Origin of the sequence: Carnobacterium funditum DSM 5970 (assembly GCF_000744185.1) — a bacterium.
Classification (GTDB): domain Bacteria; phylum Bacillota; class Bacilli; order Lactobacillales; family Carnobacteriaceae; genus Carnobacterium_A; species Carnobacterium_A funditum.
Map to the genome: position 1 here is coordinate 2,203,372 of NZ_JQLL01000001.1, position 57,671 is coordinate 2,261,042.

General features: G+C 34.4%; 53 protein-coding genes, 1 tRNA gene, 2 pseudogenes and 1 riboswitch. Of the genes and pseudogenes, 41 read left to right on the top strand and 15 right to left on the bottom strand.

Annotation, left to right across the window (positions count from 1 at the left end; genetic code table 11):
* Positions 1 to 622: 622 nt before the first annotated feature.
* Positions 623 to 722, top strand: a riboswitch (purine riboswitch).
* Positions 723 to 905: 183 nt separating this feature from the next.
* The 4 genes from BR44_RS10310 to BR44_RS10325 all read left to right on the top strand — a co-directional run bounded on the left by BR44_RS10310 (position 906) and on the right by BR44_RS10325 (position 7,353).
* The gene (locus BR44_RS10310; RefSeq protein WP_034552510.1) at positions 906 to 2,369 is read left to right on the top strand and encodes an NCS2 family permease; all 1,464 of its coding nucleotides are present in this window, start codon (positions 906 to 908) and stop codon (positions 2,367 to 2,369) included.
* A gap of 185 nt (positions 2,370 to 2,554) precedes the next feature.
* On the top strand, positions 2,555 to 2,884 hold the full coding sequence (locus BR44_RS10315; protein ID WP_034553297.1) for an MGMT family protein: 330 nt from the start codon (positions 2,555 to 2,557) through the stop codon (positions 2,882 to 2,884).
* 127 nt (positions 2,885 to 3,011) lie between these two features.
* Positions 3,012 to 5,684, top strand: a complete 2,673-nt coding sequence (locus BR44_RS10320; RefSeq protein WP_034552512.1) for a cation-translocating P-type ATPase — start codon at positions 3,012 to 3,014, stop codon at positions 5,682 to 5,684.
* 277 nt (positions 5,685 to 5,961) lie between these two features.
* Positions 5,962 to 7,353: an L-cystine transporter gene (locus BR44_RS10325; RefSeq protein ID WP_034552514.1), complete on the top strand. Its 1,392-nt coding sequence runs from the start codon at positions 5,962 to 5,964 to the stop codon at positions 7,351 to 7,353.
* 57 nt (positions 7,354 to 7,410) lie between these two features.
* On the opposite strand, the pseudogene BR44_RS12235 reads toward BR44_RS10325, so the two are convergent.
* The 4 genes and pseudogenes from BR44_RS12235 to BR44_RS10340 form a co-directional block, all read right to left on the bottom strand.
* Positions 7,411 to 7,782 (bottom strand): annotated as a pseudogene (locus BR44_RS12235) (ABC transporter permease); the annotation flags it as partial.
* Between the two features lie 120 nt (positions 7,783 to 7,902).
* Positions 7,903 to 8,613, bottom strand: a pseudogene (locus tag BR44_RS12240) (ABC transporter permease); the annotation flags it as partial.
* Positions 8,614 to 8,652: 39 nt separating this feature from the next.
* Positions 8,653 to 9,342: an ABC transporter ATP-binding protein gene (locus BR44_RS10335; RefSeq protein ID WP_034552516.1), complete on the bottom strand. Its 690-nt coding sequence runs from the start codon at positions 9,340 to 9,342 to the stop codon at positions 8,653 to 8,655.
* A 15-nt stretch (positions 9,343 to 9,357) separates the two neighbouring features.
* Complete coding sequence (locus BR44_RS10340) at positions 9,358 to 10,218, bottom strand: efflux RND transporter periplasmic adaptor subunit (protein WP_034552519.1); 861 nt, start codon at positions 10,216 to 10,218, stop codon at positions 9,358 to 9,360.
* Between the two features lie 253 nt (positions 10,219 to 10,471).
* Here BR44_RS10340 and BR44_RS10345 point away from each other — a divergent pair, with 253 nt between their 5' ends.
* From BR44_RS10345 to gloA, 15 genes are all read left to right on the top strand, one after another.
* A complete protein-coding gene (locus tag BR44_RS10345) occupies positions 10,472 to 11,206 on the top strand; it encodes a metallophosphoesterase (RefSeq protein WP_034552522.1) in 735 nt (244 codons plus the stop codon).
* Positions 11,207 to 11,239: 33 nt separating this feature from the next.
* Positions 11,240 to 12,214 (top strand): ABC transporter ATP-binding protein, encoded by a 975-nt coding sequence (locus BR44_RS10350; protein ID WP_034552524.1) that lies wholly within the window; start codon positions 11,240 to 11,242, stop codon positions 12,212 to 12,214.
* Positions 12,211 to 13,725, top strand: a complete 1,515-nt coding sequence (locus BR44_RS10355) for an ABC transporter permease/substrate-binding protein (protein WP_034552526.1) — start codon at positions 12,211 to 12,213, stop codon at positions 13,723 to 13,725. Before BR44_RS10350 ends, BR44_RS10355 begins: the two co-directional genes overlap by 4 nt.
* Before the next feature lie 155 nt (positions 13,726 to 13,880).
* Positions 13,881 to 14,723, top strand: coding sequence for a metallophosphoesterase (locus tag BR44_RS10360; protein WP_034552532.1), 843 nt, complete (start codon positions 13,881 to 13,883; stop codon positions 14,721 to 14,723).
* A gap of 135 nt (positions 14,724 to 14,858) precedes the next feature.
* Entirely contained in the window at positions 14,859 to 17,042 is a 2,184-nt protein-coding gene (locus tag BR44_RS10365; RefSeq protein WP_034552533.1) for a Tex family protein, read from the top strand.
* 216 nt (positions 17,043 to 17,258) lie between these two features.
* Positions 17,259 to 17,915, top strand: a complete 657-nt coding sequence (locus tag BR44_RS10370) for a DNA alkylation repair protein (RefSeq protein WP_034552535.1) — start codon at positions 17,259 to 17,261, stop codon at positions 17,913 to 17,915.
* 44 nt (positions 17,916 to 17,959) lie between these two features.
* Positions 17,960 to 18,418 (top strand): SprT family protein, encoded by a 459-nt coding sequence (locus BR44_RS10375; protein WP_034552537.1) that lies wholly within the window; start codon positions 17,960 to 17,962, stop codon positions 18,416 to 18,418.
* A gap of 33 nt (positions 18,419 to 18,451) precedes the next feature.
* Entirely contained in the window at positions 18,452 to 19,879 is a 1,428-nt protein-coding gene (locus BR44_RS10380) for a glycosyl hydrolase family 28-related protein (protein ID WP_034552542.1), read from the top strand.
* Between the two features lie 133 nt (positions 19,880 to 20,012).
* A tRNA-Leu gene (locus BR44_RS10385) sits at positions 20,013 to 20,096 on the top strand.
* 308 nt (positions 20,097 to 20,404) lie between these two features.
* Positions 20,405 to 21,775, top strand: coding sequence for an NAD(P)/FAD-dependent oxidoreductase (locus tag BR44_RS10390; protein ID WP_211249877.1), 1,371 nt, complete (start codon positions 20,405 to 20,407; stop codon positions 21,773 to 21,775).
* Complete coding sequence (locus BR44_RS12245) at positions 21,735 to 21,950, top strand: Rieske 2Fe-2S domain-containing protein (protein ID WP_211249878.1); 216 nt, start codon at positions 21,735 to 21,737, stop codon at positions 21,948 to 21,950. Before BR44_RS10390 ends, BR44_RS12245 begins: the two co-directional genes overlap by 41 nt.
* Before the next feature lie 106 nt (positions 21,951 to 22,056).
* A complete protein-coding gene (locus tag BR44_RS10395) occupies positions 22,057 to 22,953 on the top strand; it encodes a DUF368 domain-containing protein (protein ID WP_034552543.1) in 897 nt (298 codons plus the stop codon).
* A gap of 361 nt (positions 22,954 to 23,314) precedes the next feature.
* The gene (gene mgrA, locus BR44_RS10400) at positions 23,315 to 24,304 is read left to right on the top strand and encodes an L-glyceraldehyde 3-phosphate reductase (protein WP_034552546.1); all 990 of its coding nucleotides are present in this window, start codon (positions 23,315 to 23,317) and stop codon (positions 24,302 to 24,304) included.
* Positions 24,305 to 24,368: 64 nt separating this feature from the next.
* The gene (gloA2, locus tag BR44_RS10405; protein WP_051912693.1) at positions 24,369 to 24,785 is read left to right on the top strand and encodes an SMU1112c/YaeR family gloxylase I-like metalloprotein; all 417 of its coding nucleotides are present in this window, start codon (positions 24,369 to 24,371) and stop codon (positions 24,783 to 24,785) included.
* Positions 24,786 to 25,169: a lactoylglutathione lyase gene (gene gloA / locus BR44_RS10410; protein ID WP_034552548.1), complete on the top strand. Its 384-nt coding sequence runs from the start codon at positions 24,786 to 24,788 to the stop codon at positions 25,167 to 25,169.
* Positions 25,170 to 25,264: 95 nt separating this feature from the next.
* On the opposite strand, the gene BR44_RS10415 is transcribed toward gloA, so the two are convergent.
* The gene (locus BR44_RS10415; RefSeq protein WP_034552551.1) at positions 25,265 to 25,678 is read right to left on the bottom strand and encodes a hypothetical protein; all 414 of its coding nucleotides are present in this window, start codon (positions 25,676 to 25,678) and stop codon (positions 25,265 to 25,267) included.
* A gap of 732 nt (positions 25,679 to 26,410) precedes the next feature.
* Between BR44_RS10415 and BR44_RS11585 the strand changes: the two genes are divergently transcribed.
* A complete protein-coding gene (locus BR44_RS11585; RefSeq protein ID WP_156954965.1) occupies positions 26,411 to 26,563 on the top strand; it encodes a hypothetical protein in 153 nt (50 codons plus the stop codon).
* A 404-nt stretch (positions 26,564 to 26,967) separates the two neighbouring features.
* Positions 26,968 to 27,903, top strand: a complete 936-nt coding sequence (locus tag BR44_RS10420) for a dipeptidase (protein ID WP_034552554.1) — start codon at positions 26,968 to 26,970, stop codon at positions 27,901 to 27,903.
* A 615-nt stretch (positions 27,904 to 28,518) separates the two neighbouring features.
* On the opposite strand, the gene spxA is transcribed toward BR44_RS10420, so the two are convergent.
* Positions 28,519 to 28,923 carry a transcriptional regulator SpxA gene (gene spxA / locus BR44_RS10425; RefSeq protein ID WP_034552556.1) on the bottom strand — a complete coding sequence of 135 codons (405 nt, stop codon included), beginning with the start codon at positions 28,921 to 28,923 and terminating at the stop codon, positions 28,519 to 28,521.
* A gap of 339 nt (positions 28,924 to 29,262) precedes the next feature.
* Between spxA and trhA the strand changes: the two genes are divergently transcribed.
* The 3 genes from trhA to BR44_RS10440 all read left to right on the top strand — a co-directional run bounded on the left by trhA (position 29,263) and on the right by BR44_RS10440 (position 32,417).
* Positions 29,263 to 29,910, top strand: coding sequence for a PAQR family membrane homeostasis protein TrhA (trhA, locus tag BR44_RS10430; protein ID WP_034552559.1), 648 nt, complete (start codon positions 29,263 to 29,265; stop codon positions 29,908 to 29,910).
* Positions 29,911 to 30,187: 277 nt separating this feature from the next.
* Complete coding sequence (locus BR44_RS10435; RefSeq protein WP_034552562.1) at positions 30,188 to 31,726, top strand: maltose/glucose-specific PTS transporter subunit IIC; 1,539 nt, start codon at positions 30,188 to 30,190, stop codon at positions 31,724 to 31,726.
* A 1-nt stretch (position 31,727) separates the two neighbouring features.
* A complete protein-coding gene (locus BR44_RS10440) occupies positions 31,728 to 32,417 on the top strand; it encodes an N-acetylmannosamine-6-phosphate 2-epimerase (protein ID WP_425393564.1) in 690 nt (229 codons plus the stop codon).
* Positions 32,418 to 32,465: 48 nt separating this feature from the next.
* Here the strand turns inward: BR44_RS10440 and BR44_RS10445 are convergent, their stop codons facing one another.
* Positions 32,466 to 32,699: a hypothetical protein gene (locus BR44_RS10445; protein ID WP_034552564.1), complete on the bottom strand. Its 234-nt coding sequence runs from the start codon at positions 32,697 to 32,699 to the stop codon at positions 32,466 to 32,468.
* A 624-nt stretch (positions 32,700 to 33,323) separates the two neighbouring features.
* Between BR44_RS10445 and trkA the strand changes: the two genes are divergently transcribed.
* Both trkA and BR44_RS10455 read left to right on the top strand, forming a co-directional pair.
* Positions 33,324 to 34,700 carry a Trk system potassium transporter TrkA gene (gene trkA / locus BR44_RS10450; protein ID WP_034552566.1) on the top strand — a complete coding sequence of 459 codons (1,377 nt, stop codon included), beginning with the start codon at positions 33,324 to 33,326 and terminating at the stop codon, positions 34,698 to 34,700.
* The gene (locus BR44_RS10455; protein ID WP_034552568.1) at positions 34,693 to 36,138 is read left to right on the top strand and encodes a TrkH family potassium uptake protein; all 1,446 of its coding nucleotides are present in this window, start codon (positions 34,693 to 34,695) and stop codon (positions 36,136 to 36,138) included. Before trkA ends, BR44_RS10455 begins: the two co-directional genes overlap by 8 nt.
* A 60-nt stretch (positions 36,139 to 36,198) precedes the next feature.
* Here BR44_RS10455 and BR44_RS10460 read toward each other — a convergent pair whose 3' ends face one another.
* Together BR44_RS10460 and BR44_RS11675 are read right to left on the bottom strand one after the other, a co-directional pair.
* Entirely contained in the window at positions 36,199 to 37,005 is an 807-nt protein-coding gene (locus tag BR44_RS10460; protein WP_034552570.1) for a MurR/RpiR family transcriptional regulator, read from the bottom strand.
* A gap of 216 nt (positions 37,006 to 37,221) precedes the next feature.
* Positions 37,222 to 37,395 carry a hypothetical protein gene (locus tag BR44_RS11675; protein WP_169740204.1) on the bottom strand — a complete coding sequence of 58 codons (174 nt, stop codon included), beginning with the start codon at positions 37,393 to 37,395 and terminating at the stop codon, positions 37,222 to 37,224.
* Positions 37,396 to 37,587: 192 nt separating this feature from the next.
* Between BR44_RS11675 and BR44_RS10465 the strand changes: the two genes are divergently transcribed.
* The 9 genes from BR44_RS10465 to BR44_RS10505 all read left to right on the top strand — a co-directional run bounded on the left by BR44_RS10465 (position 37,588) and on the right by BR44_RS10505 (position 47,495).
* Positions 37,588 to 38,499, top strand: coding sequence for a DMT family transporter (locus BR44_RS10465; RefSeq protein ID WP_034552572.1), 912 nt, complete (start codon positions 37,588 to 37,590; stop codon positions 38,497 to 38,499).
* Positions 38,500 to 38,546: 47 nt separating this feature from the next.
* Positions 38,547 to 38,744: a hypothetical protein gene (locus BR44_RS10470; protein ID WP_034552574.1), complete on the top strand. Its 198-nt coding sequence runs from the start codon at positions 38,547 to 38,549 to the stop codon at positions 38,742 to 38,744.
* Positions 38,745 to 38,799: 55 nt separating this feature from the next.
* Positions 38,800 to 39,918, top strand: a complete 1,119-nt coding sequence (gene gcvT / locus BR44_RS10475; RefSeq protein WP_034552576.1) for a glycine cleavage system aminomethyltransferase GcvT — start codon at positions 38,800 to 38,802, stop codon at positions 39,916 to 39,918.
* A gap of 37 nt (positions 39,919 to 39,955) precedes the next feature.
* Complete coding sequence (gene gcvH / locus BR44_RS10480) at positions 39,956 to 40,378, top strand: glycine cleavage system protein GcvH (RefSeq protein ID WP_084676138.1); 423 nt, start codon at positions 39,956 to 39,958, stop codon at positions 40,376 to 40,378.
* Positions 40,379 to 40,380: 2 nt separating this feature from the next.
* Entirely contained in the window at positions 40,381 to 41,730 is a 1,350-nt protein-coding gene (gcvPA, locus tag BR44_RS10485; protein WP_034552579.1) for an aminomethyl-transferring glycine dehydrogenase subunit GcvPA, read from the top strand.
* Entirely contained in the window at positions 41,727 to 43,196 is a 1,470-nt protein-coding gene (gene gcvPB / locus BR44_RS10490; RefSeq protein WP_034552582.1) for an aminomethyl-transferring glycine dehydrogenase subunit GcvPB, read from the top strand. Before gcvPA ends, gcvPB begins: the two co-directional genes overlap by 4 nt.
* 81 nt (positions 43,197 to 43,277) lie before the next feature.
* Positions 43,278 to 43,832: an AAA family ATPase gene (locus tag BR44_RS10495; protein ID WP_034552584.1), complete on the top strand. Its 555-nt coding sequence runs from the start codon at positions 43,278 to 43,280 to the stop codon at positions 43,830 to 43,832.
* Positions 43,833 to 44,145: 313 nt separating this feature from the next.
* Complete coding sequence (locus BR44_RS10500; protein WP_034552586.1) at positions 44,146 to 44,625, top strand: Rrf2 family transcriptional regulator; 480 nt, start codon at positions 44,146 to 44,148, stop codon at positions 44,623 to 44,625.
* A 32-nt stretch (positions 44,626 to 44,657) separates the two neighbouring features.
* Positions 44,658 to 47,495 carry a YhgE/Pip domain-containing protein gene (locus BR44_RS10505; protein ID WP_034552587.1) on the top strand — a complete coding sequence of 946 codons (2,838 nt, stop codon included), beginning with the start codon at positions 44,658 to 44,660 and terminating at the stop codon, positions 47,493 to 47,495.
* Between the two features lie 47 nt (positions 47,496 to 47,542).
* On the opposite strand, the gene BR44_RS10510 is transcribed toward BR44_RS10505, so the two are convergent.
* Entirely contained in the window at positions 47,543 to 48,436 is an 894-nt protein-coding gene (locus tag BR44_RS10510; RefSeq protein ID WP_034552590.1) for a DMT family transporter, read from the bottom strand.
* Positions 48,437 to 49,149: 713 nt separating this feature from the next.
* On the opposite strand from BR44_RS10510, the gene BR44_RS10515 reads away from it, so the two are divergent.
* The gene (locus tag BR44_RS10515) at positions 49,150 to 49,338 is read left to right on the top strand and encodes a hypothetical protein (RefSeq protein ID WP_425393565.1); all 189 of its coding nucleotides are present in this window, start codon (positions 49,150 to 49,152) and stop codon (positions 49,336 to 49,338) included.
* Between the two features lie 206 nt (positions 49,339 to 49,544).
* Here the strand turns inward: BR44_RS10515 and BR44_RS10520 are convergent, their stop codons facing one another.
* Entirely contained in the window at positions 49,545 to 50,165 is a 621-nt protein-coding gene (locus tag BR44_RS10520) for a DedA family protein (protein WP_034552592.1), read from the bottom strand.
* Between the two features lie 71 nt (positions 50,166 to 50,236).
* Complete coding sequence (locus BR44_RS10525) at positions 50,237 to 51,526, bottom strand: hydroxymethylglutaryl-CoA reductase, degradative (RefSeq protein WP_034552593.1); 1,290 nt, start codon at positions 51,524 to 51,526, stop codon at positions 50,237 to 50,239.
* Positions 51,527 to 52,414: 888 nt separating this feature from the next.
* Here BR44_RS10525 and BR44_RS11395 point away from each other — a divergent pair.
* The 5 genes from BR44_RS11395 (at position 52,415) to BR44_RS10550 (ending at position 55,436) form a co-directional block, all read left to right on the top strand.
* Entirely contained in the window at positions 52,415 to 52,588 is a 174-nt protein-coding gene (locus tag BR44_RS11395) for an SMR family transporter (protein WP_084676139.1), read from the top strand.
* 89 nt (positions 52,589 to 52,677) lie between these two features.
* Positions 52,678 to 53,262, top strand: coding sequence for a cob(I)yrinic acid a,c-diamide adenosyltransferase (locus BR44_RS10535; protein WP_034552596.1), 585 nt, complete (start codon positions 52,678 to 52,680; stop codon positions 53,260 to 53,262).
* Positions 53,263 to 53,343: 81 nt separating this feature from the next.
* Positions 53,344 to 53,763 carry a DUF4430 domain-containing protein gene (locus BR44_RS10540; protein ID WP_051912694.1) on the top strand — a complete coding sequence of 140 codons (420 nt, stop codon included), beginning with the start codon at positions 53,344 to 53,346 and terminating at the stop codon, positions 53,761 to 53,763.
* A gap of 31 nt (positions 53,764 to 53,794) precedes the next feature.
* Positions 53,795 to 54,292, top strand: a complete 498-nt coding sequence (locus BR44_RS10545; RefSeq protein WP_245592970.1) for an ECF transporter S component — start codon at positions 53,795 to 53,797, stop codon at positions 54,290 to 54,292.
* Positions 54,293 to 54,524: 232 nt separating this feature from the next.
* Complete coding sequence (locus BR44_RS10550; RefSeq protein WP_034552601.1) at positions 54,525 to 55,436, top strand: ROK family protein; 912 nt, start codon at positions 54,525 to 54,527, stop codon at positions 55,434 to 55,436.
* 95 nt (positions 55,437 to 55,531) lie between these two features.
* Here the strand turns inward: BR44_RS10550 and BR44_RS10555 are convergent, their stop codons facing one another.
* From BR44_RS10555 to BR44_RS10565, 3 genes are read right to left on the bottom strand one after another with little or no spacing between them, the layout of a single operon-like run.
* Complete coding sequence (locus BR44_RS10555) at positions 55,532 to 56,056, bottom strand: hypothetical protein (RefSeq protein ID WP_034552603.1); 525 nt, start codon at positions 56,054 to 56,056, stop codon at positions 55,532 to 55,534.
* Positions 56,056 to 57,012, bottom strand: a complete 957-nt coding sequence (floA, locus tag BR44_RS10560; RefSeq protein WP_425393584.1) for a flotillin-like protein FloA — start codon at positions 57,010 to 57,012, stop codon at positions 56,056 to 56,058. Before floA ends, BR44_RS10555 begins: the two co-directional genes overlap by 1 nt.
* Positions 57,013 to 57,053: 41 nt before the next feature.
* Positions 57,054 to 57,653: an NfeD family protein gene (locus BR44_RS10565; RefSeq protein WP_034552607.1), complete on the bottom strand. Its 600-nt coding sequence runs from the start codon at positions 57,651 to 57,653 to the stop codon at positions 57,054 to 57,056.
* Positions 57,654 to 57,671 lie beyond the last annotated feature (18 nt).

Consider the following 57,671-nt stretch of genomic DNA (forward strand, 5'->3'; position numbering starts at 1 on the left):
GAATGATAATCCATATAAACTGTAGTTATCCACAAAAAGTAGTGGATAACTTTTTAGAATAGAATGAAATAGATGAGAAATTATTCTTAATAAATGCATAAATAAAGGGTTATTCCTGAATCATGGATAGCATTTTTTATCACTATTTTTGAACTGGCGTTTTAGAGTACAAACTCAGAAAATAGATGCCTAACTGTTCTTTTTTTCTTTTCTATAACGGTTATTTAATTATACCCGATAGTTGGTCGCATCTTATTCGGATGCAGTAGCAATAGTCGTAAGCTGTTCATTTATTTTTCAAATATCTTAGAATGCGAAATAGAAGTTAACGTAGGAAGTAAACCCATTTTAATCGATTTCAAGAAAAGTAGTTGCTCTACAGACATTTAGTAAATTTCAAGAAAAGTTATAATTTTTTTATTTAGTATAACTGATTTAAGAAGACTTTAATTGTAAGTACCAATTTTTCGTCAGTTAGAAAGTGGCTCTCTGTATAGTTAGTTGTCTAATTACATAGGTTATAGACTAGCTGTCTCTGGATTAAACACGAACGATAAAAACATAACTATTGATATTGTTAATTATTATATTGTAATTGAAGAAATTTTATTTTATAATAAGTGAAGACGAAGAAATACACTCTAATATAATTAAGCGATATGGGCTTTAAGTTTCTACCGGACACCGTAAATGATCCGACTATTAGGGGAAAGCAGTTTTTTTGCTGTCCCAAAATAGTTAGGATTATGCGGTTGGTGGAGAACCAACTGTTTTTTTGTGTTTACATTACTTTGAGTAGGAGTAAACCACAAAATAGGTTTTAACTTTATTCCGTTGCTTATATTTTTAGAAAAAGAATGCTTTCTTGTACTTCTTTGCGAATATAAATAAGGTGGGAATAAAAAGTGGAGAATTTTTTTAAGCTGAAAGAAAATGGAACAACAGTCACAACCGAGGTCCTAGCTGGAATAACAACATTTTTTGCAATGTCTTATATCATATTCGTCAACCCTGCAATACTATCGTTAACAGGGATGCCTTCACAAGCCGTTTTTCTTGCTACTTTGATTGCCTCAGCAATAGGAACGTTAGTTATGGGACTGTTTGCAAATGTCCCTTATGCACAAGCGCCTGGAATGGGACTGAATGCATTCTTTACGTATACAGTTGTTTTTGGCTTAGGTTTTACATGGCAAGAAGCATTAGCAATGGTTTTTATTTGTGGTGTTTTTAATATTTTAATAACCGTAACAAAAATAAGAAAATTGATTATTAAATCTATTCCTGAATTAATTCAACATGCAATTGGTGGAGGAATTGGAATATTTGTTGCTTACATCGGAATCAAAAATTCTGGTTTTTTAAAGTTCACGTCAGAAAGTCAAAATATCCAATCGATTAATAATAATGCTTTTAATGCTACAGAAGCAACGTATACAGGGGGAATTGCTAGTGTAGTAACTGATGGCGGCATTATCCCTGGTTTGGTAAACTTTACCGATAAAGGAACGTTGTTGGCGTTGATGGGGCTCATTATTACAGTAGTACTTGTCGTTTTAAATGTTCGTGGAGCCATTTTGATTGGTATTATTGCGACGACTCTAATCGGTATTCCAATGGGTATCGTTGATTTATCTGCGCTCTCAAATCCTGACAATTCTTTAGGCAATGCTATTTCCGAATTAGAAATCACATTTGGTGCAGCATTCGGAGCAAAAGGAATGGTCTCGTTATTCTCTGATGCTACTCGATTGCCATTAGTTTTAATGACAATCTTTGCTTTTAGTTTATCTGATATTTTTGATACAATTGGAACCTTTATTGGAACAGGCCGTAAGACTGGTATCTTTACTACCGAGGATGAAGATGCATTAGAAAATGGATCAGGAGTGAAATCTAAAATGGATAAAGCCTTGTTTGCGGATGCAATTGCAACATCAGTTGGAGCCATCTTTGGTACATCAAACACAACGACTTTTGTCGAGAGTGCTGCTGGAATTGGAGCAGGCGGTCGAACGGGTCTAACAAGCGTGGTAGTAGCAATTTTATTCCTATCATCTAGCCTGTTTTCATCCTTTATTGCTATCGTGCCGATACAAGCAACAGCCGCTTCGTTAATCATTGTTGGTATCATGATGATGTCTTCACTCCTTGAAATAAAATGGAATGATTTAGAAGAAGCTATCCCAGCATTTTTCACTTCAGTTTTTATGGGATTAGCTTTTAGCATTTCTTACGGAATTGCTGCTGGTTTTATCTTTTATGTGATTGTAAAAGTTGCAAAAAGGAAAGCAAATGAAATTAATCCAGTTTTATGGATTTCAACTGGATTATTTATCCTAAACTTTATTGTCTTAGCGTTTATCTAATCTCTTTCTAAAGCATCCACTCGTCTTTCAGCATCATACTGGAGACAAGTGGATGCTTTTCGTTTAGTGCTGCAAGGAAGAAATCTTTTAAACACAAAAAAATAAAACACCTCCATTTCTTTCAGGACCTGTTACACTGAGAGGAATAGGAAGTGCTTTTTTTTATAGCGAAAGAAGGGGAAAAGATGACACCATTTACTGAAAAGGCGATAAGGATAATGAAAAGTATTCCAGCTGGTAAGGTCATGACATACGGACAAGTCGCCGAGGTTGCTGGAAACAAAAGAGGTGCAAGACAAATTGTTCGGATTTTGCATTCTATGAGTAAAAAATATGACATTCCTTGGCACCGTATCATAAATGCTAAAGGTGAAATTGGATTAAAAGATGAAGAAGGGAAGTTTACCCAAAAAGAAAAATTAGAAACTGAAGGAATTAGGTTAATAGATAGTGGGAAAGTAGATTTAGTTAGCGCACGTTACCAACCGGAAAAAAATGGTGAATGGGGCCTCTAATTAGGAACCTTAAAAAATAAACCTCTCGTTTTGCTTAAATCTTTGCTTTGCTTATTATAGAAAGATATAATTAATTTAATGAGTGATAGAAGTAAAAAATCTTTACCTATGAAAGGAAGATGAAACTATGGACAATAGTGAACAACAGAATAAGGCTTTTTTTACGTTAGATGAAACAGCTGTTTTTGAACAAGTTCAATCATCTGAAAAGGGTTTGATGTCAACAGAAGCAGAAAAAAGAATGGCAGAATATGGACCCAACCAATTAAATAAAGGCAAAAGTAAAAGTTTACTAGTGAAATTTCTTGAACAGTTTAAAGATTTTATGATTATTGTTTTATTAGCTGCAGCTGTAATATCAGGTATTTTTGGAGATATAACAGACTCTATTATTATCCTTGTGGTAGTTATTTTAAATGCCATTTTAGGAGTGTTTCAAGAAGCGAAAGCAGAGGAAGCCATCAATGCCTTAAGGGAAATGTCCTCGCCTGAAGCACATGTGAAACGTGATGGAACAGTAGTTTCATTGAAAAGCGACCAACTTGTTGTTGGAGATGTCGTCTTGTTGGAAGCAGGAAATATCGTACCAGCGGATTTGCGTTTGATAGAAGTAGCCTCTTTGCAAATAGAAGAGTCTGGATTGACTGGAGAATCGGTTCCAGTAGACAAGGATTTAACGATTATTGAAGATGCTAAAGCAGGAATTGGAGACCGAACAAATATGGCATTTATGAACAGTAATGTTACATATGGCCGTGGCGAAGGTATTGTTGTAGGAACGGGGATGAACACAGAAGTAGGAGGTATTGCTAAAATGCTTGCCTCGACAGATGAAACGATGACTCCACTCCAAAAAAATTTAAATCGTTTAGGCAAATATTTAACTGTTGCTATCTTAATTATTGCCGTTATTATATTCGTTGTAGGATTATTAAATGGCCGCGGTTGGCTTGATATGCTGTTAACCTCTATTTCGTTAGCTGTAGCAGCTATTCCTGAAGGATTACCTGCTATTGTGACAATCATTCTAGCACTAGGGACACAAAAAATGGCAAAAAGAAAAGCTCTTGTCCGTAAATTACCAGCTGTTGAGACATTGGGCAGTACAGATATCATCTGTTCTGATAAAACTGGAACATTGACAATGAATCAAATGACTGTTGAAAAAATGTATATTAATGGTCAGCTTCAAGACAGCGATGCGCCTATCGATGCTGATTCGCCGGTTTTACGTTCAATGATTTATGCAAATGATACTCAACTATCAGGGGATGGTACCTTAATCGGGGATCCTACCGAAACAGCATTGATTCAATTTGCTTTGGATAAAAAAATAAACGTTTCTGAAGTGTTGGCTAAAGAACCTCGTGTAGCTGAAATTCCATTTGACTCAAAACGAAAGCTGATGTCTACTGTTCATGAACAATCAGATGGTCACTTTTTAATTGCTGTCAAAGGTGCGCCGGATGAATTAATAAAAAGATGTACTAGCTACAGTGAGAATGGGGAGACTGAAAGATTAGATGAAGCAACAAAGAAAACTATTTTAGAAATCAACCATGAATTAGCAACTCAAGCGTTACGTGTCTTAGCTACAGCATATAAAGTAGTAGCTAATAAACCAGATGATATGAGTTCAGAAAAGGTGGAACAAGATTTAATCTTTTCAGGGTTAATTGGTATGATTGATCCAGAAAGAGAAGAAGCTAAGGGTGCTGTTCTAGTTGCACGTAAGGCGGGCATACGGTCAGTTATGATAACCGGCGATCACCGTGATACAGCAGAAGCGATTGCTAGGAGGTTAGGGATTTTAGAAGAAACACAAATGGGTGGAGTAATCACTGGTGCTGAACTAGATGAAATCAGCGATGAAGACTTTTCAACTAGAGTAAAAGACTTTTCTGTCTATGCTCGTGTTTCTCCGCAACATAAAGTTCGAATCGTTAAAGCATGGAAAAAAGCCGGTAAAATTGTGGCTATGACAGGTGATGGAGTAAATGATGCGCCAGCCTTAAAAACAGCAGATATAGGTGTAGGAATGGGAATTACGGGTACTGAAGTATCAAAAGGCGCAAGTGACATGATCTTAGCTGATGATAACTTCTCAACGATTGTAGTTGCTGTAGAAGAAGGACGAAAAGTTTTTTCAAATATTCAAAAATCTATTCAGTATCTATTGTCTGCAAACTTAGGTGAGGTATTAACCTTGTTTATCGCAACTCTTCTTGGGTGGAGTATTCTAGCACCAGTGCATATTCTATGGATTAACTTAATAACGGACACATTTCCAGCTATTGCTTTAGGATTAGAGCCTGCAGAAAAGGATAGTATGGAGCAACCACCTCGTGGAGAAAAAGCAACATTCTTTTCTAACGGTGTCTTGGGTAGTATCATTTATCAAGGAATTCTTGAGGGTGGAATCACCTTATTTGTTTATTGGTGGGCAACAACTAATCCTGTACACGCTGGGAACAACGAACTGATTCATAGCGATGCGTTGACGATGGCTTTTGTAACGTTAGGTATGTTACAGTTATTCCACGCATTTAACGTGAAATCAGTTGAGAAATCTCTTTTTACAGTGGGTTTCTTTAAAAACAAAATGTTTAACTTATCAATCCTAGTTTCAGGATCGCTATTAGCTGTGGTGGTATTAGTTCCTGGCTTGAATGAGGCTTTTAAGGTAAGCCATTTAAACGCACAACAATGGTTGTTAGTTCTAGGAGCATCATTCTCGATTATTCCAATAGTAGAAATAATTAAATTAGGAATTCGTACTTTTTATAGAAAAAACAAATAGTTTAGATAGTAATAAAAAAAGAGTTTTATTGAGTTTTTTTGACTCAATTCAACTCTTTTTTATTTGTCTGTTGTATGCTTTTTTATTTGCTCAAAAAATTCCAATCTTTTCTGTTGAACTTCTTACTAAAATAAAGTAAAATAAGGAATCACTAAATTTGAATCATTATACCTCATATTTAGGGCGTTCGTTCGGGGAAAATGTTCGTCTGGGACCTTTAATCTTATGATACACTGGCTTTCCAAGTCATGGAAGGCAAAATAAAGGGAGGATTATCATGACAAATCTTTATATTGTTATTGCACTACTTTTATTTGTAGCAGTCATTTATAGTTTTTGGCACCTACAAAAGAAACACATTAAATTTTCAACGCGTGTTTTTATCGCGTTAGGTTCAGGTATCATTTTTGGAGGAATTCTTCAAGTTCTTTTTGGAGCGACTGGAGAAGTAACCATCGGTGCTATCGAATGGATTAATATTGTTGGGACTGGGTATGTGCGTCTATTACAAATGTTAATCATGCCGTTAATCTTTGTTTCAATTGTTGGTGCGTTCACGAAAATTGAAGGAACCAGAGATTTAGGTAAGATTAGTGTTACAGTATTAACAACGTTACTAGCAACAACGGCAATTGCCGCATTGGTTGGGATTGGAAGTGTGATGCTTTTCAATCTAGACGGTGCCGAATTTGTTCAAGGAGCTGCTGAAACAACTCAGATTGCAGCGCTAGATGAACGCAAAGAAATGGTTGCTGATTTATCGTTACCAGAACAGATAGTGAATTTTATTCCAGCCAACGTTTTTGCAGATTTATCTAACACTCGTTCAACGAGTACGATTGCGGTAGTTATTTTTTCTGCATTTGTGGGAGTAGCCTATTTAGGAGTTATCCGAAAGAGTCCGGAAGAAGGAGCTTTCTTTGAAAAAATGATTAAGAGTTTATATGCTATTGTGATGCGTATTGTGACACTAGTCTTAAGGTTAACTCCTTATGGGGTTTTTGCTTTAATGACAAAAGCACTAGCAACAAGTGATTTTAATGCGTTAGTAAATTTAGGGAAATTCGTCTTAGCTTCTTATACAGCGATTATTGCTATGTTCTTAATCCACATGTTAATTTTGCTTGGTTACAAAGTTAATCCAATTCAATACCTGAAAAAAACTTGGACGGTTCTAAGTTTTGCATTTACATCTCGTTCAAGTGCAGGAACATTGCCATTGAACATAGAAGCTCAAACTAAAGCTTTGGGAGTAGATGAAGCTTCAGCTAACTTCTCAGGAACATTTGGTGTATCTATCGGACAAAATGGCTGTGCGGGTGTTTATCCTGCCATGTTAGCAGCTATTGTAGCTCCTTCAGTTGGAATCGATATCTTTAGTCCAACTTACATTTTAACTATTATAGCGGTGGTAACCATTAGTTCATTTGGTGTTGCTGGTGTTGGCGGTGGAGCAACTTTTGCAGCATTAATTGTTTTAGGTGCATTGGACCTTCCTGTCGCTATTGTTGGTTTAGTTATTTCTGTTGAACCTGTAATTGATATGGCACGCACATTGTTGAACGTTAATGATAGTATGCTAGCAGGAATCATCTCATCAAAACGAGTCAATCGTTTTGATGAATCGGTATTTAATGATGATGAAGCTATTATTAAATCAGATATCTAATTAAAAAAATACAGCCCTCTTTTATTATAAAAGGAGGGTGTATTTTTTTCGGGCAATTTATTCGTATCTGAGTGCTTCAATTGGATCAAGTTTGGCTGCTTTTCTAGCAGGATAAATCCCAAAAAAGACGCCTACTGCAGTTGAAAAAAGCAACACTAAGGCTACAGCGGTAATAGTGATACTTGGGACAATATCTAGTGCCCCACCCACCCCGAAGGCTAAGAGTATACCTAAAATGAGACCAATAATGCCACCGATTAAACTTAAAACAATGGACTCCATTAAAAACTGCATCAATATTGTACCAGTTGTTGCCCCAAGCGCTTTACGCGTACCAATTTCTCGCGTTCGTTCAGTGACAGAAACCAACATGATATTCATTACCCCGATACCACCAACCAATAAAGCTATTGCAGCAACAGCAGCAATAAAATTAACAAATAAACTCAAAACGGAATTAACTTGGTCCAAAGCCTGTAAAAAATTAGTAGCTGTATAGTAATCTTTTCCTAAAGAGTTGTGTCTTGTTTCCAATAAACGAACCATTTGCTTTGAAACGGAGTCAATCGCATTTTTATCCGTTACTTGGACTGTTAAACTATCAATGGTCGTTAGATCCGGATTTAAATTGCCCATCGTAGTCAGAGGTATAGCTAGATAGACAGGGATTTGGCTAATGTCAAAAGCACCTTGTAGATTATCAAATGTACCCTTTACAACACCAACTACTCGTAAACGAATACTATTTCCGGTGTTTCCTGAAAGTAAGAGTTTTTCACCCACTACATTAATTCGGTTATTGAATAAAGCTTTTGACGTATCTTCACTTATTACGACGACATTTTTACCATCTTGATAATCTGTTTGATTAAAATATCGACCATAAACAAGTGTGCTCTCCATTGCTTGAGTTGTATATTGCATATCTGGTGTTCCACTTAATACTAAAGCCGATCGTTTATCAAATTCAGATTCAGCAGAAGCTTGAATGGTTTTATCAGGAGAAATATAAGTAATATCAGAAATAGCTGCTTTTAAGGCTCGGATATCGTCATCAGTAAATGCATCACTTGGGGAAGCTTCTTCACTTAAAGAAACAGAAATAGTTGAGGCCCCTAAATCATCAAATGTGTCTGTGATTTTAGAAGTAGCTCCATTGCCAACGGCAAGAATAGCAATTACAGCCGCAATTCCAATAATAATACCTAGCATAGTCAAAAATGAACGCAATTTGTTGGCTAAGATACTGTCAATGGCCATTTTAAAATTTTCTTTGATATTCAAAAGACCTACTCCTTTCTATATGATCTCTGGTGTCTGAAGGTGATCCTTTTTAAGAGCTCCATCAAAAAATGAAAGAATTCTTTTAGTATAAATAGCTACTTCATGTTCGTGAGTAACCATCAAAATAGTCGTTCCTTCTGCATTTAGTTCTTGAAATATTCGTAAGATATCAATAGCTGTTTTAGAATCTAAGTTGCCAGTAGGTTCATCGGCCATTAAGACTGAAGGATTGTTAACAATGGCACGAGCAATCGCTACCCGTTGCTTTTGTCCACCTGATATTTCATTAGGTCGATGCTTGACGCGATCAGCTAAGCCAACTCGTTCTAAAGCCTTTAAAGCTCTTTTTTTTCGTTCTTTAGCAGGGATACCAGCATAAACCATTGGCAATTCAACATTTTCTAAGATAGTCATACGCGGCATCAAATTAAACGACTGAAAAATAAAGCCAATCTCTTTATTACGAACATGCGCTCCTTCGTTATCACTCAGTTCACTAACATCTACACCATTTAAATAATACGTGCCAGAATCAAATTGATCTAGTAAGCCTAAAATATTCATTAAAGTTGATTTACCAGAACCACTTGGCCCCATTACGGCAGTAAATTCACCATCTGCGATAGATAACGTGACATCATCTAGTGCAACAAGAGATTCATCACCGGTTCGATAAGTCTTGACGATATTTTTTAATTCAATCATATTATCCCCGACTTTCTATTTTTTTGAAACTTCTATACCATCTTTTATTTTTTCATCAGGCGATAAAATAACCGTTTGATCGGTAGTTAATCCACTTTTAACTTCCACAGCAGTATCGGATTGGGTACCTATCTCGATTAATTGCGCTTTAGCTGTTCCGTCTTTAACAATGTAAACATAAGGTTTGTTTTTTACATTATAAAGCAAAGCTTCGATGGGTAAAGAAAGAACATTTTTTGCTGTATCAGTGACAATTTCAGTATCAATATCAAATCCTGCAAAAAGACCTTTTGGAGCCTCGTTGAAGGAAATAGTTGCAGACAAAGCAGCGGTATTGCCAAACTGGTTGCTAGTTATCTTAGCAATTGGATCAATTTGAGTAACTTTACCTTGATAAGTCTTTGAACCGCTAGTCAATGTTACGGATTGTTCTTTTTCTACACGAGGAGCATCTGATTTGGTTAATTGAATCGAAACAGTTAAGTTTGTTAAATCAGCCAGTGCAATAGCTGACTCACCAGTTTGCATACTTAAATCAATCTCATCAGGAGAAAGGTTTACAGTTGTGATAGTTCCTTTAAAATCAGCTCTTTTTTCTGTTCCATCTTGGTAAAGAACTAAGCGATCATTTTCTTCAACTTGGTCACCCACTTCAACAGCCACTTCTGAAACAAGTCCTTGACCAATGACTTCTTGTGTCTGACTAGCTTTTAATATGCCGGTAGTTGAAAGTGTCTCAACAATGGTTTCTTTACCAACTAAAGCTGTTCGAACGGAAAGGCTGTTTCCTTTATCTGAAGAATTAAAAATACTGTATCCAATGAAAATAACAAGAGCGATTATAACAATCAGTCCTACAATTTTTTTTGTATTCATAAGTTGGTCCATCCTTTCTCTATTGGGAAAAATTAAAGGGTATACGACAAATAGAACAAACTGTCATCTATTAATTTTACTTGTTTCCTCAAATTCTGTCTAGTAAGTGATCTTGAGACTAAAAGGAGATAGATATGAGGATTACATGAGCATATCATTCAGTTTTTTTAAGAAAACGTGTATAGTTAGGGAGAGAAATTAAAAAGTAATCTGCTCAACAAAATCTTGGTGTTGGGAAATAAGGAGGATTTTTATGAAGACAGAATTATTTGCCATAGGAGATGTTCATGGTCAAATCACGCTATTTAAAGAAATGCTGATACATTGGGATGAAGCTACGCAACAACTGCTGTTGATTGGAGATCTGGGTGATAGAGGAGAAAATCCAAAAGCCTGTTTTGTTTTAGCAGATGAACTAGTTAAGGAAAAAGGAGCTATTTGGATTATGGGAAACCATGAAGAAATGCTTTTGAAATTTTTAGAAAATCCAGAAAAAAATTACGATTTATATCGAATGAATGGTGGAATGAAAACACTCGAAACGTTCCTTCATGGCGGTTTAGCCGATGAATATTCCCCAACCGAGATGGCGATGCTAATCACCAGTCGTTACCCAACATTGAAACAAAGATTAAAGAATTTACCCTTATATTATGAGTGGGGGAATTTTGTTTTTGTTCATGCTGGAGTGGATTTATCTAAAAAAGATTGGAAGCAAACAATTCCAAGAGATTTTGTCTGGATTCGAGAACCATTTCATTCAATGAAAAATAAAACAGGCAAAACAATTGTTTTTGGTCATACCATCACTCCTTCACTTTACGGAGATAACAAGACAACCGACATATGGGTACAAGATAATAAGATTGGTATCGATGGCGGTGCGGTCTATGGTGGCTCCTTGTTGGGCGTTGTTTTCAATAAAACGACAATGCTTCAACAATACAAACTTCTAAATAAAGGATATGTATGGGATGGAAAGCTCTAATAGAAAGAGAAAATAAATACTAGGAGAATGAAGATGATAAAATTTAAAGACGTATCAAAGGAATATATACCAGGAAATCCTGTTATTTCTAACTTAAACTTAGAAATTAAAGACGGGGAATTTTTTGTTTTAATTGGTCCTAGTGGATGTGGAAAGACGACATTGCTAAAAATGATTAATCGTTTAATTTCGCTAAACTCTGGATATATCTATGTTAGGGACAAACCTATTAGTGAATACAACATTCAAGAATTGCGTTGGAATATGGGGTATGTGTTGCAACAAATTGCTTTATTTCCCAATATGACTGTAGAAGAAAATATTATAACCGTACCAGAAATGAAAAAATGGTCAAAAGATAAGATGCATAATCGAGTAACGGAATTGCTTGAAAGTGTTGGATTAGACGCAAAAAGTTACCGCAACAGAAAAACATCTGAATTATCAGGAGGAGAGCAACAACGAATTGGTGTTTTAAGAGCCTTCGCAGCGGATCCTGATATTATCTTAATGGACGAACCTTTTAGTGCGTTAGATCCAGTTAGTCGCCATAATCTACAAGAAGATGTAACCGAGATGCATAAAAAATGGGAAAAAACGATTGTTTTTGTAACGCATGATATGCAAGAAGCTATGTCGTTAGGCAGCCGTATTGCTTTGATAGATAAAGGGGAAATAGTCCAATTAGGAACTCCTGAAGAAATAATTAGTCACCCTAAAAATGATTTTGTCAGAAACTTCTTAAAGTCAGGGAATGTTGAAAAAGTTGAAACCCAAACCATTCAACAACTTATTGAAGCTGGATACATACTGCCAGCAAGTCATGGAGAAAATATGGGAATCGTTTTGAGGACAAAAGATACAGTAGATCAACTGATTATTGCACTGTCAAAAGATGATACTGTTTTCGTTAAAGACAAAGAGGAAAAAGCTGTTGGAAAAATAACAAATCAACAATTGATGTCTTATTTAGCAACGACTATTGAAAACCGAGGTGAAGCTGAATGAATGAATTAATAGCTACTTTCCAAAATCGCAAAGAATTATTATGGACTGCCTTAATAGAGCACATTCAATTGTCTTTTATCTCCTTATTGATTGCCGTAGTCATCGCTATTCCGTTAGCCATATTTTTGACCCATCATAAAAAGTTAGCTAGCCCGATTATTCAGGTGACAGCTATCTTTCAGACCATTCCGTCATTAGCTCTGTTAGGTTTAATGATTCCTTTAGTAGGAATTGGAAAAGTACCAGCAGTTATCGCGTTAGTCATTTATGCGTTATTGCCGATACTTAGAAACACGTATACGGGACTAACAGAGATTGATCCTTCCTTGGTTGAAGCAGCAGATGCAATGGGGATGGACCGATTTAGAAAGTTAATTAAAGTAGAAATGCCACTTGCTATGCCAATTATAATGGCAGGAATTAGAAATGCGATGGTATTGATTATTGGTACAGCAACCATTGCGGCTCTAATTGGTGCAGGTGGACTTGGGAGTTTAATCTTATTAGGTATCGATCGAGGCAACAATTATTTAATCTTATTAGGCGCTATTCCTGCTGCTATGCTAGCAGTTGGGTTTGATTATTTACTAAGTTACTTTGAAAAGATTTCTTTCAAAAAGACTCTAGTGGTACTTGGAACAATAACAGTAATCATGATAGGAATTTTGATTATCCCATTGATTACAGGACAAGATAAAGAAATTACAATTGCTGGGAAATTAGGATCAGAACCAGAAATTATCATGAATATGTACAAAGAACTGATTGAAGACCAAACGGATCTTTCAGTTAAGTTAAAACCCAATATGGGTAAAACAACGTTCGTTTTTAATGCTTTAGAATCAGGAGATATTGATATCTATCCGGAATTTACAGGAACAATATTAGCTACTTTCTTAAATGAAGAGGCAAAATCAACAAACGAAAAAGAAGTATACGAACAAGCTCGTGAAGGCTTGGCAGAGCAATACGATATGACATTACTTGAACCGATGGAGTTCAATAACACCTATACTTTAGCTGTAACCTCAGGCTTAGCAAAAGAATACAATTTAGAGAAAATGTCTGATTTGAAAGGTGTATCAGATAAAGTTAAAGTTGGGTTTACACTTGAATTTGCAGATCGCCAAGACGGCTATTTAGGTATTCAAGAACTATATGGGGTGACTTTTGACAACTTAAGAACAATGGAACCTAAATTGCGTTATCAAGCTATCGAAACAGGTGATATCAATCTTTTAGATGCCTATTCAACAGATAGTGAATTAGAAGAATATGAACTAGTGGTTCTAGAAGACGATGAAGGTCTATTTCCACCCTATCAAGGAGCGCCGCTAATGTTAGATAAAACATTAGAAAAACACCCCGAACTAGAGGAAGTATTAAACACATTAAGCGGACAAGTAACCGACGATGAAATGCGCCAAATGAACTACGAAGTCAATGTAAACAACAAAGATCCACAAAAAGTAGCACAAGACTACCTAAAAGAGAATAAATTAATCAAGTAAAGATGCGGAGCGCTCTGTTCAGCTCTTCTAACTAAAATGATAAAGAATAGTGGAAATATGTAGGGAGTGGGGACAAATGTTCCACTCCCTATGTTGATTTAAGTTGGACAAAAAGTTATGGTAGGCATACTAATAATGAAGAAACGAGGGACAAAATGAAAATCGGTGTATTATCGGATTTGCATATTGACACAAACGGTAAACATTTACCGGAAAATGAAACATATGCAAGTTTGCTAAGTGAACAGATAATAAAGCAAAAAATTGACCTTTTTTTAATCGCTGGAGATATTAGTAGCAATTACCATGAATCTCAAGCTTTCCTAGATGAATTAACAGCATTGAGTGGAATAAAACTATTATTTGTACCTGGCAATCATGATTATTGGTCTAGAATAAATGGCGAAAAAGATACGAAAAAAATATACCATTTCTTTAAAGAGCAATCAGAAAGTATTTTAGAAAGACCGTATATTATAAATGATGAGTGGGCAGTAGTCGGGAATTCAGGGTGGTATGACTATGGGTTTGCCGATACCGAGCAATATAGTATTGCTGAATTTCAAAAAATGACTTTACGTGCTGGAACTTGGCAAGATAAACGTTTTTGTGATTGGGGAGAGCCCGATCAAGCAGTTACTCAGTGGATGTTAGCAAAAATAGAAGAAGATTTAGCAAAAATAGGAGACAGAAAAGTTATTTTGATGACCCATGTGGTGACACATCCTAAATTCGTTGTCTCTTTGCCACATAAGATTTACGATTATTTTAATGCCTTTTTAGGGAGCTCTACTTATGAGAAACTCTATGATGAACACCCCAATATAGTGTACAGTATAATGGGACACGTTCATTTCCGGAAAACATTTTTTGTCGATCAAGTCCAATTTATTTGTGCTTGCTTGGGTGGTAAAAAACATTGGCCGACAAAGAGTGTAAAGTCAGAATTATTAAATGCAATGGTTACATTTCAGTTACCTGAAAACGGAAGTAAATGATAAACAAAAAGCGGCTATTTTTAGATAGCTGCTTTTTTTCTTAGTTTTTTGAAAAGAATGTTAACAACTTTGGTCAATGATAGAAGATTATGCTAAAATAAGGAAGATGAACGGGAATGAGAAAGGAAGAAATGAATGACAGATACAACAGATAATGCAGTGTTAGACTTATTAAAGAAAGAATTAAAAACGTATTCGACTAAACAATTAACGACGGTTTTAAATTTATTAGCAGAAGGCAACACAGTGCCTTTTATTGCTCGTTACCGTAAAGAAATGACTGGTACCTTAGATGAAGTGCAAATTCGTGAAATAGAGGAACGTTACAATTATCTTCAAACATTGGAGAAACGCAAAAAAGATGTTATCCGTACAATTGAAGAACAAGGCAAGTTGACACCTGAATTGAAAAAAAGTATTGAGCTAGCTGAGAAAATGCAACTAGTCGAAGACTTATACCGTCCTTTCAAGCAAAAACGAAGAACCAAAGCGACGATAGCGAAAGAAAGTGGCTTAGAACCCTTAGCCGACTGGATGCTGACTTTTCCATCTGTAGATGTTCTAGAAGAAGCAAGTAATTATATTGATGATGAAAAAAATGTGGAGTCAGCTGAATCAGCTTTAGCAGGAGCGCATGAAATTATTGCAGAAACAATCAGTGATGAACCACGCTATCGTATTTGGATAAGAGAATACACGCTTAAAAATGGGATGCTAACGACTAATGTAAAAAAACAAGAAAAAGATGAAAAAGGCGTCTTTGAAATGTATTATGATTACAAAGAACCTGTCAATAAATTAGTTTCTCACCGTATATTAGCGATTAATCGTGGAGAAAAAGAAGATATCTTAAAAACAGCATTAGTTATAAATGAAACGACTATCTTTAATTATCTATTTAAAGAGTTGATAAAAGAAGAGCACTCAACAGCGACTCCTTATGTTAAAGTAGCTGTTGAAGATAGTTATAAACGTTTTATTGGACCCTCAATCGAACGCGAAATCCGTTCTGAATTGACTGAAAAAGCAGATGAACAAGCTATTAATATTTTTGGAGAAAATTTACGGAATTTATTATTGCAACCACCTCTAAAAGGAAAAGTAGTCTTAGGACTAGATCCTGCTTATCGTACGGGTTGTAAACTAGCCGTCATCGATCCAACTGGTAAAGTGATAGATATTGATGTTATTTACCCACACAAACCAGCAGGAAACGAAGCTCGTGCGAATGCTGCAATAAAATTCAAACAATTAATCGAACAATTTGATGTAGAAATGGTTGCTATCGGAAATGGTACAGCCAGTCGTGAATCAGAAACGTTTGTGTCTGATAATTTAAAAGAAATTGAACGCCAAGTCTTTTATGTTATCGTCAATGAAGCAGGAGCATCTGTTTACTCAGCTAGTCCGATTGCTCGTGAAGAATTTCCTGACTTACAGGTAGAACAAAGAAGTGCCGTTAGTATTGCACGCCGACTTCAAGATCCGTTAGCTGAACTGGTAAAAATTGACCCTAAATCAGTAGGCGTTGGTCAGTACCAACATGATGTTTCTCAAAAACATCTAGAAGAACGGTTGGGTTTTGTTGTCGAAACAGCTGTTAACCAAGTAGGAGTAAATGTAAATACAGCGAGCGCACAACTATTGAAGCATGTGGCTGGTTTAAACAAAACAACAGCTAATAATGTGATTGTTTACCGCGAAGAGAACGGTCGTTTTGAAAGTCGTGCCCAGCTGAAAAAAGTACCACGTTTAGGACCCAAAGCTTATGAACAATCTGTAGGGTTCATGCGGATAGTTGATGGTAAAAACGTGTTAGATAATACGGGTATTCATCCGGAGACCTACAAACAGGCTAAAGAAATTCTTGAACTAGCAGAAATTTCATTAGAAGATGTTGGTAGTTTGAAAGCTAAAAAATCGTTAGAAACACTAGATATGGCTAATTTGATGCAAGTAACTGAATTAGGTAAAGAAACAGTCAAAGATATGTTAGAAGCCTTGTTTACTCCCGGACGTGACTTGCGTGATGAAATGTCAGCTCCTTTATTGCGGACAGACGTTTTAAGCATGGAAGACTTACAAGAAGGAATGGAACTAGAAGGAACCGTTCGTAATGTAGTCGATTTTGGTGCATTTGTAGATATTGGTGTCAAGCAAGATGGATTAGTGCATATTTCGAAATTAAGTAAAGGCTATGTACAGCATCCGACAAATGTTGTAGCAGTTGGTGACGTGGTGACTGTCTGGGTAGAAGAGATAAATGTAAATAAAGGTCGTATCTCATTAACGATGCTGCCTCCTAAAAAGAAAGACTAAGCAACCGAAAAAAAAAAGAACAAGAAAAGAAGTCACACAGATGACTTTTCTTGTTTTTTTGTCTATTATTATTCAATAACATAAATGAAGAGGAAAATGATGTAGTCTAACGAGTTACTTAATTGAGTGATACTTAGTTAAACCGAATGAAACAACGAATGGGTTGATTTTTAAAAATATAAGTAAACGATAAATGCTTAATAGTGAGGGGATTTCATGAACTTATATGATTTATTTCAAGAGTTAGAAAAAAATGCTGATAGTGAAAAAGCAAAACAGATGTCTAAGTATATGAGGAATCAGTTTTTATTTTTAGGTATACAAGCGACTATAAGAAAAAAAACGAGTGATTTCTACTTTAAGGAAGCTAAAAAAGAAAAATATGTCGATTGGGAATTTATTGCTACTTGCTGGAAAAAACCTTATAGGGAAGCTCAATATATGGCTATTGACTATTTAAATAGGATGAAAGATTACCTCGTTTTAGAAGACATAGAGAAAATAAAGAAGTTGATTACGAATAAATCATGGTGGGATACTGTAGATGGACTTCATAGAGTGATAGGCCATGTTGCTTTCAAATACCCAGAGATCGATAAAACAATGATTCAATGGAGCTTGGACGAGAATATCTGGTTAAGAAGAATGGCAATCAATCACCAAATGTTTAGGAAAGAAAAGATGAAAGAAGAACTTTTAGAAGAAATTATAGTTAATAATTTTGGACAAGATGAATTTTTTATCAATAAAGCAATTGGTTGGACACTAAGAGATTATAGCAAAGTGAATCCAGAATGGGTTAGAGAATTTATTGATAGATACAGAGAAAAATTGTCAAAACTAAGCATAAGTGAAGGGAGTAAATATATATAGTGAGCAAATGAAGTCAAACATATGAAATAGGAATGGAGAAAGAAATGGATCAAATTGAATTACAAAATTTAGTAGAAGAGGTATCATTAGAGTATTTTAAACAGCCCTTTGAACACCATGCTACGTTTAATAATCGACTAAGGACAACTGGCGGAAGATATCATTTAAGAACACACGATTTAGATTTTAATCTAAATATTTTAGAGACGTTTGGTAAACAAGAGTTTATCAGCGTTATTAAACATGAATTGTGTCATTACCATTTGCATCTTACAGGGAAAGGCTATCAACATAAAGATAGCGATTTTAAAGAACTGCTAAAACAAACAGGAGGTACTCGATTTGTTCAATCTCTAAGAACAAAAGATAGAGCAAAAAAGATGTGGACTTATCAATGTAAAAGCTGTGAAATGAGCATTTACCGACAACGTCGGTTTAATACACAGCGCTTTGTCTGCGGAAGATGTCAAGGAAGGTTAGTTTTACAAGATAGTAAGCAGTAAATGTCTCAAATGAGCAAAAGATGAGGTGATTAGATGCATCAGACGAAAGCAATTCAAGAATTATTAACGGAAATTTTTCCGATTTATGGAATAAAAGAAGGAAAACAACAAGCTATCGATGAAACAGAAAAGCAATTCCATTTATTAAGAGGATTAGCTAAGCGAAAGAACAAGAAAAAAGTCTGCCTAACGGATACATTTTTATCTAAAGAAAAAATAGACTTTACATCAAGTCTCTCAGCTAGTGTTGACAGCGAAGGGCATGTTTTTCCAGATTGGAAAAACCAACTAGACAAAGCCATGATACAGTTAAGCAAACAGACTGAAATGGTATCCGTACTAGATTATGGAGCAGTTGGTGATGGCATGACTGATTGTACAGAAGCCTTTAAAAAAGCTATTTCAACAGGATTTCGTTGTGTTATTGTTCCACCTGGTCAATATCGGGTGAATGAGATTAAGTTGCCCTCTTATACAGAACTAATTGGGAGTGGAACAGAACAAACACAGCTGATCCTTTCTGATTCAGCTCCTAAAAGGGCAAAATTATTAACCAATTGGCATTATTTAAAAGGAAATAGTCATATTCGTATCGAAGGATTAACATTAGATTGGAACATTAAACGTATTTCGGGAAATATGAGAACGGCTTCGGGGGGAACAAGTTCAAGTGGGCTCACATTAGCACATGTCCATTTTGCTTTAATTAGAAACGTGACAGTAAAGGACCCAGGACTCCATGGTGTGGATGTTACGTCGGCCTTTTATAACTATTTAGGTGATGGCAAACGTGCTCGGTTTGGAAGTCGCTTCATCTGGATAGATCAAGTAGAAGCATTTGGGTTTGGAGATGATGGAATTACAACTCATCATAGTGATGATATTTTAATTTCTAACTGTTTTTTACACCATCCCAGCGGACGCGCCCACAAAATAGGCTATTCCAATTCAAATGGGATTGAAATAGACGATGGCTCCCAACATGTAACGTTGGTTAACAATCTGAGTGCTTATTGTTTCGGTGGAGTAGAGATAAAAGCGCATCAAACAAGTTCTGCAGCGTCCGATACTCAAATAATTGGTCATCTTTCTTATCGTGACAATCGTTCTTATAATTTCAGACACATTGGTCACCATAGTTTGGCCGATGAAGCGAGTTGTTCAGCCTTTGGGATACGAGGAACATTTCTTGCCTCTTATTACCCACAAGCAACGAGTCTTTACGCTATTTCTACAAAAAGAGCTCTGGTTATCTCAGCTTATCAAAAAGTGGCTATTACCCATTTTTTTGCACAAGCACAACCAATATTAACGACTAGCTCTAAAAATGTAGCTATCTCAATACAATATCGAGCGGGAGAAGTAACGATAAAAAATATTCAACTAAAGAACTATCCGGAAGTTGAAAACGCAGTTCAAGTGAGTAGCACGACATCTCATGTACAAGTGGCTTATAAGTAGAGCAAATAGTATCAAAAAAAAGTTTTTTTGATACTAATTTTGCCTATTGCAAAATTACCTTTGTAATTGTATAGTAAATAATGTAGGAAGTAAGTTTTTATTTGTTGATTTAAAGTACTCATTTAAAGACAACGCGGTCGTGGCGGAATGGCAGACGCGCCAGCTTGAGGGGCTGGTGGGAGTATCTCCCGTGGAAGTTCGAGTCTTCTCGGCCGCATAAAACAAAAGAGGAAGTGAATAGAGCTCGGCTAATGATAAAATTAGTGAGCTCTATTTTTATTGGGAACAAACGAAGTCCAGCTATTGAATTTGCTAGGGAAATTATCCTAGTTAGATAGTCAGAGGGTACAATTATTCAGCTAAAAAAATACCGGGAAGAATTTGTCTATTGGTAAGAAATAAGCCATTAATTTTAACGACTCATTCCATTCGTTTTATTTGACCGTAGAAAGTGTTTTCAATAAACTGAAACTGTTAATGAAAACAATTTAGTTAATATAAAATAGACTAGTTAGGAGTGAAATCATGATTGGGAAAAAAAGTTCTATTAATATATTTCCGAAGTCTATCTGGAGAGAATTCAAAGAGACTCCGAGTTTTGATTCATTACAGAAATCTGTTGAAACAGAGGTTGGAATTATTGGAGGGGGAATTGTTGGGATTATTAGTGCTTATTTATTAGCCAAAGCTGGGAAAAAAGTTATTTTAATAGAAGCAGAAAAATTAATAGACGGAGTCACAGGTTTTACAACAGCAAAAATAACAGCACAGCATGGATTAATTTATGACGAACTTATTAAATCAATTGGTCAAGAAAAAGCTAAATTGTATTACGATGCAAATCTAGTAGGATTAAATCTTATTAAGCAACTAGCCGTTGATTTGAACATAGATTGTGACTTATCTGAAGAAAATTCTTTTGTATTTGCTCAAACAAAAGAGGGTGCTCAAAAGATTCTAGCAGAATCAGAAGCTTATAAAAAATTGGCGATTGATGGCGGATTGGCGAAAAAAGAAGTTGACCTGCCATTCGTTGTGGAAGAGGCTTTAGTGATGTACAATCAGGTTCAGTTTCATCCAGTGAAATTTTTAACTGGTTTAGTAGAAGAAATTAAGAAACTGGGAGGTCAAGTATACGAAAATACTCGTGCTTTAAAAGTGATAGACCAAGAGGAACTAGTTATTGTAACAGAAAATATGTCTTTAATCTCATGCGATAAAGTTATTATTGCAAGCCACTATCCGATTAATGATAATGAGGGGATATACTTTACTAGACTTTCTGTCAATCGCTCTTATGCGATTGCAGCTAGAACAAAAAAAGATATCCCTGTTGGACTGTATATAAGTGCAGACCAACCGACGCGCTCTTTACGCTCGGTTTTATCAAAAGAAGGAGAAAAGCTTATATTAATTGCTGGTGATGGTCATGCGACGGGAAGAAGCAAGTCTAAAACAATTGAACATTATCGTAATTTAGAAGAATTTGGTGAAGCCTACTTCGATATTAAAGAAACTCTCTATCATTGGTCTTCACAAGATTTAACAACATTAGATAAAGTGCCATATATAGGGAGAAAAACTGTCGAATCCAATCGATTATTAATAGCTACCGGTTTTAATAAATGGGGCATGTCAAATGGAGCTGTTGCCGCGCTTATTTTAACGGATCAAATAGTAGAAAAAGAAAATGAGTTTGCTTCTCTCTTTGACCCAACCCGATCTAAAATAAAAAAAGAACCGGCAAAGAGTTTTATTAAAAGTAATGCATCTGTTGCAAAAGAATTTATTTCAGGAAAAATAGAAAAAACAGCTAAAGCTGTTGCTGATTTAGAAAAAGATGAAGGTGGTATGATTGAATTTAAAGGGGAAAAAAATAAGAGCCTATCGCGATGAGAACGACAATATTCATTTAGTAAATAACAGTTGCACACACTTAGGTTGTTCTCTCAAATGGAATGATGGCGAGCGTACCTGGGATTGCCCATGTCACGGTTCACGTTTTTCTTATAGAGGAGAAGTTTTGGAAGGTCCAGCTGTTAATCCACTTGAATTAGCTGAGAATAAATAAATAAAAAAAGGTTCAAAAAAAAGTTTGCGTTTTTTTTAGTTTCACTTGGCGTCCTACTTCTGTTATTATATTAAAGTAGCAAATTATATAGTAAAAGAGGCTGAATATGAATTACTTAATAGATATACTTAAAGGAATGGTCATTGGTATTTCGAATATTATACCAGGTGTAAGTGGAGGGACAATGGCAGTTTCTCTTGGGATTTATGATCGTATGATTTTTTCGATTAGTCAGTTATTTAAGAACTGGAAAGTTAGTCTGAAAATATTGATGCCTATTTTGATTGGTGCTGGATTTGGAGTAGTTGCTTTCACGTACACAATTGAATTTTTACTGAGTAATTATACTCTGCCAACAGCTTTAGCGTTTGTGGGTATGATTTTAGGTGGAGTTCCAGTACTATGGGTATCGTTTCAAGCAGGATTAAAAATGAAAAATGAAAAATTGAATATCGGTCATTTAATTATTTTTATGTTGATGTTTGCTATAGTAGCTTTTCTTCCTATGTTTCAAGGAGCAGAATCCTCATTTGAAGTCATTACAATTACACCATTTAACATGATAAAACTTTTCTTAATTGGAATCATTGCTTCAGCAACAATGATTATTCCAGGTATGAGTGGTTCACTGGTATTAATGATATTGGGGTATTATTATTCTATTATCAATACTATTACTAGTTTTATTGATGCTTTGCGAGCTGGTGATATGGCAATTATTTTGCCTAATTTTATTGTTTTAGCTGTTTTCGGAATTGGCGTTTTAATCGGTATCTTCTTGATTAGTAAGATTATTGAGTATTTATTTAAGCATTATAGTTCAGCAACTTATAGTGGAATTTTGGGATTAGTATTGGCTTCACCATTTGCCATTATGTATAATACGAATGCACTAAGTGATTTGACGACAGCAAAAGGGTTGCCATTTGCTATAATTGGATTAATTTTAATGGTTTTATGCTTTATGGGAATTTATCAATTAGGAAGGAAAAAAATTCATTAACGTTAAAAGAATCAGAAAAAAAAGTAGAGTTCTCTACTTTTTTTTTGTGGAAAGATAACATCGTATCATTTTGGATACGAATAGTATCCTATCACATAGTTCTTTATAATGAATAGTCGTATTTAGTATAAAGAAGAAATACGAACATTTGTTGAAGTTAATCCTTATCTTCAGTACATGATCAGAGGGCTCATTATTATTTTAGCGGTTTCTATTGATGTCGTAAATACAGTGTTAAAAAATAAAGCAACCTGTCTAGCTTGAAGAGAGTCATTAAGAGGATTCACATAGGTTGTCATCTATATATGGAAGCGATATAATGAAAACGGGAAATAAATGATTAAAGAAGCGGAGTGATTTAATGTATCGAGCAGCAGAAGATCGTTATGAAAATATGATTTACAATCGTGTAGGAAACAGTGGATTAAAATTGCCAGCTTTGTCACTAGGAATGTGGCATAATTTTGGGGATGTTGATTTATTTGAAAATAGTCGAAAAATGGTTCACCGTGCTTTTGATTTGGGTATTACCCATTTTGACTTAGCTAATAATTATGGACCTCCTGCAGGCAGTGCAGAAGAAAATTTTGGACGCATCCTGAAAAAAGATTTGCTTCCATACCGTGATGAACTAATCATATCTAGTAAAGCAGGCTATTATATGTGGCCTGGTCCTTATGGAGAATTTGGTTCTAAAAAGAATCTGACAGCCAGTATTGATCAAAGTCTAAACCGCATGGGGCTAGAATATGTAGATATTTTCTATTCGCATCGTCCAGATCCAGAAACTCCATTTGAAGAAACAGCACAAGCTTTAGACTTGATGGTTCGTCAGGGAAAAGCATTGTATATTGGGATTTCTAATTATTCTGCTGAACAAACAGCTGAAATCACAAAAATATTTAAAGATCTTAAAACACCATTTATTATTCATCAACCATCATACAGTATGTATAATCGCTGGATAGAAGATGGTTTGCAAGATGTGTTACAAGAAAATCAATTAGGCTCCATCGCTTTTAGCCCATTAGCTCAAGGTATGTTAACCGACCGTTACCTTGATGGTGTTCCAGAAGATTCAAGAGCGGGACGTTCAACAAGTATTTTCTTAGATGAGAAACAAGTTCATACTAAAATAGATAAGTCTAGAGCATTGAATGAAATTGCAAAACGTCGCGGACAAACATTAGCTGAGATGGCTGTTTCATGGATTTTAAGAGATGGGAAAGTAACAAGTGTGTTAATCGGCGCTAGTCGAGTCAGCCAAATTGAAGACAATGTTAAAGCGTTGGATAATCTTGATTTTACAGTGTCAGAATTAGCTGAAATAGAAAAAATAGTGCAACGATAATAGCAGTAGTTTTAAATAAGGGATCGCAAGTATGAGTTGTCCCTTTTATTTGGAGGAAGATAACATGAAGTTGAATCGTATCCACCATGTTGCTATCATCGCATCAAATTATGAGAGTTCTAAAGATTTTTATGTGAATATACTTGGACTTGAAATCGTCCGGGAAAATTATAGAAAAGAACGAGACTCATATAAGTTGGATTTAAAGATTGGAGATAGTGAAATAGAATTATTCTCATTTCCAGATCCGCCTAAACGTCCAACAACTCCAGAAGCTCGTGGTTTAAGACATGTATGTTTTTTTGTTGATGATATCCACCACGTGGTAAACGAGTTAAATCTTAAAGGTATTGAAACAGAAGCTATTCGTGAAGATGAATTTACCGGAGGTTTATACACCTTCTTTCAAGACCCAGATGGATTACCAATTGAATTATATATGAATAAAAATAATGGAGAAGTAGAGAGAGAGGTTTTTTAAATGGCAAAAAAAATGTTGCACACATGTGTACGAGTAAAAGATTTAGATAAATCAATGGATTTTTATACGAATGTATTAGGTTTCCACGAGGTTAAACGGAAAGATCATCCAGAATCGAAATTCACATTAGTTTATTTAGCACTTGAAGAAGATGGATATGAACTAGAATTGACTTACAATTACGATCAAACTGAGCCATATCAATTGGGAAATGGATATGGTCATATCGCTATTGGAGTAGATGATCTAAAGGCAGCACATCAGGAATACAAAGATTCTGGTAATGAAGTTACCGAGTTGAAAGGTTTAACAGCTGACTTGGTTAATTATTTCTTTGTCTTAGATCCAGATGGTTATAAAATTGAAATTATCCAGAACAAATAGAAATAGAAACTAAAAAGCGTTACAAGTTAACGAGTCAAACAGACAATAAAAACGAGATGGAAATCATGATTTCCATCTCGTTTTTATTGTCTAATTTAATTTTTTTTAGTTCCAATTTGTTCCATAAGTTGAATTAGGTTTCTACTATGCCAAGGAGAAGCAGCATTTTCTTGAGAGATAAGGTAGTGTTCTATTGGTTTAGTGGTATTTTTATATACAACAACAAGTTTATTGTCAGCTGCCGGTTTTTCGAAATAAAGTTCTTTTATTTCGCTTAATGGTATTTGGTTGTAGATGCCTTCTTTAAGCGTATTGTTTTTTTCATCCAAGGGCATTAAAACCAATTCGTGCTCAGAAAAATTAATGCAATATAATTTTTCTTTATTTTTTTTAAATATAGAAGCAAGCCAGTTTTCTTTAGATACTATTTTTTCAGCTAAAATAGATTGCCCAGATTTTGATTCCAAACCGTGTCGTTTTAAAAAATTTAAGACAGTTTCTTCTTCCATTTTGTGAAGCCTCCTCTAACAAATTGACTGTCACGTTTGAATAGGTCGTATACGCTAATTATAAGACAAAAGAATGCTATTTGCCATTTTAACGCATGAAACGACAGAGAAATGTTGGAAAAAAGACAGGGAGAACCAAAAAATGAGAGGGCTTCACAAAAAGGTATTTAGATATATGAAGAGATGAAATAATAAATTTAACATTTGATATAGGTGGAACGTCTATTAAATACGGTGGTTTTAAAGATGAAAAGCTAAGTCATAAAGAAGCTTTAAAAACACCTCCTACATGGGAGGAAATGAACAATCTTTAAAAGAAATAAAAACGAAATAGGATAAAGACTTTATCATTCAAGGTGTTGCATTTAGTTCATTGGGAGCAGTCAACCAGGTAGACCGAACGAACCATAGATGGAGCAAGTGCTGTACCTTACATCCATTGTTTTCCTATTTACGATGAATTAGAAAAAGAAGTTAATTGCGCAGTATCTTTTGAAAAAGTTGCTAATTGTGCTGTTTTAGTTGAAATATGGAAAGGGGCAGCAAAAGGTTTGAAAAATAGTTTATTACCGAATTTTATTTGAGACCCTCAGAGAGCAAACGAAAGCACAAATTATTTTAATAGAACCATTTGTATTAAAAGATTCTGAAGAACAACGATCTTGGGAAGTGGAGTTAGAACCTCGGATACAAATTATTCGCAAATTAGCTGAAGAATAGGACGAAGACTATGTGGAATTAGATAGCGGATCAAAAAAATGTGGGAATAAATGGGGAAATAATTACGTAATAGAAGATGGGGTCCATCCTACACCGACAGGTCATCAAAGCATCTCTAAACCTTGGTTAGAAAAAGTTGATAATAAAAAAAATAGCAGAAAATGATGAAAAGCACTTGTGCTTAAATGAATTTTATGGTAATGTTACTTACATGCGATGAGTTGACTCCGACCAGGTGACTTCGGTCATTTCGCTGCGGCGACAAGTGGTTGGAATTTAGACAAGGCACACCGTACCTAGTACAACTGCAAGATGCAGGTGTTTGGACCCCTCTGTTTTGTGGAATTCATGGGACCTATTCATGAAAATGAATATTGTCGAAAAAAAGTACTGACTTTTGTCAGTACTTTTTTTTGTCTTCTTTTTGATAGATAAATAAAGACCAATTAAATATCCTGTTTTACTAAATAAATTGAAATAGATTTCTTTGTGCACATCAATAGTTGATGTCGTATCATGAAAAAAATACATAGGGTTTATGTCATTAAACAGAAAGAAGGAGAAATGTTATGGATGTCATTGATTTACATTGTGATGCTCTATTAAAATTACAACAAGCTGAAGGAAAGCTAAACTTTAAGAACTCAACCGAACTAAGTATTAATGTAACTCGCTTGAAAGAAGGCCAAGTTAAAATTCAAGCCTTTGCCATTTTTATTGAACCAGATATCGTAGTAGAAGAAAAATATGCAGCAGCTTTGGAGCAAATAGATTATTACCAAGAAGATGTTCTAGGTAATAATCCTGAAATGAAACAAATTAAAAAATGGAGTGATATTAAAAATTTGAAAGATGGTGAAATAGGGTCTTTTTTAACGTTAGAAGGTGTTGAAGCCATAGGAAATGATTTGACTAAACTAGACCAGCTACTAGATTTAGGTGTTCTATCTGTTGGTTTAACGTGGAATCCAGCTAATTTAGCAGCAGATGGAGTACAAGAACCAAGAGGTGGGGGACTAACAACTTTTGGATTTGATATTATAAAGAAATTGAATGACAGAAAAGTATTTACGGATGTTTCACATTTAAGTGTAGCGAGTTTCTGGGATGTAATGAAAGCAGCAAAGTTTCCCATTGCTTCACATTCTAATGTTTTAAGTTTATGTGGACATGTAAGGAATTTGAATGATGATCAAATTAAAGCAATGGTGGATCGAGATGCAATGATTCATATCGTATTTAATCCACCTTTTACGATAAATGAAGAAAAACAAGAACCAACAACAATAAGCGATTTAGTCAAACACGTTGAAGCACTGGTAGAATTAGGTGCAATTAAAAATATCGGTTTTGGATCTGATTTTGATGGAATTAGTTCACACATAGTAGCATTGAATCATGTTGGAGAAGTACAAAATTTAATAACCGGTCTAGAAGAAAAATTTTCAAAAGAAGAAGTAAAGGGATTTGCCGCGCAAAACTTTTTGAATCATCTGCCAAAATAATTTACTAGTCGTAGCGACTAAGTCATAGAGCATTTTTAGGGTTGAGGTTAGCTCTGCCTATAAAAAACTCTAACACAATGGAAAAAATAGGTATTAATTAGTGTGGGTGGTATCTCGTTCACACTAGGACTGGTAGGCTGATTTTTACCGTTAGTGCCAACCACACTTTTTCTACTATTATCACTTTATGGTTTCAAATAAAGTTTAGAAAAAGTTAATTACTGATTGAAATCAACGAAAATTTGTCAAGAATCCCAAGAATCCATTGATGAGTTTTTGAAATAGTGACCATTTATATTAGGCAAAAAGAAAAAGACGCTTTTGGGGTGCAGTACATACACAGACTGTTAGACTCTTCTTGTATTTAAAACAAGAAAAAAGACGGTATTGAAAAAAATAACGGATCACCGCTGAAAGAAGATTCAGCTAACATGCGATTAAAAAAATGAATGGTTAGATTGAGATTAATAAACGACTAGCAAACGTGAAGGCGGTAATGTACCGTATTCACGTCTGCTATTTTTTTATACTGTATCAAAAAACACACCGCAAAAGTTAGGTTTCCCTAACTTTTGCGGTGTGTAATCACAAATAATAGCGTTGATTTATGTTCATTCAGTAACTTATAGGTAGTTTTTCTTGTAACTTTTTTAATTCCAATTTCCGGACATCTCTCGGTAAGAATCGGCGGATGTCTTCTTCATTGAATCCAATTTGCAATCTTTTTTCATCGATTAAAATAGGGCGTCGAATTAAACCGGGGTTCTCCAAAATCAAATGAAGCAACTCTCCCAAAGCCATATCATCTATATCAATATTAAGGTTGTGAAAAATTTGAGATCGAAATGAAATAATTTCTTCCGTCCCATTTTCAGTTAAACTTAAAATAGCTTTAAGTTCATGTATCGTTAACGGTTCTTTAAAAATATTTTTTTCTAGGTACTGGATATTGTTTCCTTCTAACCAGGTACGTGCTTTACGACATGAAGCACAACTCGGGGATGTATACAGTGTAATCATTTTTTGTCCTCCTTTTAAGTCAAAGCGATGTTAACTAAGTAAGTGGAGCGGTGAGATGATGTTACTATTCAATTGTTAATATTTAAACTATCTTTATTATAAGAGAAAAAAAAAAAAAAAGCAATAGCAATAAGCATATTTTGTATGCGATACCAACTCGTGTCATTTTAACAAACAAAAATCATGTCAAGTTAAATCGATTGGCTAATGCTCGGAAATCACAAACAGTTAGTTAAGTAAATCACAAGAACGTAGTTAAGTGAACTAGTTTGAATAGTTTCCATATCTATGATAAAGTTAGAAATGAAAATAACTTAATGTTAAAAATGGAGGATAGATATGAAGCAAATCCCGAATTTCTCTAGAAAGTATTTAATTACAAATGAAGTGTTAAATGCAGTAACTCATGGTATCGGAGTTGGTTTAAGTATTGTAGGACTAATTGTTTTGATTTTAAAAGGGGTCAGGTCAGGTTCAACTCTTGAATTGGTATCTTATTCTATTTTTGGATCATCTTTAATTTTACTCTATTTGTGTTCGACACTTTATCATAGTTTAATCTTTACACCAGCTAGAAAAGTATTTAAGATTTTTGATCACAGCAGTATTTATATATTAATTGCAGGAAGCTATACACCATTGTGTTTGATTACAATCGGAGGAACAAAGGGCTGGGCATTATTTTATATTGTTTGGGCAATTGCTTTTTTAGGTGTTATTTATAAAAGTATTTGGATAGAAAGTTTTAAAAATGTATCTACCTTGTTGTATATTGGTATGGGTTGGTTGTGTTTAGTTGCAATCAAAGAACTTTATACAGGACTCGGTATGAACGGTTTTGGATTACTGTTATCAGGAGGATTAGCGTTCACAATTGGAGCTGCTTTCTATAGTATGCGTTCTGTTAAATATATGCACGTTTTGTGGCATTTATTTGTTATGACAGGAACGGCATTCGTTTATTTCACCATTCTATTATATGCTTAATGCAACAAAATCTATAAGTTTGTCCTGTATATTTCGTTAAACTACGAAATAAACTGGGCAAGCTTTTTTTTATGAAAGGAATAACGTTTGTCAAAATAAATGACCCTAACAGAGGTTTGAAATAGCGACAATTTCGCTATTTTGATAACATAAATGTATAAAAAACGTTCTTTAATAAACATGCAAGAAAATATTTTCTTTAATAAAATATTGACGAAAACATTTACAAGGAGTAAAATGAACGATAGAAAATAAATTAGATAGAGGAGTGGAAAAAATGAAAACCTTTTTTGAAAAAGCACAACAGTTTGGAAAATCATTTATGTTACCGATTGCAATCCTTCCTGCAGCAGGATTGTTACTTGGGATTGGAGGAGCATTGTCCAATCCTAATACGATTGTTGCCTATCCAATACTAGATATCAGTTGGTTGCAAGCAATATTTACTGTTATGAGTAGTGCCGGGAGTATTGTTTTTGCTAACTTGCCCGTAATATTTGCAGTTGGGGTAGCTATCGGATTGGCACGTAATGACAAAGGGACTGCGGCATTAGCGGCTTTAATTGGTTATTTGGTTATGCATTCCACAACGAATGCTATTTTAGGGTTATCCGGTAACTTAGTAACCGAAGATTTGGCTTCTGTTGGACAAGGTGTTACGCTAGGCATTCAAACGTTAGAGTCAGGCGTTTTTGGTGGTATATTGGTTGGTGTAATGGCTTCTTGGTTGCATAATCGTTTTTACAAAATCGAATTGCCACAATACCTTGGTTTCTTTGGAGGCTCTCGTTTTGTACCGATAGTTACTTCATTTGGAGCCATTATTTTAGGAAGCATTATGTACTTTGTTTGGCCTCTTTTCCAAAGTGTCATTTTTAGCGTTGGAGATGTCGTTAATGCAACAGGTTATATTGGAACATTTTTCTACGGATTTATTTTACGCTTATTAGGACCTTTTGGCTTGCATCATATTTTCTATCTCCCATTTTGGCAAACTGCTTTGGGAGGAACATTAGAAGTTGGCGATAATTTAGTTCAAGGAACGCAAAATATATTTTTTGCACAATTAGCTGATCCTACAACGGCACAATTCTTTGAAGGAACGTCACGCTTTATGTCTGGTCGTTTTATTACGATGATGTTTGGTTTAGTTGGTGCTGCGCTTGCGATTTATCAAACGGCTAAACTTGAAAATAAAAAAGTAGTTGGTGGTTTGATGTTGTCAGCTGCATTGACTTCTTTCTTAACAGGTATTACTGAACCCTTAGAATTTTCATTCTTATTCGTCGCACCAGCATTGTATGTCGTTCATGCTTTCTTTGATGGATTAGCATTTATGTTGGCACATATTTTTGAAATTACCATTGGTCAAACATTCTCAGGTGGATTTATCGACTTCTTACTTTTTGGAGTATTACAAGGAAATGCTAAAACTCACTGGATTACCGTTGTTTTAATCGGAATCGTTTGGTTCTTCCTATACTATTTCACATTCAAATTCCTTATTTTAAAATTTAACTTTAAAACACCAGGGCGTACTGATGAACTAGAAGTAGCAGAAAAAAAAGGAAAACCTGAAGGACGGGCATTAAATATTATTAATGCGTTAGGTGGAGAAGAAAATGTCATTAACGTTGACAATTGTGCGACACGTTTACGTATAACTGTAAAAGATGGTACAAAGGTAAATCAAGAAGCTTTAAAGGAGACAGGTAGTAAAGGGGTCTTGATTAGAGGGAATGGCGTACAAGTTATTTACGGACCGCAAGTTACGGTAATTAAAAATGAAGTAACCGAAATATTAGGAGATGAATAAAATGATAAATATGTTAGATAAAGTTAAATCAAAATTAATTGTCTCATGTCAAGCATTAGAAAATGAGCCATTGCATAGTTCCTATATTATGGGAAGAATGGCTGTAGCAGTTGAACAAGGCGGAGCTAGTGGGATTAGGGCTAATTCCAGAGAGGATATTATTGAAATCAAAAAAAACACAAACCTTCCAGTGGTTGGTATTGTAAAACGTGATTACAAGGACTCGGAAATTTATATTACTGCTACAATGAAAGAAATTGATGAATTAGCAGAATCAAAATGCGAAATGATCGCTTTGGATGCGACATGTCGTAAACGTCACAATGATGAAAAGTTATCTGATTTTGTTACGACTATCCGTTCTAAATACCCAAATATATTATTAATGGCAGATGTTTCAACAATTGAAGAAGCAATAGAAGCAGGTAGACTAGGATTTGACTGTGTTTCAACAACCTTAATGGGCTACACAACAGAATCGGAAGGACATAACATTGCTGATAATGACTTTGCTAGATTAAAAGAAATCCTGAAAACTGCTAACATTCCCGTTATTGCTGAAGGGCATGTAGATACTCCTGAAAAAGCAAAACGTTGTCAAGAACTAGGTGTGTATTCAATGGTTGTTGGTAGTGCGATTACAAGACCACAATTAATTACAAAAGCATTTGTTGACAAAATAAACGAATAAAAAAATAGCAGAACCAGGTTAGTAAAATAACCTGGTTCTGCTATTTTTTTATTGATTAGATAAGAAGAAATTTCCTTTTAGAATAATTTTTTCTTGAGAAAAGTAAATTCCTAGATTTCCAGAAAGGACATAACGGACAACACAAATGAGAAACAAAAAAATAGCATTTTCAGAACCGAGTAATTTAATAACTTTAATAAAACAAGCAATAGTTGTATTTGCAGCACCTGTAATAACACGACTAAAGCCCCAGCCACTAATATAAAAACAGTAAAAACTCATTCACCTAAAAAATCAAAAGGTTTAGCGTGGGTATTGAAAACTTGGTAAAAAATCGACTGTAATTTAATTGCTTGTTGGATACCCAATTAAGACTAATTAGAAAAAGTATGTTACTAATCTAATCAATATTTTGAGTATGCCCGTATTCGTATATATTTTTTGAATTAGCATCATTTGATTCTTACTTTCTATTCATTGTAATTTTTAATGTTTGTTTAAACAGGCGTCATTAATCATAGGAATTAAGATAATTAAAGGCAAACAGCATCGCCAATTTAGTTGATAAAACAAGAACAGCACTTACTAAAATAAAATTCAAGATTTATACTAAAGAGGGATAGTCAGAAAAGCTAAAAATAAAAAAATAAGGTTGCTTGTTACAATTAGACTGAAAATGACTAACAATTAAAAAGATCTTTTGAATGAACTATTTTTTGTGTTAACAGCTAGATTACAATTTATTGCCATTAGCACTAGAATATTTAGCTATAGAATGATACTATAACGCATAGATGATCTCTAAAAAAGTACCATTAGATAAATAGGATGTAGCTTAATGTAATGCTTATCAGTATGGAAAATACGTAAAAAAATATAGAAATTACTTGGAGGACACAACACACTATGAAAATTGTTATTGTAGGTGGAGGGAAAGTTGGCGAATTTCTTTGTGCCTCACTCTCTACAGAAGGAAATAATGTAATTCTCATTGAAAAAGATAGCAGAATTTTGGATAGAATTACAAATAAAACAGAAATCATCGGAATAGTTGGTAACGGTGCAAACTATGATGTTCAAATAGAAGCTAATGTACCTGAATGTGATGTGTTTATTGCAGTAACGGAAATGGATGAGATCAATATGATCGCTTCTATTATAGCAAAGAAATTAGGAGCTAAAAATACCATCTTAAGAGCTAGGAATCGAGAATACTCTTCTCATATGGATTTTGTTCGTGAAAGTTTAGGGATTACGATGATGATTAACCCCGAATTAGAAGCTGCCAAATATATGGCTAACTTAATTAAATTTCCTTCGGCATTAAGTGTGGAATCATTTGTTTACGGGCGAGTGAATATGGTAGAACTAGAAATTAATGAAAAAAGTAAACTAGACAACATCAATTTAAAAGAATTTAAAAATCAACATAAAGATATCATGGTTATGATTGTTCTCAGAGGAGATCATGCGTTTATTCCTTTCGGAGACAGTGTCTTAAAAAAGGGAGATCGCATCTATGTAACAGGTGGTCAAAAACAACTAAATAAATTTTATAAAGCAGCAGGTTCTTATAAAGAAAAAATCAGATCAGTAATGATAATTGGTGGAGGAAGAATTACTTATTATTTGTTAACACTATTAGCTCCTTTAAAATTAAACATCAAGGTTATTGAACACAATGAAACAAAAGCAATAGAATTAAGCAGTCATTTTCCAGATGTAGTTGTGATCAATGGAGATGGTACCGACCAAATGCTGTTGGACGAGGAACGTATGGAAATGTATGACGCTCTAATTAGTTTGACAGGTGTGGATGAAGAAAATGTCATTAATTCCATGTATGCTGCAAAAAAAGATATGAAAAAAATTATCACCAAAATAAATCGGATTTCTTTGATGAAAATTCTTGGTAGTGTAGGTTTACAATCAGTTATTACACCTAAAAGGATTATTGCAAATTCAATCATACGCTTTGTTCGGTCACTAAAAGAATCTCAAGGATCAGACGTTGAGGCACTTTATCGCCTAGCTGATGATCAAGTAGAGGTCCTTCAGTTTAGAGTAAAGGAAAGCAGTAGAATTATTAATATACCATTGAGTAGGTTGAATACAAAAAATAATCTTTTAATTGCCTATATTGTTAGGAAAAAGAAAGTGATCTTTCCTGATGGAAAAGATGTGATTAAACCAAAAGACTATGTTGTTGTTGTAAGTTCGAATGGTTTTTTTAACGATATTGATGATATTAGAGAACCAAAGATGGTCAAAAAAAATGAATAAGTCCGTTGTGAAATTTATAATCGGGAAAATTTTAAGAATTGAAGCTATTTTAATGATTGCTCCTTTGATTGTTAGTTTTATTTATCGAGAAGATGGTTTGTATCAATTTAGTTTTCTAATTATTATAGTAGTTTTATTTCTCATTAGCTATCTTTTGAGTAGAGGTGAGGTTAACAAAAGGCAGATGTATGCAAAAGAAGGGTTTGTTATTGTTTCATTATCATGGATACTGCTTTCATTTTTTGGCTCTTTGCCTTTTGTAATAAGTGGAGACATTCCTTCTCTGATAGATGCCTTTTTTGAAACGAGTAGCGGATTTACAACTACAGGTTCAAGTATATTAACAGATGTCGAAGCTTTAGCTCACTCTATGTTATTTTGGAGAAGTTTTACCCATTTAGTTGGAGGTATGGGAGTACTTGTTTTTGCACTTGCCGTCATGCCACAAACTGGTTCAGAATCTGTTCATATCATGAAAGCAGAAGTACCTGGTCCAGTATTTGGTAAAGTTGTAGCAAAGTTATCAGCTTCAGCTAGAATTTTATATTTAATTTACCTTTCAATGGCCGCAATCATGGTAGTGCTATTACTTTTTGGTGGAATGAGTTTCTTCGATGCTCTTTTACACGCCTTTGGTACAGCGGGTACAGGAGGATTTGGTGTCCGGAATGGCAGTATTTTAGCATACGACAGCGCATATATCGATGTCATTTTAAGTGTTGGAATGATTTTTTTCGGAATCAACTTTAATTTATATTATTTTATTTTAATTGGAAGTGTAAAAGAGGCGTTTAGCAGTGAAGAACTTCGATGGTATTTTACAATTATCGGCTCTGCAGTTCTTTTAATTTGCCTAAATATTTATACAAGCTACGAATCAACCGGAACGATGCTAAGAGATGTATTCTTTTCAGTATCTTCAATCATCACGACAACCGGTTTTTCAACCGTTAATTTTGGGAACTGGCCGCTTTTTTCTAAGACGATTTTATTGCTCTTAATGTTTTTTGGAGGATGTGCAGGATCAACAGCTGGGGGATTAAAAATTTCAAGGGTGGCTTTGCTAACGAAATCTGCTATTGCTGAGTTTAAAAGAATGAGTCAACCTAATCGTATGGTTGTTGTAAAACATGAAAAGAAAACAATTGAACGAGATACCATCCGTAGCGTAGTAAACTACTTATTAGTCTATATTGTTATTTTTATAGGTTTAGTATTAATCATTTCGTTAGACTTTAATGATTTTGAATCTGCATTTAGTTCAATTGTAGCGACATTTAATAATATCGGTCCTGGTTTAGGTCAAGTTGGCCCAATGGGAGGCTATTCAGGGCTTTCAAACTGGTCTAAAATTTTACTTTCATTTGTGATGATAGCAGGAAGACTTGAAATTTTCCCAATTATTATTTTGTTTTCTAGTAAAACATGGAAAAGGTGAAAAATGAGTTGCATCAAAAAGAGATGAAGACAATTTAATTGTCTTCATCTCTTTTTTAATTCAATTTAGTTCTAAAGCAAGTAACGTTTTTTTACGATTAGCTAAGTAAGTCTCATTTTCTAACAGAGCATAACATAATATATCCATGATAAAATAAATAGGAAGTTGACTATTGATAAAGCGCTCATCGACAATCGTTCTATTGTCTGAAGCAAATAAAACATCCGTTGCAACCTCAGTTAAACTTGTGTGGTTCCGATTTGTAATAGCAAAAATGGTTGCATGTTCTTTTTTTGCGGTCTCACAAGTTTGGACAACGGCATCTGATTCACCAGAGTTCGAAATGGCAATCAACAAATCTCCTTCAATTAGTAATGTAGCGCTCATAACCATCATGTGAGGATCTGTGACGGCATCAATGACTAAGCCCATCCTGGTAAGACGATTGCCTAGTTCCATAGCGCTTAGACCCGAACTACCTAATCCACAAATCATTATCTTATTTGCTTTTTGAATAGCCTGCATTAACTCGGTAATCTGTAATGGATTGATTAATTGAGATGAAGAGTAAATTAATTGGTTGTAATAATCGGTTATTTTTTCTGTTAATTTAGCAGGTTCAGGTGTCGTTTTCAATTCTTGATCCACCAAAGTTTTAAATTCCGGAAAACTTTGATAATTTAATTTGTGACAAAATCGTGTGATGGTTGCATTTGAAGATCCCGTTAACTGTGCTAAGTCTTTGATATTCCATGAATGAACCTTTTTCTGATTCTCTAAAATAAAGTTTGCAATGTGTTTGTCTTTTTTTGTTAGAAGATTATAATTTTGTGAAATACGATTTGAAAGATTCAGGTTATTTATCATATTGTAGACCTACCTATACATTCATTTTTCTTTTAGAATACCATTTTACAATACGTTATACAAAGAAGTTAATCAGACAATTCATTTTAAGTAGATGGTGACATATAGTTATAAAGGCACAATAAACTAAGCTAATGTTCACATCCATAAAAACAGAGAAGAGTTATCTTCTCTGTTTTTATAGTATGGATTAAACGACTTATTTTTTAAAGGCTATTAATAGCGGTGTATATCTTTTCCTAATACAAAGGCCAATGCAAAAATAAAAAAACCAATTAAAATGAAAATAGATCCAATAATAGGATCACCTGATTCAACAGGACCAAAATAACCAAAAATAATAAAGATAAGTCCAATAATAAGCATAATTTTTCCGAAAATAGTAAACAAAACAGCACCTCTGTAAATAATCTATTATCAAGAATAGTATAACGAGAAAAAAGAATAGTTCATAACAATATGAAAAAATAAAATAGAATTCTAAAGAGAAAACAATTTTCTTTTTTATTTGTGAAGATAACAAGTTTTCTTTCTAACTCCGTGTTAAACTAATACTTGAGTTTCAAGCAAAGGAGAGAGAAGATGAAACAAAATTTTGGACGATTAGGACTTTTACTCGTTACGGTTATATGGGGGGCAGGATACGTTGTTAGTGATGTAGCATTGAACGTTTTAAATCCTTACCAATTGATGACTGGACGTTTTTTACTAGCTTTTATTGCAATCTTAATCCTATTTTCAAATAAGATAAAAAACATAACAAAAAAAGCAGCAACAAGAGGCAGTATATTGGGTGTTATTTTATATTTAGCTTTTTTGTTTCAAACAGTGGGATTAAATTATACCACGCCATCTAAAAATGCTTTCTTAACCGCTGTAAATGTTGTATTGGTTCCTTTTATTGGATTAGTTTTATATAAAAATAAAATTGCATTAAGAGCCTACCTAGGTGCTTTTCTATCTATTATAGGAATAGGGTTACTTTCGTTAGATGGTTTTAATGGGTTTAATTTAGGAGATTTTCTAACATTAATTGGAGCAGTCTTTTTTTCGTTCCAAATTATTTTAACTAGCCGCTTTGTTCGAACAGAAAATATTTTTTCAATTATGATTGTTCAAATGGGTGTAGCAGCCTTATGTGGAATAGTCGTTATGTTTTTCAGAGGAGACCCTATACCAGATTTTACCTTGATGGGTACTCTATCAGTTGCGTATTTAGGCTTTTTTTGTACGATGTTTGGGTTTATGCTTCAAACAGCAGCCCAACGATTTACTGCAGATACAGAAACAGCTGTCATCCTTTCGATGGAATCATTATGGGGAATGCTGTTTTCAATCATTCTTTTACATGAACTCGTGACGGTTCAGACGGGAATAGGAGCAGCGTTAATTTTAATTGGCGTACTAGTATCAGAAATTGATATAAAAAAAGTGATACTTAAAAATAATCAAAAAAATAGAAGAGTTAAAATAGCAGAAAAAACATTAAATTGATGAGACAATTGGAGAAAAAGAGTACACTAATGAAAAGGAGCGATTAAATGGATATGAGAGATGTGGGAAAAGCAACACGTGTTTTATCTAGTGTCGTTGGTGTAACGGTGATGGCTTATGGTATTTATTTATTAACGGCAAAAGAAACACCGGAAATTGATGAAACTCCTCAGTCTTCTCTTGAACAATCGGTTTCTTCGTCATCAGAAAGTAGAGAGAGTACAACTAGTCAGTCAATAGATTAAATTAGATAAGATTATGCTGATGTTACAAGCAAGCTAATAAGAATGGAGGAATAAAATGACCTCAACAAATAACTCAAGGCGAACCCCGCTTTTTGATTATTACCAAAAGAATAAGATTAAACTGATGGACTTTGGCGGTTGGGTAATGCCTATCCAGTTTACCGGTATTATTGAAGAGCATAAAGCCGTAAGAAATGAAGCAGGGTTATTTGACGTTTCTCATATGGGAGAAATTTTAGTCGAAGGAGAAGATGCTGAGAAGTACCTTGATTTCCTTTTGACAAACGATGTGACACAAATGATAACGGGACAATCACAATACCACGCGATGTGTTATCCAGATGGTGGAACAATCGATGATCTTATTATTTCTAAATTAGCAACGAACGGTTACTTAGTCACATCCAATGCAGGCAATACTGAAAAAGATTTTGACTGGATGAAAGAAAAAGTAACTGGCGATGTTCAATTAACGAATAAGTCTGATTCTATAGGCTTATTAGCATTACAAGGACCAGCTGCAGAGGAAATCTTACAAAAATTAACTGAAGTTGATCTAAGTGATATACAGGCATTCCATTTTAACCAACAAGTTACTTTAGCCGAAATAGAAAATGTTTTGATTTCAAGAACCGGTTATACAGGAGAGAACGGTTTTGAATTGTACTTGGCTGCAAATAAAACAGAAAAACTATGGGAGTTGTTGCTTGCAGCTGGAAAAGAAGAAGGATTAAAACCATGTGGCTTAGGTTCGAGAGATACTCTTAGATTAGAGGCCGCATTGTCTTTATATGGACATGAATTATCAGCAGATATCAGTCCTCTTCAAGCGAATATAGGTTTTGCAGTGAAAACGAACAAAGCCCATGATTTTGTTGGTAAAAAAGATCTTAAACGACAACGTGAAGTAGGAGTGAAACAGAAAATAAGAGGGTTTGAATTGATAGGCAAAGGAATTGCACGTTCTGGGTGTAAAATTTACGCTAAATCAGGAGAAGAAATTGGCGTAGTTACCTCAGGGACGAAATCACCAACTCTGAATAAAAGTATCGGATTAGCACTAATCAATACGAAAAAAAATGATATAGATGCACTTGTCCAAATAGACATTCGCAATAAACTAATCGATGCAGTTCTAGTAAAGACACCATTTTATAAAAGAGAGACAAAATAAGAAAAAGGTATTTATTAACCTAAAGGGAGTGATTTAGATGAATGAAAAAGAGATGGAACGTTATTATACAGAAGAGCACGAGTGGGTTATGCCAATAGGAGACGATAAAGTTCGACTAGGAATAACGGAATATGCTGCGAAAGAATTAGGAGATGTTGTTTATGTTGAACTTCCTGAAATAGATAGCCATGTTAGTGCCGGGGATGAAATAGGAACAGTTGAATCAACTAAATCAGCATCTGTTATTTTTTCACCTGTTTCAGGGAAAGTTATTGTAGTTAATGAAGAGTTAGAGGATGCTCCTGAATTAGTTAATGAAGGCCCGTTAAATGAAGGATGGATGTCAGAAGTTCAGCTAAGTGATCCAAGCGAATTAGCTGATTTATTAACACAAGAAGAGTATATGAATTTAGTTGAAAAATTAGAAGAAGATGACGAAGCGGATAGCGAGGAGGAATAAAAGTGGGAAATAATTTCAGATACTTGCCAGATACAAACCGAGATCGTGAAGAGATGCTAGCAACTCTAGAAGTTTCTTCAATATCTGAATTGTTTACTGATATTCCAGATACGATTCAATTAAAGGACGAGTTAACTATTCCAGCTGCTTTACATGAGGCAGCTTTAGATAAAAAGATGCGAAGTATGGCGAATAAAAATAAAGATAGTAAAGAATATGCTCTGTTTTTAGGTGCTGGGACATATGATCATTATATTCCAAGTACGGTAGATCATGTTATTTCACGTTCGGAATTTTATACAGCTTATACACCTTATCAAGCAGAAGCTAGTCAGGGAGAACTACAAGCTATATTTGAATTCCAAACAATGATTTGTGAACTTACAGGAATGGATGCTGCAAACTCATCATTATATGATGGGTTTACAGCAATTGGAGAAGCTGCTACGTTAGCCGTTCGTAGTACAAAAAGAAATAAAATCATTGTTTCAAAAGGCGTCCACCCTCAAGGTCGTGAAATAGTAAGAACTGTTTCAGTCGGTTTTAATTATCAAGTAACAGAGGCTAAACTAACAGGAGACAGTACAGATTTACATGCATTAAAAAAACTCGTGGACCAAGATACAGCTGCCGTTATTATTCAATACCCGAATTTTTTTGGTTCAGTAGAAGATTTAAAAGAAATAAAGGCAATCGCAGAATCTAACCGCGCGTTATTTATCGTGGTAGCCAATCCTTTGGCTTTAGCTTTATTAGAAGCTCCTGGGAACTTAGGTGCGGATATTGTAGTAGGTGACACTCAACCTTTAGGATTGTCTATGTCATTTGGTGGACCGCATTGTGGTTATTTTGCGGTTAAGAAAAAACACGTTCGTAAACTACCAGGTCGGATAGTCGGACAATCTGTGGACAAAGACGGCAAACGAGGATTTGTTTTAACCTTGCAAACACGGGAACAACACATTAAACGTGAAAAAGCTACTTCTAATATGAGTTCTAATCAAGCTTTAAATGCATTGGCTTCAGCGGTTTTCATGTCTGCATTAGGTAAAGAAGAATTGCGCCACATGGCTCAGTTAAATATTGAAAAAGCGGATTATATGGCTAATGCTTTAATCGGAAAAGGATTTTCTGTTAATAATAAAGCTCCTTTTTTTAATGAATTTGTAGTCGAATTACCTTTTTCAGTTCAAAAAACAAATGAAGCACTAATCAATCAAATGATTATTGGTGGATATAACTTAGAAAAAGAATATGGACTCAAAAATCACATGTTAATTGCCGTAACAGAACAACGGACAAAAGAAGAAATAGATACTTTTATTGCTGTACTGGAAGGGATGATAAAATGACCGATTACAATGAATTGATTTTTGAAATCAGCCGTCCAGGTAGAACAGCTGCTAGTCTTCCAGAAAGTGATGTGTCTTCAATTCAATTGTCAAAAAAATTCCCTGATCATTTGATACGTCAAACACCTGCCGAGTTGCCTGAAGTTTCTGAACCACAATTGATGCGTCATTATACGGCATTATCTAATAAGAACTTTGGAGTAGACAATGGGTTTTATCCACTAGGTTCGTGTACGATGAAATACAATCCTAAAATCAATGAAGACGTAGCTCGGTTATCTGGCTTTGCGAATATCCATCCTTTTCAACCCACTCAAACGGTACAAGGCGCACTCGAATTGATGTATGAATTACAAGAAGATTTAAAGGTTATTACCGGAATGGGAGCTATTTCGTTGCAACCAGCTGCCGGTGCACAAGGCGAATGGACTGGTTTAATGATAATGAAACTATTTCATAAGCAAAATGGAGAAGAAAAAAAACGAACTAAAATTCTTGTACCTGACTCAGCACATGGGACAAACCCGTCTAGCGCCTTTATTGCTGGTTTTGATGTAATCGAAATTCCATCTAACGCTGCCGGTACAGTCGATTTAGAAGAATTAAAAAAACAAGTTGGAACAGACATTGCTGGCTTAATGCTGACTAATCCTAATACACTTGGCTTATTTGAAAAAGATATTGTAGAGATAGCAAAAATTATTCATGGAGTAGGTGGGTTATTGTACTATGATGGTGCAAATTTGAATGCGATTATGGGTAAAACAACACCTGCTGCGATGGGTTTTGATATCGTACATCTTAATTTGCATAAAACTTTTAGTACACCTCATGGTGGAGGAGGTCCAGGATCAGGACCAGTTGGAGTTAAATCTTTTTTAGCCTCTTATTTGCCTATTCCACGGATTGAAAAACAAGCTGATGAGTATGTTTTGAACTCAAATTACCCTCTTTCATTAGGTCGTGTTAAAGGATACTTTGGGAATTTTGGTGTTAACGCCAGAGCGTATACTTATATTCGGACAATGGGACCAGATGGTTTGAAACAAGTGTCTGAGAGTGCTGTCTTGCATGCGAATTATTTGCGGAAATTGTTAGCTCCTTACTTTAATGTCTCACACCCTCAGATTTGTAAACATGAATTCGTCTTATCTGGATTAAAACAAAAAAAATTAGGTGTACGAACAATGGATATAGCTAAAAGATTATTGGATTTTGATTATTATGCACCAACGGTTTATTTCCCGTTAATTGTTGAAGAAGCGATGATGATTGAACCAACTGAGACAGAGACAAAAGAAACATTAGATGCATTTGCAAAAACGTTGATTCAAATTGCAAAAGAAGTTGAAGAAACACCGAATATAGTGCTCGAAGCACCATATACAACATCGGTTAAACGAATGGATGAAGTTAAAGCGGCTAGAAATTTAGTATTAAGTTATGACAAAAATAACAATAATTAACTGACTCATAGATTAAATTGGTATTTAAAATAAGAGTATAAAGTGTAATGAAGTGTTTTTTCAAAAAACGGAGGAATAGATATGGGTATTGAACAAAATAAAGTAATTCTAGTACTAGTAGGTGTTAGTGGAAGTGGGAAGACAACTTTGGCTAACGCATTGGAAAAAACTGGGGTTCCTAAATTAGTTACTACGACTACACGACCAAAAAGAGATGGCGAAGTAGAGGGAACAGATTATTATTTTAGAGAAATATCGGATATGTCCAATATAGCGTTTATTGAAAACTCTTTATATAATAACTATCTTTATGGACTAACAGTAGATACCGTAGAAGAAGGATTGGATCTTCATGACGTAATGAGTGTCGTTTTGGATAAAAATGGTGCAGCTGCTCTAAAAGAAGTTTATCCCTTCTATACAAAAATTATTTATTTAGAAATGACGGAAGAAGAGATTCAACAAAGAATGGAAAAAAGAGGCGATAGCCCAGAAAATATTCAACAAAGATTATTGTTTGCTCAACAAACAGGAGAGTTTGAAGCGCCGATAGAAACAAATCTAGTTCTATCGGTTCAAGATTTAAAAAAGTCTGTTGATGACATCTTAACGTATATCAAAAATAGTTTACAATAAAAGTAGTCGAAGTGTGACAGACTAGCGAGTATTACTCGTGAAGCGCTGGTCTAGTTTACTTTTTGTAGTAAGTGATAGAATAAAAATTTTAAAGTGAGGGTGGGACTTATGTCCTATCCTTACTTTTTTTATTTCTAATAAGAAAAAAAGATAACGAGCTAGATGCTTAACAAATAAATAGCGAATAAATTTTAAAAATTAAAATATTTTGATTGCTTTTTTTTAAAAATAAGAGTAAATTTGTTTATGGATATAAGAAGTCCATAATGGACATTAAATAGAGCTGATTCAAAATATGAAAAGAGGCGAAAGAATGAATTTAACAAAAGGTTTGGAGCAGGCTGTTTGTATTATTACCTTATTGGCAACGCAGGACAAAAGATTTCCCATTGCTTCTCATATTATCAATCGAAGGTTAAAAGGAGCATCACCTTCTTATATAAAAAAAATAATGAGAAAATTAGTCGTTAATGACCTGGTTACATCTATTTCAGGTAGCAATGGCGGTTTTTCGTTAGCTAAAGACCCAGAAAGCATTCATTTATTAGAAGTAGTCGAAGCCTTGGAAGGGCCAATTATTACGTATCCTAATACAGGAATGATTAATCAGGTTTTTTCGGATTTGGGGCCGACGGCTAATCATGGGGAAATAGTTTTAACAGAGGTGTTTAAACAAGCAGACAACCAATATAAAAACTATCTTCGTCAACAAACAGTAGCGCAATTGATTCGTGAATCGTTGAATCATCGAGATATCCCAATTCTTAATTGGAATGAAACGAAAGAAAATTAGTTTAGAGCTAAGAAAGGTGTGGAAAAGTACTAATGAAACTGTTGAAAAATGAATGGAAAGAGATTTTCTCTAATAAAGTGTTACTTATTTCTTGTTTAGTGATGTTATTTATTCCAATATTGTATGCAGGCTTCTTTTTAAAGGCTAACTGGGATCCTTATGGCAGTACAGATGAACTTTCAGTTGCAGTCGTTAATGAAGATCAATCAGTTGATTATGAAGGGAAAAAATTGGCTATCGGCTCTGAATTAATAGAGAATTTAAAAAGCAATGATTCTTTAGATTGGCATTTTGTTGCCCCAAGTGAAGCTGAAAAGGGATTAAAAAATCGAAAGTATTATATGGTGATGACTATACCAAGAGACTTCTCAAAAGATGCTGCCACATTAATGGATAAGCATCCGAAAAAAATGAATTTGATTTATAAAACAAATGGGTCATTAAACTTCATTGGTGAAGTAATTAGTAATGCAGCTGTAAAAGAAGTTAAAAAAGAAGTTTCTGAAAATGTAACAAAAGCATACACAGAAGCTCTATTTGATCAAATAAGAGAAGTGGGAGAAGGATTTGCCAAAGCTGCTGATGGATCGGATGAATTAGATGGAGGAACAGAAAAGTTAGCTGACGGAAATAAAGAAATAACTGGGAATTTGACTAAGTTAGCCAATAGCACGCTGTCATTTAGTGAAGGAGCAGATACTTTAAGCATCGGTTTAAAGGAATACACAAATGGAGTTGCTCAATTAGATTTAGGGGCGATTAAATTAAATGAAGGTATTGGACAATTAGCTTCTAACGTTGGTCCACTAAAAGATGGTGTTACTCAATTAAACAATGGAGCTTCTGATTTGACTGAAGGGTTAACAGCCTATACAAATGGCGTCAGCCAGCTAGATTCAGGAGCAAGCCAATTGACAGCTAATAATGTTAAACTTCAAAATGGTGTGGGTAGTTTGAGTAGTGGTGTAGACCAAGTCAAGACCGGTAGTGATCAATTACTAGACGGATTAAATCAACTATCTACATCACTTGGAAACAGTATGTCAGACGAAAATCAAAATAATTTAGATACATTAACAGCTAGTTTGCCTCAGATAAATAAGGGTATTCAGACTTTGAATACTGCTCTAGGCGCTGAAACCGGTGGGGTAAATACCGATTCAATTACTACAGATTTAACTAATGTAGGGACAAATCTGGTGGGTATGGAAGATAATTTAACAAAAGCCGGTGACCATTTATCAGATATTGGAACAGCTGCACAAACACTAGGTGTTAAAACTCAAGAAAATGCAACGAGTACAATTAGTACTGTCCAAAAAACAGCAGCTTTCAAAAGTTTGAATGAAACTCAAAGAGCAGAATTATTAAATGGTTTAAAAGAGGAGTTGCAAGTACAAGGGAAAGAAAACGTTACGTTAGTCCAAGACATTGGTGGCCAAACAGCTGCTGCTGGTGAAAATTTAATAGCTATAGGACAAGAAGCTACTAATGCAGGAACTTCAGCTAAAGACTTACAAACACAACTTGAAGAATTAGCTGGATTAACAAGTCAATTAACGACTTTAAAAACTCAAGTGGCTAAACTAGCAGCGGGTTCGAATCAAGCTCTTCCTGGTGCTGTTCAAGCTATTACTGAGTTACGTGGCGGATTAACAAGTGTTCAAACGGTTTTAACTCAAATGGGTGAAGGTAAAGACAAAGGCGTTATTCAAGGAATGTCTGAATTAAATCAAGGTCTTGCTACCATTCAAGGTGGGTTAAAAGGGGACAATGGCTTAGTTGCAGGAATGACAACTTATACAAACGGCGTTAGTACTTTACAAAAAGGTGTTAACCAGTTAGAAAATAATTCTAAGGCATTGAATTCAGGGGCTACTCAGTTAAGTGGTGGGCTCAGTCAAGTAGCTGGGAAATTACCCTCTTTAATTGAGGGAGTAAATCAATTAAACAGCGGCTCTAATCAGTTAGTGCAAGGCACCAATCAATTAACCACTCATTCTAGTAAGCTATTAAATGGTGCAGATCAATTAGCTGGTGGAGCTAGTCAAATTAATGATGGTTCTACTAAATTAGCAGATGGATCGACTATGTTAGGGAATGGATTAGCTACGTTGAAAGATGGAACGACTACATTAGCAACTGGTTTACGAGATGGTTCAAAAAAGGTTAATGCTATTGATCCAACAGATGAAACCTTTAGTATGTTCTCAAATCCAACAGAATTAATTCATAGAGAATACAGTCATATCCCTAACTACGGTGCTGCTTTAGCCCCTTATATTATGTCAGTGGCTTTATATGTAGGAACATTAGTTTTCAATACGATTTATCCAATACGAAAATCGCCTTTAAATGGACCATTAGGATTTTCTTTTTGGATAAGCAAACTTTCTGTAGCATTGACTGCAGCAATAATGATGGCGGTTATTGAAGCTGGATTGCTATTGATGCTAGGATTGCATGTGCAATCTGTGGGGAATTTGTTCACAGTGACTATAATAACAGCTTTAGCATTCATGGGAATAGTCACGTTCTTGACCATATCCTTAGATAATATTGGTCGTTTTATTGCGATGATATTACTAGTCGTCCAATTAGGTGGATCAGGCGGAACATTCCCAATGCCATTAACAAATCACTTCTTTACATCTATTCATCCATATTTACCAATGTCTTATTCTATTTATGGATTTAGAGAAGCCATTTCTGGTGGGATAGGTCAAGATCTTTTTATGCAAAGTAATCTTGTTTTAGTCAGTATTCTTATTGTGTCTAGTGGTTTATTATTTTTATATATGCACTTCTTTCAAAGGAGAAAACAGAAAAAAATAGAAAATAAGGAATCTACAGAGGCTTTAATAGCATAGAAAATAAAAAAAGGGGTTTTGAGACAAAAGTCTCAAAACCCCTTTTTTTATTCAAAACCTAAAATGAAAATTCCGACCATAATAGCAGCAATAACCCAGTATTGAGCTTTAGTTAATTTTTCTTTTAAGAAAATACGCGAAAGAATAACAGAAACAATACTATAAGAAGAAATCAAAGGTGAGACAATAATGGCATTTCCAGCAATAGCGTACACATAGAAAAATTGACCAATCGTTTCAAATATGGCAGCATAGCCTTTTGTTCGTTCTTCAAATAGATTAAAGGATTTTTTCTTTACAACTAGTAGATAAAAAGCCGCTAGAATAGCACAAATTAGAAAAGTTAGTTCATAAGAAGTGTTAGCTTGGTTCTCACTCATGACTTTGTCTAAAATGAAAGCATCTGCAAATGTCCCCAAACCATCAATAATCGCATATAAAATGGGTAAAAGAATAGCGAGTGCACCAATTTGATATTTTCGATCAACTTTTTCTTTATGCTTTATTCTGTCTAAATCTGCGGCTCTTTTTTCAAAGATAGATAATAGCAATATGCCAACTGAAATAACAGCAACAGCAAAAAATTGTACGCCAGTCATGACCTGACCTAAGAATATAAATGTCAGTAAAGAAGCAATAGCACCGGATGAATTCATGATAGGAGATGAAACGGAAAGCTCAATATAGCGTAACCCAATATACCCAATGGTCATTGAAAGAATATACATACTAGAAACAGGTAAGTAACGAATGATATTCATCGGATCGTAGGAAATATCTGTAAACAAAAGAGTATACAGAGCGTGAATTCCCATAACTGAACCAACCATTATCACTATTCTCAAATGACTGTAGGGGTCTTTTGGATTAGAACTTTTTTTATAAAATAAATCTGCTGTTCCCCAAGAAAAAATAGAGACCAGTGTAAAAATAAACCACATAATTTTCACCTTTTCATATAAATAAATTTGCGAATAACTTATGTAACCAATGAATAAATGCTGAAGTTAAGCTAGTTTTCGCTTTGTTCATAATATCATAAAAATGACGTGAAATAATAGAAATAAAAAAGAATCTATGAAAAAAATAAAAAGAATACAACGAAAAACGTTTACATTCTTATGCGATAGATAATTAATGATTTCCAAATGAAAAAACGACTAAATTTTCTTTTCAATTAACTGATTTTAGTAGATTAATTTAGTGAAAGTTTTATAATTTAATTGTATGAAAAATAGGAATGCATAGGTATACCATTCATAAAGTAATCAACTTAATTTTTAGACTCTTTAACAGCCGAAGTATAGGTTAGTGCTTGAGCAGGGCTTATTTGGTATGTGAAAAAATGACTGAACCAGAATTGATTGAATGGATAAATGTGCCTTGATCGAATATTTTTTCTGTCAGGTTTATTAGCAGTAGCCAAAAAAATCAGTCTTCTTCAGCAATGAAGGATTTTTTATTAGTTGAATTACACGATTGTAAAAAAATAGCTTTTTTGCTATTCCAGAGTGGGATAGTTATTTACTTGTAGATACAGCTAACGATGATTAAGGTCATTAATTTGAATCAGTAAGGTGTATTTAATGGTCAATTAATAATAATGAGAGTATAGTTGACTTGTAGCAAAATGTCTTTTTAGGAGGAATTTATGATGGGTTATATGACAGAGTCAGATGTAATACACTTATTAAATGAATCAAAAAAGGAATTAGATCGTTTGACAGCAAAACGTACAATGGATTTAAGTAATTCGATTAGTTACATTGAAAATGAACTTGAGATACAACGAATAAAAGGTAAAATTACTGCTTACGAATACGTTTTAAATGTGGATGAATAAAATGGATGAAAGTAGCTGGGACAAAAGTAGGTTTCACAAAAAAATCGTTCCACCCCTTTAAAGTTAAATAGAAATAAAGAAAAATACACTCCCACTAATGAGTAGCTGAGCCATTAGTTTTGGGAGTGTATTTTTTAATTTTTTTATCCAAAGTCTTTTTATGTTGAATAATAATTTCTGGAAGAAATTTAAGTGAAAAGCTATTTTTAACTATCCATTTTATTCTTTTTCTTTCTACGTAAAAGCCAGATTAGACCGGCCAAGATGACTATAAAAATAATAACATAGGCTATTTTTGAATAAATAGACATATAATAGACGATTACTTTCCAATTCGATCCAACAAGAGCACCGAAATAAATCAAAATGGTATTCCAAATGAATGAACCAACAGTTGTGAAAAAAAGGAAAAGACCTATCTTCATTTTTGCCATTCCAGCTGGAATTGAAATAAGACTTCTAATTAATGGAATAAAACGACAAAAAAATACTGTTGCGACACCATGTTTAAGGAACCATTGGTTTGCTTTATGCAAATCTTTTTTTGATAACCGCAAGATGTGACCCCAACGATCGACAATTTTTTCTAAACGAGTAATATCTAAAAAAGAACCCACACCATATAATATCAAAGCTCCGATAACAGAGCCAATGGTTGAAACGATAATCATGCCAGTAATAGTTAAGTTTGTATTAGTGGTCATAAATCCACCAAAAGTTAAAATAACTTCCGATGGGATAGGTGGGAAGACATTTTCAATCATGATTAAAAATGCGACACCAATATAGCCAAACTGTTCCATAATTTGTTGAATCCAAATTTCCATAGTGTTGCAGACTCCTTCCTTGCTGTATTTTGTTTAGCCAAGATGATTTAACTTGTCTATTAGTTGACTAGCTATTTCTGATGTTGGATAGCATCTAATAATTTTATAGCTATTTCTAGATTCATATGAGTACTTTTCTTTAATCCGTTTGCAACGAGTTCGATATTATCGCCAGTTGCCCCAGCATTAATGGCTAATGATTTAGCCTGTAAACCCATATGCCCTTTTTGAATGCCTTCGGTCACTAAAGCTCTTAAAGCAGAAAAATTCTGAGCCAAGCCTACTGAAACAATGACCGATTCCAGTTCTTTAGCCGTTTTTATGGACAATAATCGTTGGCTGAATTGAGCAGTAGGATGGATACCAATAGATCCGCCTACAAACCCAACAGGTAAAGGTAAAGTTAAAGAGCCAATTAAGTCTCCATTATCAGCTTTTTCCCAAACAGATAAAGCGCGGTATTGTCCAGATTTAGCAGCATAAGCATGTGCACCTGCTTCGACTGCACGCCAATCGTTTCCACTTGCTAAGACTACAGCGTCAACTCCGTTCATGATACCTTTATTATGCGTTGTAGCACGGTAAGGATCTACATAAGCAAATTGGGAGGCTTCAATTATACGATCTCTTACTTCTTCACCTGTAAAATCTCCACGACTTAATAAATCAGTAGGAATCTGGCAAGTAGCGGTAGCTAAACATTCAGTCGCATAATTAGATAGGATACTCATCAAAGCCGTTCCGTCAGTAATGTCTTCAATATAGGAAGTGACTGCTTCCATCATTGTATTAACAATGTTAGCACCCATAGCTTCTAAAACATTTACATGGACATGAACAACTAAGAATTCTGGGGAACGCTCTGTCGCTGCAATAGTGCGGAAATTCACATCACCTGCACCACCGCCTCGTTTTACAATAGAAGGATGAGCAGCATTTGCTTTTTTTAGAATGGTTTCTTTATGTAAAGATAACTGTTCTAAGGCGAAAGTTAAGTTTGAAACATTTTTTAAAGCAATCTGTCCGATCATTTTTCGTTCGGTTAAATGAGTTTTAAATCCACCAGCTTGGGCAACTAATTTAGCTGCAGAGCTGGCTGCAGCTATAACAGATGGTTCTTCGGTGACCATTGGGATAGTGAAAGAGTGATGATCTATTAAAAAATTTAAAGCAACTCCCAAAGGAAGAGCATATTGTGTTAGTTGATTTTCAATCATATGATCGGCTATTTGATCGGGTAATAGCGTCTTTTCAGAGAGAAACAGCCTATCTTGTTCATTGATAACCCCGGCATCAAGCAGTGCTTGGGTTCTTTCTGTCTTTGTTTTTTTATAAAATTCTGAAAAATAAGAATGTGCCATTCTATAACCTCTTTCCAAAATAAGTTCATGCATTATTCTAGCATAGAATAACTTGCTACTCTAGAGGAATGAACGTATCTTAATAGAAACCTTAATTATTAAACAAAAAAATACTGAAAAATTGATCAAGTACAAATATGATTTAATCTAAGTAAAGTAAAAATAGAATTTGAGGTTAGCAAAATAGATTTGAACAAAATATAAAAATTCGTAGAAAAATTAAGTTATATAGGATTATCATCCAAAACGCCTTAACAAAACCCAAGCCTGATTTCATAACTTCATTATTTTGTGAGCAATCACGAAGCTTGTAAATGTTATTGCCGTACTGGACAATTCAGAGGAAAAATATCCTGAACTTATCTTTTTTGATTAATCATCATAAAGATACTTCTATAAAAAATGATATGAATGATTCATGAAAGCAATGATTTACTTTAAAAGTAGATGGAGAAGCGCCAAGAAGAAGTGCAATAATGAAAGTGAAAAAGTGAAGAACCTATTTATGCAAAAAGAATTACCAGAAGGATGAATATAAAAAGAAATATGTACAGGATATAATGGCTTTATCAGGTATGTTGATTAATATCGGGTTTATTTTCGGTTAATTAAAGTATGGTACAATTAAAAAATCATCTATTGTTTGCGATGGGAAGTATCCGTTTGTTTATTCTTATTAAAGCTACTGATACGCTGAAAAAAGCTTGGAAATAAAATGAAAATAAAAAATCGTTTGTTATTTATAGTGCTATGCGTTTAATTCACTTTAATGATAAACAAATAATAGCCAAAGAAAGCGTAAGGAAACAGATGAAAAATGATAGGAACAATGTGCATTCAGTTTTTGGATAGCTAAAATACAGTGGAAAAGCTATCTTTGTTGCTCTTATGTTCAATAACTTATTACCATTAGGCGTTTTTTATGCAATCTGGACAGGAATAGGTACAATTGGAGGAACAATTGTTGGTATTTTATTTTATGGAGAGTCAAAAAACAGAAAACGATTTTTATTTATGGGTATGATTGTAGTAGCGGTTGTAGGATTGAAATTAAGTGCTTGAAAAACCTGGACATACAATATATAGTGGTTTAATATGATGTAAACACTATATATTGTTTTTTGTAGTGGATATAAGAAAGTGGTGATGGGATGCAAGTTTATACTAAAAGAGGAGATTATGGAAACACGAACATAATCGGTGGACGAACTGTAAAAAAGGATGCACTAAGAGTTGAGGCCTATGGAACAATTGATGAAGCAAATTCATTAATTGGATATATAGTAAGTCAAATGAATGAGCAAGACGTTACATTAAAAAATGAATTAATACAAATCCAACATTATTTGTTTGACTGCGGAACTGATTTAGCAACTCCTCATGGAAAAAATTCCTATAAGTTGACAAAAGAAAGTATCACTTGGATTGAAGCTAGGATAGATTGTTATGCGCCTATTCCACCAGCTATTGAGTCATTCGTTTTACCAGGGGGGCAACCTGTGGCTAGCTTATTGCATATCGCTCGAACGGTTGTCAGAAGAGCAGAAAGAAGAATGGTTAGTTTTGCTTCAGAAGAAGAAACCAACCCGCATGCAGGAATTTTTATCAATCGATTATCAGACTATCTTTTCGTACTTGCTCGTTTGGTCAATCATCAAAATAAGGTAGCGGAACCTCTATATGAGCGTGGTGGGAAAGTATTTCATACCTCTTTAAAAAAAGATGATAGCCATTAAATGAACTGAAATCATTTCGAAATAAGGTCGGTGAAAAGATAGAAATTTAGTTTTGTAAGTGAAAAAATGGAGGAAATTAAGATGAAATTAAAAATAAAATTAGGATTTATATTTATCACCTTACTAGCATTAACAGCCTGTGCAGATACAAATCAAACAGCTGTAAATGAAAGTTCTGCACTAGTTCCAAGTGAGGTTGAAGTCGCAGCGACTAAAACAATTTCAACTTCTATTGTCTTACAAGAAGAAGAAAAAGTTTTGTCAAATAGTTCAAAAGAATTAAAAGTTGAAGAAGGTCAAAATCTATTAGAGGTTATGGAAGAAAATTATGAGATTATAGCTAAAGATGGCTTTATTTCCGCTATTGAAGGGTATGAACAGAACAAAAAAGAAGGGAAATATTGGTTGTATACGATTAATGGAGAACAAGCTACAGTAGGTGCTAGCGATTATATAGTAGAAGATCAAGATATCATTGTGTGGAATTTAGATGGCATGTAAGCGGCCTCCACATAAATTTTCTGTTCAAAGAATGACCTTGTTAGCTATGTTGACAACACTTTGTTATGTTAGCCGTTTAGTATTTCAATTTTTACCTAACGTCCAACCGGTAACGGTTATTTTAATCATTTTAACACTCACTCTTGGAGTAGCCGATGCTTTAATTGTCGCGACTTTATCTATTCTGATTTCCAATATTAACTTAGGAATGGGAGTCTGGACAATCGCACAGATTGTTTCGTTTGCACTAATAATTATTAGTACAGGCCTATTAATAAAGCCACTTTTCAAAAAGGCGCCTTTTTCTGTAATGGTTCTATATGCCATATTAACTGGCTATATCTATGGTTTTTTGGTATCGCTAATCCAAGCACCTTTTTTCGGTATTCAAAATTTTTGGGTCTATTATCTTTCTGGACTACCTTTTGATACATTGCATGCTCTTGGAAATGGTGGTTTTTATTTAATATTAGCACCAATATTATTCCCTCTATTGAATAAATCAATTGAAAAATATTTTATGAAATAAATAAGAAAAATAGTTATTTAATAATACAGATTGCTTTTAAAGCACCTGTATTTTTTTATACGTATAGCCAAATTAAGCAGATTTAACAACAAGAAGAAGAGGCAAAAAATGCTGTTTTAGCCTAATCGTGTTAAACTTAATGTAAAGTCAAAGACTATCAAAGAACAAATGTAAAAAGCGCTTACTAAAAAACAAAAGAATTCTAGCATGTATAGGTAAGGAGAGTGAAAAGATGGCTGATTATTTAGGGGTAGACGTTGGAGGAACACAAATAAAATATGGGCTAATCAATGATGAAGGTGAAATAGAAGTTGTCTATGAAAAAGGAACGCCGATGGATTCATTGGATAGTTTTGTTGAAGTAATGGGTGAGATTTATGATGCGTATGCAGACAAGATTAAAGGCATGGCAATTAGTATGCCTGGAATTATTCATTCAAGAACGGGTTTTGCTGTTCATGGTGGGACACTCGAGTATATAAAAAACATGAATATGATATCGTTGCTAGAAGAGCGGTGTCCTACAATTATTCATGTTGAAAATGACGGAAAAGCCGCAGCATTAGGAGAATTGTGGAAAGGAAACTTTAAGGGAGTAGAAAATGGGGTAATCCTTGTTTTGGGAACAGGAATCGGTGGGGGAATCATAAGCAATGGAAAATTATTGAAAGGGAACCATTATTCCGCTGGTGAAGTTTCATTTATTAAAACCAATTCGGATAGAAGTTCCGATGAAGATTATATGTTTGGTTTTCAAACAGGATTAAGAAAATTATTTAAAACAATCTCAGTCCGCTGTAAAATCCCATTAAAGGAAATAGACGGTTACCTTGTATTTAAATATGCAAATGAAGGCAATCTTGAAGTGTTAGCTTGTTTAAATGAATATTGTCGTACATTGGCTGTTCAGATTTTTAACCTGCAAACTATTTTAGATCCTGAAAAAATTCTAATTAGTGGTGGTATTAGTAAACAGTCTTTACTACTTGAACTGATTAAAAAAAACGTAGTAGAAGTATTTAAAGAAAAAAATACTGAGTTATTTTATGTTCCACTTATTGAAAGAAGTCGGCATGGAAATAAGGCCAACATTATTGGAGCTTTATACAATTATAAAAAAAATGAAGAACTTTTATTTGAATAATAATAATTTAAATAAACAAAATTTTCTTTTGGAGTAATTTCTAGAATAACTAATAGACAAAAAAAGTCTAGGACATATGTCCTAGACTTCTCTGTTTATCTATACGGGTTCATTGCACGAGGTTTATCTAGAATTTCCTTATAGATAAATCCCTTTATAATTTCTTTTTGACGGGGTGTCTGTTTTATTTTCTTGTTCACTTGTTTTTTTGTTTGAACAAAATTCTTAACTGGACTTGGCATGTCAGAATATGAGCGAGAAATAGCAGCACTTTTCGTGACGGGTTGAATCCGATTCCGTTCTGCTAAAGGCTCTCTTTTTGTTCTTACTGGTGATTGTTGGTATGGAGCATGTTTGGCAGATTGAGAAAGATTATTTCGCTGTTGTGCTAAATTAGCAGCTTTTGGGTCATTGCGCGAAACGTCTTTTTTGTCAGGTACATTTCTCAATCGATCTTTTTCCTGATTGATCTCCTTCATAAATTCTTGATACTTAGATACTGCACCATTTTTACCATTTTTTTGATTAAATAGTGCATTACTTATTGATCTAATAACTGTGACAATAAGAAGTAGAGGGATAAGAAAACTTAAAAAACTAAGGAGTGCAAAGAGTTCCATTATTCATCACGTTCACTTTCGCCTAACTCAGAAATAGAATCTCTCATTGAGGTATCAGCAGCAATATTTTTCATATTGTAATAATCCATCACACCTAAATTACCTGATTTTAATGCCTCTGCCATTGCTAAAGGAACTTCAGCTTCAGCTTCTACTACGCGAGCGCGCATTTTTTGAACTTCTGCTATCATTTCTTGTTCTTGAGCGATAGCCATTGAACGTCTTTCTTCAGCTTTTGCTTGAGCAATATTTTTGTCAGCTTCAGCTTGTTCCATTTGTAAGCTGGCACCGATGTTACGACCAACGTCAATATCTGCAATATCAATTGAAAGAATTTCAAAAGCAGTACCAGAATCTAAGCCTTTTTTTAGAATCATTTTTGAAATAGAGTCTGGATTTTCTAAAACATCGGTGTGTTTTTCTGCACTACCAACAGTAGTTACGATACCTTCACCAACACGAGCAATGATAGTCTCTTCGCCAGCACCACCAACCAAACGTTCAATGTTCGCACGTACAGTAACTTTAGCACGAGCTTTAACTTCAATCCCATTCATTGCCATAGCAGCAATGACAGGTGTTTCAATGACTTTAGGATTAACACTAACTTGAACCGCTTCAAACACATTACGACCAGCTAAATCAATAGCAGCAGCTTGTTTGAAAACTAAATTAATGTTGGCACGTTGTGCAGCGATTAAAGCATCAATAACTTGATTGATATCTCCGCCTGCTAAATAGTGAGCTTCTAATTCATTGATATTAATATCCAAGCCAGCTTTTGTAGCTTTTATTAATGGACGAATAATATTTTGAGGAGCTACTCTTCTTAAACGCATACCAACTAATGTACCAATTGAAACTTTAACTCCTGAGAAGTAAGCCGTTACCCATAATCCTACTGGTACAAAACGGAAAAACATGCTCAAAATGATGATAACGATGATCGCGATCATTCCAATACCTATTAAACCACTAGTTTCTTCTAATAACATATTTACGACACTCTCCTGACTATTATTTTTGAACCTTCGACTTTAATCACTTCGACAAAGACTTCTGGCTCAATTTGTTCTCCTGAACTTAGGACTTCTATTTCTTTTCCATCAAAGGCTACTTTACCAGTAGGTCTCAATATAGTAGTAGTGATTCCTTTTTTTCCTAAATAATCAGTGTAATCCTTGGTGCTCGAGTACCCACTAATCTTAGTTAAGTTCTCCTCTAAAATTAATTTTTTGAAATTCCCAAAAGAATAACCTTTTTTTAAAAGGATGATAGCTAAAACCACGGAAATAATACCAGCAATACTTAATTCAAGCAAACTTTGCCCAGCATCTCCATAGTTAAGATAGATACCTCCAAAAAGTAAAACACCTCCTAATATTCCAGCTATACCAAAATCAGGAATAAAGACTTCGAAGAGTAATAAAAAAATTCCTAGTACAAAAATCACGATAGGAAACCATTCACCATTACCGTTTAAAAAGAAATAAGCAGCAAAACTACCAACAGCTAATAAACCACCTAATAAATAATGAATGGTTAATCCTACAATGACTAATCCAACAAAACCCGCACTTAAAAGTAAGATATTCAAATTTATTCACCTCCTCTA

Excerpts from the sequence above, each read along its gene's own strand:
- BR44_RS10415 (WP_034552551.1), bottom strand. The coding sequence starts at position 25,678 with ATGGAAGAAGAAACTGTCTTAAATTTTTTAAAACGACACGGTTTGGAA.
- BR44_RS10340 (WP_034552519.1), bottom strand. The coding sequence starts at position 10,218 with ATGAATACAAAAAAAATTGTAGGACTGATTGTTATAATCGCTCTTGTT.
- BR44_RS10465 (WP_034552572.1), top strand. The coding sequence starts at position 37,588 with ATGAAACAAAATTTTGGACGATTAGGACTTTTACTCGTTACGGTTATA.
- BR44_RS10500 (WP_034552586.1), top strand. The coding sequence starts at position 44,146 with ATGAATTTAACAAAAGGTTTGGAGCAGGCTGTTTGTATTATTACCTTA.
- BR44_RS10555 (WP_034552603.1), bottom strand. The coding sequence starts at position 56,056 with ATGGAACTCTTTGCACTCCTTAGTTTTTTAAGTTTTCTTATCCCTCTA.
- BR44_RS10515 (WP_425393565.1), top strand. The coding sequence starts at position 49,150 with ATGGGTTATATGACAGAGTCAGATGTAATACACTTATTAAATGAATCA.
- BR44_RS10535 (WP_034552596.1), top strand. The coding sequence starts at position 52,678 with ATGCAAGTTTATACTAAAAGAGGAGATTATGGAAACACGAACATAATC.
- BR44_RS10505 (WP_034552587.1), top strand. The coding sequence starts at position 44,658 with ATGAAACTGTTGAAAAATGAATGGAAAGAGATTTTCTCTAATAAAGTG.
- BR44_RS10510 (WP_034552590.1), bottom strand. The coding sequence starts at position 48,436 with ATGTGGTTTATTTTTACACTGGTCTCTATTTTTTCTTGGGGAACAGCA.
- floA (WP_425393584.1), bottom strand. The coding sequence starts at position 57,012 with ATGATCGCGATCATCGTTATCATCATTTTGAGCATGTTTTTCCGTTTT.
- BR44_RS10380 (WP_034552542.1), top strand. The coding sequence starts at position 18,452 with ATGCATCAGACGAAAGCAATTCAAGAATTATTAACGGAAATTTTTCCG.
- BR44_RS10445 (WP_034552564.1), bottom strand. The coding sequence starts at position 32,699 with ATGAGTTTTTACTGTTTTTATATTAGTGGCTGGGGCTTTAGTCGTGTT.
- BR44_RS10370 (WP_034552535.1), top strand. The coding sequence starts at position 17,259 with ATGAACTTATATGATTTATTTCAAGAGTTAGAAAAAAATGCTGATAGT.
- gloA2 (WP_051912693.1), top strand. The coding sequence starts at position 24,369 with ATGAAGTTGAATCGTATCCACCATGTTGCTATCATCGCATCAAATTAT.
- BR44_RS10355 (WP_034552526.1), top strand. The coding sequence starts at position 12,211 with ATGAATGAATTAATAGCTACTTTCCAAAATCGCAAAGAATTATTATGG.
- BR44_RS10550 (WP_034552601.1), top strand. The coding sequence starts at position 54,525 with ATGGCTGATTATTTAGGGGTAGACGTTGGAGGAACACAAATAAAATAT.
- BR44_RS10390 (WP_211249877.1), top strand. The coding sequence starts at position 20,405 with ATGATTGGGAAAAAAAGTTCTATTAATATATTTCCGAAGTCTATCTGG.
- BR44_RS10335 (WP_034552516.1), bottom strand. The coding sequence starts at position 9,342 with ATGATTGAATTAAAAAATATCGTCAAGACTTATCGAACCGGTGATGAA.
- trkA (WP_034552566.1), top strand. The coding sequence starts at position 33,324 with ATGAAAATTGTTATTGTAGGTGGAGGGAAAGTTGGCGAATTTCTTTGT.
- BR44_RS10525 (WP_034552593.1), bottom strand. The coding sequence starts at position 51,526 with ATGGCACATTCTTATTTTTCAGAATTTTATAAAAAAACAAAGACAGAA.
- BR44_RS10470 (WP_034552574.1), top strand. The coding sequence starts at position 38,547 with ATGGATATGAGAGATGTGGGAAAAGCAACACGTGTTTTATCTAGTGTC.
- gcvH (WP_084676138.1), top strand. The coding sequence starts at position 39,956 with ATGAATGAAAAAGAGATGGAACGTTATTATACAGAAGAGCACGAGTGG.
- BR44_RS10540 (WP_051912694.1), top strand. The coding sequence starts at position 53,344 with ATGAAATTAAAAATAAAATTAGGATTTATATTTATCACCTTACTAGCA.
- spxA (WP_034552556.1), bottom strand. The coding sequence starts at position 28,923 with ATGATTACACTGTATACATCCCCGAGTTGTGCTTCATGTCGTAAAGCA.
- BR44_RS10360 (WP_034552532.1), top strand. The coding sequence starts at position 13,881 with ATGAAAATCGGTGTATTATCGGATTTGCATATTGACACAAACGGTAAA.
- BR44_RS10460 (WP_034552570.1), bottom strand. The coding sequence starts at position 37,005 with ATGATAAATAACCTGAATCTTTCAAATCGTATTTCACAAAATTATAAT.
- BR44_RS10455 (WP_034552568.1), top strand. The coding sequence starts at position 34,693 with ATGAATAAGTCCGTTGTGAAATTTATAATCGGGAAAATTTTAAGAATT.
- gcvT (WP_034552576.1), top strand. The coding sequence starts at position 38,800 with ATGACCTCAACAAATAACTCAAGGCGAACCCCGCTTTTTGATTATTAC.
- mgrA (WP_034552546.1), top strand. The coding sequence starts at position 23,315 with ATGTATCGAGCAGCAGAAGATCGTTATGAAAATATGATTTACAATCGT.
- BR44_RS10520 (WP_034552592.1), bottom strand. The coding sequence starts at position 50,165 with ATGGAAATTTGGATTCAACAAATTATGGAACAGTTTGGCTATATTGGT.
- BR44_RS10365 (WP_034552533.1), top strand. The coding sequence starts at position 14,859 with ATGACAGATACAACAGATAATGCAGTGTTAGACTTATTAAAGAAAGAA.
- BR44_RS10345 (WP_034552522.1), top strand. The coding sequence starts at position 10,472 with ATGAAGACAGAATTATTTGCCATAGGAGATGTTCATGGTCAAATCACG.
- BR44_RS10435 (WP_034552562.1), top strand. The coding sequence starts at position 30,188 with ATGAAAACCTTTTTTGAAAAAGCACAACAGTTTGGAAAATCATTTATG.
- gcvPB (WP_034552582.1), top strand. The coding sequence starts at position 41,727 with ATGACCGATTACAATGAATTGATTTTTGAAATCAGCCGTCCAGGTAGA.
- BR44_RS10325 (WP_034552514.1), top strand. The coding sequence starts at position 5,962 with ATGACAAATCTTTATATTGTTATTGCACTACTTTTATTTGTAGCAGTC.
- BR44_RS10420 (WP_034552554.1), top strand. The coding sequence starts at position 26,968 with ATGGATGTCATTGATTTACATTGTGATGCTCTATTAAAATTACAACAA.
- BR44_RS10395 (WP_034552543.1), top strand. The coding sequence starts at position 22,057 with ATGAATTACTTAATAGATATACTTAAAGGAATGGTCATTGGTATTTCG.
- BR44_RS10440 (WP_425393564.1), top strand. The coding sequence starts at position 31,728 with ATGATAAATATGTTAGATAAAGTTAAATCAAAATTAATTGTCTCATGT.
- BR44_RS10375 (WP_034552537.1), top strand. The coding sequence starts at position 17,960 with ATGGATCAAATTGAATTACAAAATTTAGTAGAAGAGGTATCATTAGAG.
- BR44_RS11395 (WP_084676139.1), top strand. The coding sequence starts at position 52,415 with ATGTTCAATAACTTATTACCATTAGGCGTTTTTTATGCAATCTGGACA.
- BR44_RS10495 (WP_034552584.1), top strand. The coding sequence starts at position 43,278 with ATGGGTATTGAACAAAATAAAGTAATTCTAGTACTAGTAGGTGTTAGT.
- gloA (WP_034552548.1), top strand. The coding sequence starts at position 24,786 with ATGGCAAAAAAAATGTTGCACACATGTGTACGAGTAAAAGATTTAGAT.
- BR44_RS10315 (WP_034553297.1), top strand. The coding sequence starts at position 2,555 with ATGACACCATTTACTGAAAAGGCGATAAGGATAATGAAAAGTATTCCA.
- trhA (WP_034552559.1), top strand. The coding sequence starts at position 29,263 with ATGAAGCAAATCCCGAATTTCTCTAGAAAGTATTTAATTACAAATGAA.
- BR44_RS10350 (WP_034552524.1), top strand. The coding sequence starts at position 11,240 with ATGATAAAATTTAAAGACGTATCAAAGGAATATATACCAGGAAATCCT.
- BR44_RS10320 (WP_034552512.1), top strand. The coding sequence starts at position 3,012 with ATGGACAATAGTGAACAACAGAATAAGGCTTTTTTTACGTTAGATGAA.
- BR44_RS10545 (WP_245592970.1), top strand. The coding sequence starts at position 53,795 with ATGACCTTGTTAGCTATGTTGACAACACTTTGTTATGTTAGCCGTTTA.